Source organism: Paenibacillus rigui, assembly GCF_002234615.1.
GTDB classification, from domain to species: Bacteria; Bacillota; Bacilli; order Paenibacillales; family NBRC-103111; genus Paenibacillus_S; species Paenibacillus_S rigui.
Genome location: NZ_NMQW01000038.1, coordinates 1 through 53914, shown reverse-complemented (window position 1 = coordinate 53914; position 53914 = coordinate 1). Strand labels below are relative to the sequence as shown.

The 53914-nt window shown below is 51.0% G+C and carries 46 protein-coding genes and 1 pseudogene; 12 read left to right on the top strand and 35 right to left on the bottom strand.

Features of this window, described 5'->3' with window-relative positions:
• The first annotated feature begins 163 nt into the window (after positions 1 to 163).
• Positions 164 to 1046, top strand: a pseudogene (locus CF651_RS23975) (LysR family transcriptional regulator).
• 176 nt (positions 1047 to 1222) lie between these two features.
• Here CF651_RS23975 and CF651_RS23970 read toward each other — a convergent pair.
• Positions 1223 to 2614 (bottom strand): protoporphyrinogen oxidase, encoded by a 1392-nt coding sequence (locus CF651_RS23970; protein ID WP_094017415.1) that lies wholly within the window; start codon positions 2612 to 2614, stop codon positions 1223 to 1225.
• Positions 2615 to 2920: 306 nt separating this feature from the next.
• Here CF651_RS23970 and CF651_RS23965 point away from each other — a divergent pair, with 306 nt between their 5' ends.
• Positions 2921 to 3706, top strand: a complete 786-nt coding sequence (locus tag CF651_RS23965) for a YheC/YheD family protein (RefSeq protein ID WP_245856130.1) — start codon at positions 2921 to 2923, stop codon at positions 3704 to 3706.
• A 50-nt stretch (positions 3707 to 3756) separates the two neighbouring features.
• Here the strand turns inward: CF651_RS23965 and CF651_RS23960 are convergent, their stop codons facing one another.
• Entirely contained in the window at positions 3757 to 5172 is a 1416-nt protein-coding gene (locus CF651_RS23960; protein ID WP_094017414.1) for a HEAT repeat domain-containing protein, read from the bottom strand.
• Positions 5173 to 5381: 209 nt separating this feature from the next.
• Between CF651_RS23960 and CF651_RS23955 the strand changes: the two genes are divergently transcribed.
• Positions 5382 to 7028 carry an S-layer homology domain-containing protein gene (locus CF651_RS23955; RefSeq protein WP_094017413.1) on the top strand — a complete coding sequence of 549 codons (1647 nt, stop codon included), beginning with the start codon at positions 5382 to 5384 and terminating at the stop codon, positions 7026 to 7028.
• A 258-nt stretch (positions 7029 to 7286) separates the two neighbouring features.
• Here the strand turns inward: CF651_RS23955 and CF651_RS23950 are convergent, their stop codons facing one another.
• Together CF651_RS23950 and CF651_RS32505 are read right to left on the bottom strand one after the other, a co-directional pair.
• Positions 7287 to 8702, bottom strand: a complete 1416-nt coding sequence (locus tag CF651_RS23950; RefSeq protein ID WP_245856129.1) for an MFS transporter — start codon at positions 8700 to 8702, stop codon at positions 7287 to 7289.
• 85 nt (positions 8703 to 8787) lie between these two features.
• Complete coding sequence (locus CF651_RS32505; RefSeq protein WP_179232964.1) at positions 8788 to 8952, bottom strand: hypothetical protein; 165 nt, start codon at positions 8950 to 8952, stop codon at positions 8788 to 8790.
• A gap of 371 nt (positions 8953 to 9323) precedes the next feature.
• Here CF651_RS32505 and CF651_RS23940 point away from each other — a divergent pair, with 371 nt between their 5' ends.
• The gene (locus CF651_RS23940; protein WP_094017411.1) at positions 9324 to 9830 is read left to right on the top strand and encodes a metal-dependent hydrolase; all 507 of its coding nucleotides are present in this window, start codon (positions 9324 to 9326) and stop codon (positions 9828 to 9830) included.
• Positions 9831 to 9946: 116 nt separating this feature from the next.
• Here CF651_RS23940 and CF651_RS23935 read toward each other — a convergent pair whose 3' ends face one another.
• Together CF651_RS23935 and CF651_RS23930 are read right to left on the bottom strand one after the other, a co-directional pair.
• A complete protein-coding gene (locus tag CF651_RS23935) occupies positions 9947 to 11311 on the bottom strand; it encodes an MATE family efflux transporter (RefSeq protein ID WP_094017410.1) in 1365 nt (454 codons plus the stop codon).
• A gap of 162 nt (positions 11312 to 11473) precedes the next feature.
• A complete protein-coding gene (locus tag CF651_RS23930; protein WP_094017409.1) occupies positions 11474 to 12571 on the bottom strand; it encodes a glycosyltransferase family 4 protein in 1098 nt (365 codons plus the stop codon).
• Positions 12572 to 12867: 296 nt separating this feature from the next.
• Between CF651_RS23930 and CF651_RS23925 the strand changes: the two genes are divergently transcribed.
• On the top strand, positions 12868 to 13398 hold the full coding sequence (locus CF651_RS23925; RefSeq protein WP_094017408.1) for a Crp/Fnr family transcriptional regulator: 531 nt from the start codon (positions 12868 to 12870) through the stop codon (positions 13396 to 13398).
• Positions 13399 to 13410: 12 nt separating this feature from the next.
• Here CF651_RS23925 and hmpA read toward each other — a convergent pair whose 3' ends face one another.
• Positions 13411 to 14625, bottom strand: coding sequence for an NO-inducible flavohemoprotein (gene hmpA, locus CF651_RS23920; RefSeq protein ID WP_094017407.1), 1215 nt, complete (start codon positions 14623 to 14625; stop codon positions 13411 to 13413).
• Positions 14626 to 14824: 199 nt separating this feature from the next.
• Between hmpA and CF651_RS23915 the strand changes: the two genes are divergently transcribed.
• The 3 genes from CF651_RS23915 to CF651_RS23905 are packed head-to-tail and all read left to right on the top strand — an operon-like array spanning position 14825 to position 18548.
• A complete protein-coding gene (locus CF651_RS23915; protein WP_094017406.1) occupies positions 14825 to 15916 on the top strand; it encodes a GerAB/ArcD/ProY family transporter in 1092 nt (363 codons plus the stop codon).
• The gene (locus CF651_RS23910) at positions 15913 to 17400 is read left to right on the top strand and encodes a spore germination protein (protein ID WP_094017405.1); all 1488 of its coding nucleotides are present in this window, start codon (positions 15913 to 15915) and stop codon (positions 17398 to 17400) included. Before CF651_RS23915 ends, CF651_RS23910 begins: the two co-directional genes overlap by 4 nt.
• Positions 17397 to 18548 carry a Ger(x)C family spore germination protein gene (locus CF651_RS23905; RefSeq protein WP_094017404.1) on the top strand — a complete coding sequence of 384 codons (1152 nt, stop codon included), beginning with the start codon at positions 17397 to 17399 and terminating at the stop codon, positions 18546 to 18548. The genes CF651_RS23910 and CF651_RS23905 overlap by 4 nt, the downstream gene beginning before the upstream one ends.
• Before the next feature lie 37 nt (positions 18549 to 18585).
• Here the strand turns inward: CF651_RS23905 and CF651_RS23900 are convergent, their stop codons facing one another.
• The 19 genes from CF651_RS23900 to speD form a co-directional block, all read right to left on the bottom strand.
• The gene (locus CF651_RS23900) at positions 18586 to 19542 is read right to left on the bottom strand and encodes a helix-turn-helix transcriptional regulator (RefSeq protein ID WP_094017403.1); all 957 of its coding nucleotides are present in this window, start codon (positions 19540 to 19542) and stop codon (positions 18586 to 18588) included.
• Between the two features lie 85 nt (positions 19543 to 19627).
• Positions 19628 to 20371, bottom strand: coding sequence for an SDR family oxidoreductase (locus CF651_RS23895; protein ID WP_094017402.1), 744 nt, complete (start codon positions 20369 to 20371; stop codon positions 19628 to 19630).
• A 390-nt stretch (positions 20372 to 20761) separates the two neighbouring features.
• Positions 20762 to 22177, bottom strand: coding sequence for a sulfatase family protein (locus tag CF651_RS23890; RefSeq protein WP_094017401.1), 1416 nt, complete (start codon positions 22175 to 22177; stop codon positions 20762 to 20764).
• Positions 22174 to 23643: an ABC transporter substrate-binding protein gene (locus CF651_RS23885; protein WP_179232963.1), complete on the bottom strand. Its 1470-nt coding sequence runs from the start codon at positions 23641 to 23643 to the stop codon at positions 22174 to 22176. Before CF651_RS23885 ends, CF651_RS23890 begins: the two co-directional genes overlap by 4 nt.
• 33 nt (positions 23644 to 23676) lie before the next feature.
• On the bottom strand, positions 23677 to 24417 hold the full coding sequence (locus CF651_RS23880) for a carbohydrate ABC transporter permease (protein WP_094017399.1): 741 nt from the start codon (positions 24415 to 24417) through the stop codon (positions 23677 to 23679).
• Positions 24418 to 24520: 103 nt separating this feature from the next.
• Positions 24521 to 25459, bottom strand: a complete 939-nt coding sequence (locus CF651_RS23875) for a carbohydrate ABC transporter permease (RefSeq protein ID WP_144029099.1) — start codon at positions 25457 to 25459, stop codon at positions 24521 to 24523.
• Positions 25460 to 25472: 13 nt separating this feature from the next.
• Positions 25473 to 26477: a Gfo/Idh/MocA family protein gene (locus tag CF651_RS23870; protein ID WP_094017397.1), complete on the bottom strand. Its 1005-nt coding sequence runs from the start codon at positions 26475 to 26477 to the stop codon at positions 25473 to 25475.
• 178 nt (positions 26478 to 26655) lie between these two features.
• A complete protein-coding gene (locus CF651_RS23865; protein ID WP_094017396.1) occupies positions 26656 to 28044 on the bottom strand; it encodes a sulfatase family protein in 1389 nt (462 codons plus the stop codon).
• A 54-nt stretch (positions 28045 to 28098) separates the two neighbouring features.
• Entirely contained in the window at positions 28099 to 28911 is an 813-nt protein-coding gene (locus CF651_RS23860) for a sugar phosphate isomerase/epimerase family protein (protein WP_245856128.1), read from the bottom strand.
• Between the two features lie 122 nt (positions 28912 to 29033).
• Positions 29034 to 30140 carry a Gfo/Idh/MocA family protein gene (locus tag CF651_RS23855; RefSeq protein ID WP_094017395.1) on the bottom strand — a complete coding sequence of 369 codons (1107 nt, stop codon included), beginning with the start codon at positions 30138 to 30140 and terminating at the stop codon, positions 29034 to 29036.
• 184 nt (positions 30141 to 30324) lie between these two features.
• Positions 30325 to 31755 carry a sulfatase family protein gene (locus CF651_RS23850; RefSeq protein WP_179232962.1) on the bottom strand — a complete coding sequence of 477 codons (1431 nt, stop codon included), beginning with the start codon at positions 31753 to 31755 and terminating at the stop codon, positions 30325 to 30327.
• On the bottom strand, positions 31752 to 32384 hold the full coding sequence (cysC, locus tag CF651_RS23845) for an adenylyl-sulfate kinase (RefSeq protein ID WP_094017393.1): 633 nt from the start codon (positions 32382 to 32384) through the stop codon (positions 31752 to 31754). Before cysC ends, CF651_RS23850 begins: the two co-directional genes overlap by 4 nt.
• Positions 32385 to 32582: 198 nt before the next feature.
• Positions 32583 to 33416, bottom strand: coding sequence for a carbohydrate ABC transporter permease (locus tag CF651_RS23840; protein WP_245856127.1), 834 nt, complete (start codon positions 33414 to 33416; stop codon positions 32583 to 32585).
• On the bottom strand, positions 33413 to 34279 hold the full coding sequence (locus CF651_RS23835; protein ID WP_094017392.1) for a carbohydrate ABC transporter permease: 867 nt from the start codon (positions 34277 to 34279) through the stop codon (positions 33413 to 33415). Before CF651_RS23835 ends, CF651_RS23840 begins: the two co-directional genes overlap by 4 nt.
• Before the next feature lie 124 nt (positions 34280 to 34403).
• Positions 34404 to 35762, bottom strand: a complete 1359-nt coding sequence (locus tag CF651_RS23830) for an ABC transporter substrate-binding protein (RefSeq protein ID WP_094017391.1) — start codon at positions 35760 to 35762, stop codon at positions 34404 to 34406.
• Positions 35763 to 35938: 176 nt separating this feature from the next.
• On the bottom strand, positions 35939 to 37468 hold the full coding sequence (locus CF651_RS23825; RefSeq protein WP_094017390.1) for a response regulator transcription factor: 1530 nt from the start codon (positions 37466 to 37468) through the stop codon (positions 35939 to 35941).
• Complete coding sequence (locus CF651_RS23820; protein ID WP_179232961.1) at positions 37465 to 39300, bottom strand: cache domain-containing sensor histidine kinase; 1836 nt, start codon at positions 39298 to 39300, stop codon at positions 37465 to 37467. Before CF651_RS23820 ends, CF651_RS23825 begins: the two co-directional genes overlap by 4 nt.
• 25 nt (positions 39301 to 39325) lie before the next feature.
• Entirely contained in the window at positions 39326 to 40219 is an 894-nt protein-coding gene (locus CF651_RS23815; RefSeq protein ID WP_094017388.1) for an AraC family transcriptional regulator, read from the bottom strand.
• A gap of 288 nt (positions 40220 to 40507) precedes the next feature.
• Entirely contained in the window at positions 40508 to 41320 is an 813-nt protein-coding gene (speD, locus tag CF651_RS23810) for an adenosylmethionine decarboxylase (protein ID WP_094017387.1), read from the bottom strand.
• Positions 41321 to 41528: 208 nt separating this feature from the next.
• On the opposite strand from speD, the gene CF651_RS23805 reads away from it, so the two are divergent.
• The gene (locus CF651_RS23805; protein WP_094017386.1) at positions 41529 to 41624 is read left to right on the top strand and encodes a YjcZ family sporulation protein; all 96 of its coding nucleotides are present in this window, start codon (positions 41529 to 41531) and stop codon (positions 41622 to 41624) included.
• 33 nt (positions 41625 to 41657) lie between these two features.
• Here CF651_RS23805 and CF651_RS23800 read toward each other — a convergent pair whose 3' ends face one another.
• Positions 41658 to 42437 (bottom strand): DUF975 family protein, encoded by a 780-nt coding sequence (locus tag CF651_RS23800; RefSeq protein WP_094017385.1) that lies wholly within the window; start codon positions 42435 to 42437, stop codon positions 41658 to 41660.
• A gap of 166 nt (positions 42438 to 42603) precedes the next feature.
• On the opposite strand from CF651_RS23800, the gene CF651_RS23795 reads away from it, so the two are divergent.
• Positions 42604 to 42915 (top strand): hypothetical protein, encoded by a 312-nt coding sequence (locus CF651_RS23795; protein WP_094017384.1) that lies wholly within the window; start codon positions 42604 to 42606, stop codon positions 42913 to 42915.
• Between the two features lie 10 nt (positions 42916 to 42925).
• Positions 42926 to 43975: a ParB/RepB/Spo0J family partition protein gene (locus CF651_RS23790; RefSeq protein WP_094017383.1), complete on the top strand. Its 1050-nt coding sequence runs from the start codon at positions 42926 to 42928 to the stop codon at positions 43973 to 43975.
• Between the two features lie 175 nt (positions 43976 to 44150).
• Here the strand turns inward: CF651_RS23790 and CF651_RS23785 are convergent, their stop codons facing one another.
• The 3 genes from CF651_RS23785 to CF651_RS23775 all read right to left on the bottom strand — a co-directional run bounded on the left by CF651_RS23785 (position 44151) and on the right by CF651_RS23775 (position 47530).
• The gene (locus CF651_RS23785) at positions 44151 to 44621 is read right to left on the bottom strand and encodes a low molecular weight protein-tyrosine-phosphatase (protein ID WP_094017382.1); all 471 of its coding nucleotides are present in this window, start codon (positions 44619 to 44621) and stop codon (positions 44151 to 44153) included.
• A 167-nt stretch (positions 44622 to 44788) separates the two neighbouring features.
• Positions 44789 to 45520: a ZIP family metal transporter gene (locus CF651_RS23780; RefSeq protein ID WP_094017381.1), complete on the bottom strand. Its 732-nt coding sequence runs from the start codon at positions 45518 to 45520 to the stop codon at positions 44789 to 44791.
• A 132-nt stretch (positions 45521 to 45652) separates the two neighbouring features.
• Positions 45653 to 47530, bottom strand: coding sequence for a bifunctional metallophosphatase/5'-nucleotidase (locus CF651_RS23775; protein ID WP_094017380.1), 1878 nt, complete (start codon positions 47528 to 47530; stop codon positions 45653 to 45655).
• 500 nt (positions 47531 to 48030) lie between these two features.
• Between CF651_RS23775 and CF651_RS23770 the strand changes: the two genes are divergently transcribed.
• Complete coding sequence (locus CF651_RS23770; protein WP_094017379.1) at positions 48031 to 49260, top strand: MFS transporter; 1230 nt, start codon at positions 48031 to 48033, stop codon at positions 49258 to 49260.
• Between the two features lie 109 nt (positions 49261 to 49369).
• On the opposite strand, the gene CF651_RS23765 is transcribed toward CF651_RS23770, so the two are convergent.
• The 5 genes from CF651_RS23765 to CF651_RS23745 form a co-directional block, all read right to left on the bottom strand.
• Positions 49370 to 50212: an MBL fold metallo-hydrolase gene (locus CF651_RS23765; protein ID WP_245856126.1), complete on the bottom strand. Its 843-nt coding sequence runs from the start codon at positions 50210 to 50212 to the stop codon at positions 49370 to 49372.
• Positions 50213 to 50366: 154 nt separating this feature from the next.
• Complete coding sequence (locus CF651_RS23760; protein ID WP_094017378.1) at positions 50367 to 50657, bottom strand: YciI family protein; 291 nt, start codon at positions 50655 to 50657, stop codon at positions 50367 to 50369.
• A gap of 43 nt (positions 50658 to 50700) precedes the next feature.
• The gene (locus CF651_RS23755; protein ID WP_094017377.1) at positions 50701 to 51738 is read right to left on the bottom strand and encodes a DUF1835 domain-containing protein; all 1038 of its coding nucleotides are present in this window, start codon (positions 51736 to 51738) and stop codon (positions 50701 to 50703) included.
• Between the two features lie 106 nt (positions 51739 to 51844).
• Positions 51845 to 53362 (bottom strand): LysM peptidoglycan-binding domain-containing protein, encoded by a 1518-nt coding sequence (locus CF651_RS23750; protein WP_218827871.1) that lies wholly within the window; start codon positions 53360 to 53362, stop codon positions 51845 to 51847.
• Between the two features lie 133 nt (positions 53363 to 53495).
• Positions 53496 to 53648, bottom strand: a complete 153-nt coding sequence (locus CF651_RS23745) for a GapA-binding peptide SR1P (RefSeq protein WP_144029100.1) — start codon at positions 53646 to 53648, stop codon at positions 53496 to 53498.
• Positions 53649 to 53914: the final 266 nt, after the last annotated feature.

Genomic DNA, 53914 nt, shown 5'->3' with positions numbered 1-53914 from the left:
CCTCTGTTTCCAGGTGCACTTGGTCCATCAAAGTCATCGAAATCCCTCCTTTGCTTTTGTTATGTTCAGTGTACCCCCTTTTAAAAATTTTGTATAAGTGAATTAATTAAATAATTTATTCAATTTTATTGAATCATATGAAGAACAAAGGTGATGACTTCCGATGGACTTTAAAACTTTAAAAACATTTCAATGGATCGTTACGACCGGCAGCTTTAACCGGGGCGGAAGAATTGAATTACGCCCAGTCCACCGTAACTATGCAAATCCAACGCTTGGAGTCCGAGCTGGGCGTACAGCTCATCGAACGCGGCAAGCCTGTTGCTCTGACGGAAGCCGGAAGGTTGTTTTATGAGCACAGCAGATCTATCGTGAAGGACTGGGAGCAGCTCCAGATCAGACTTTCAGATATGTGCTCGGGTGAAGCCGGCCATATACGTCTCGGTGTGACGGAGCCGGCGGCCAGCTACCGCCTGCCCGGTTTGCTGCAGCGTTTTCTTACCCAGTATCCCCATATCCGTGTCTCGGTAGATATCGCGAGTACCCCTGCGTTAAGCAGCCGGCTGCTGAATGGGGATCTCGATATGGCATTATGCTCCGCCCCGGAGCTGGGAGCCGAGCTTTATTTTGAACCGTTATTTACAGAACTATTCGCCTTATTGCTGCCGGAGCATCATCCTCTCAGCGAGCAGGCTGCCGTAGATCCCCAACTGATTCGGGATCACCGCCTGCTTATTACAGCAGATGACTGCCCTTACCGCAGGAAGCTCGAGCTTGTGCTGCAGGAAACGGGAAGAACCCCTCTTGATACGATGGAAATCGGCAGCATGGCAGCGATGAAATATTATGTTCAGAGCGGTCTTGGGATCGCACTCGTCCCCCAAATTTTACTGGAGCCTGTGCCTGAAGGAACCACCGTACGCATGCTGCGCGGCAAACCCATCGATATGACGTGCGGCATTGCCTGTAAAGCAGCAGACTACCCGCTAAAGCTGGCGAGTGCCAAGCTGTATCACTTCCTCAGACAGGAGCTATCAAACCAATGAGTCCCGCACGGTTCATGAGAATAACGCTGCGGCGTCCTTGGATGAACCCTGTATGTTTGCCTTGAATCCTGCCAAGCAGCTGTGAAACACAAGCTTCAAATGCGGACGCTCCGCTCCTCAACACCACACCTCACAAAAAAGAGCAGGCTGTGCGCAGCCTGCTCTTCTCTCTTCACTTATATCCGTTCCGCAATCCGCTGTGCGATCCGCTCACCGTTCAATATGCAATCGGGGATACCGACGCCATAATAGGAGCATCCCGCCAGCAGTACATTCGGGAAGCTCGCGGCAAGCTTGCTCTCCAATGAAGCTACCAGCTGCGGATGCTTGATGTGATAATTCGGCATCGTCTCGTGCCACTTGGTTACATTGCAGGACACCGGCTGCGCTGTAATGCCGAGACTGGCTTCAATATCGCGCCGTGCCACCTGCATCAGCTCATCCTCGCCAAGCTTCTGCAATCTTTCGTACTCCGGACTCGTGCTTTTATAAAAAAGCCGGACCAGCAAATGCTGCTTCTCCGAGGTATGCTCCCATTTGCGGCTGGTCCAGGTGCACGCGTTGCATGTCAGGCCGCTGTCTTCGGCTGCGATAAATCCCGTTCCGTCCTTCGGCAGCTCACTGTCCGGAATATCGTATCCGAGGTAAACGCTGATCAAGGAGCTGTTCCTCAGCTGATTGAAGTCTTCATTCAGCCGCTCATCCTGCAGCAGGTGCTGTGCTGTCGGGTGCAGCGTGCTGAGGACTACGAAGTCGGCTTCGATCACTTCCTGATTCGACAAGGTCAAGAGGTAATGATCCCTATCCCTGACCTTTTCCAGCTTCTCGGCCCGGACGCCTTTATATATCCTCGCCCCCGTCAGCCGCTCCTCAAGCCGATCGATGAAGGCGGAGACGCCTTTTTTGAAGGACATAAACTTTTTGTCGCCTGTGCTTTGAAATTTTTGTTTGTTCTCAGCCAAGCCCTGAATAATACTGCCGTATTCATTCTTATAATCCAACAAGTAAGGCAGCGTGGACGCTATCGTCAGTTCCAGGAGCTGGCCCGAGTAAACACCCGACAAAACCGGGGAAATTTGCTTCTCCACGAGCTCTTTTCCGAGAAAATGCTCCAGAAACGCGCCAATGGAATCCTCCTTGGTAAACGATTCGTTCGGGGTATAAAAGTCTTTTAACGCCTCGACCTTGCCCTCTGCCGATACTAAATCCGTCTTGGCTAACGATTCCAGACTCAATGGAATGCCGAACACGGCGTCCTTCGGAATTTGCTTCAGCTCACCTTTGGTATGAATAAAGGAAATACCCGTGGCATTATAGACAATATCGTTCGTTAAATCCAGCTCCTCCAGCAGCGGAGCCACATTCGTTTTGCGGGTAACGATCGAGTCCGCCCCGGTTTCCATAATAAATTCGCCATTCTGCACGGTTCTGATTTTACCGCCTAACGTTTCACTCGCTTCCACCAGGACGATTTGAACAGCCTCTTCCCGGGCCTTCATCGCTTTTTGCAAATAGTACGCGGTGGACAAACCGGTAATTCCCCCGCCGATAACCACTACTGTTTTCATAGTAATTCCCACCTGCCTAATCTTATATAGCTGGCTGCAGCCTGCCTCTTACAAGCATAACGAACAACGATTGTAATATATTATACGTCGATTTACATGCCGGAACCAAACCCTATACGCCGAAATATCAGGTTCAATCCGACAAGATTCATAGATCCGACATTTTTATAGGCCCCCGTCACTCCGTTCCTAGGAAAAGCACCGCCGTATGGGCGTTTGCCCTCTGCATCTGCCAATGTGGTTGAATACAATAACATGTTGAATCCAGGCAATAGGACATGTGAAGCAAAGGAGATAGCCTAACCAATGATGAAAACCAAAAAAGCACGGAGAACCCTAGGAAGCAAATGGACCAAAACAGCCGCGCTCTTGCGCAGCAAAGAAATTCAGCCTTTCATCCCTGAGACGCGATTGTGGAGTCCCGCCGCCCTGTTAGCCATGCTGAAAACTTACAAAATGGTGTATGTGAAGCCGGTCCACGGCTCCTTCGGCCGCGGCGTCATGCGTGTAAAGATGCAAACGCGTAAAGGCCAAACGATATTCCAATATCAGCATGATACAACAAAGCGAAAATTTTATTCATTCAGTAAATTCCATGCATCGATCTCCCGATCGAAGCTGAAGAGGGCTTACCTCATCCAAAAGGGGATCGGATTGCTGAAATTTAAGAAAAGGCCGTTTGATGTGAGAGTGATGGTCCAACGAACGAGCAAGAAGCCATGGAAGGCAACAGGGATTATCGGCAGATTGGCGCATCCCCGCAAGATTGTAACCAATTATCACAGTCAAGGAAAGCCGCTGCCCATCGAGCTCCTGCTCAAGCCTTACTTGAGTAAAAAGCAGCGGACCAAATACACACGGGTATTGAAAAACTTAAGTCTCACCGTGGCCAAGCAGCTTCATCAAAAGTATCCGGGCTTTCGCGAGATCGGTGTCGATATTGGCATTGATGCCAAGCTGCATCCATGGATCCTTGAGGTGAACACGTCGCCGGATCCTTATATTTTCAATCAGTTAAAGGATAAATCGACTTACCGCAGAGTGCTGCATTATGCGATAGCCAACGGCCGCGTTAAAAAGAGGAACAAATAAAACAAAAGGAGCCCCTTGATGATCAAGGAGCTCCTCAGTATATGACAAACTCATGGATAAAACGTGCTTTCCGGTGTCGTTGAAGGGCACCAGCGGGATTTCAGTAAAAAGTCGATCAGCTCGGATTTCGCGGAATCCGTCCCAATATAGTGCAGCGCTTCAGCTGCATGCCCGCGCACGTATCGGTTATCGTCCTCCAGCGCTTCGGCCAGAGCCGGCACTGCCGCATCTGCAGCTGCCCCCATCCTGCATAAGGATAGCCCCGCCGTAAAACGCACCTGCACGTCCTCATCATGCAGACAACGAATGAGGCCCTCCACTACGGAGTCTGCGGGTGAACCGATCATTGCAATCGCCTCGGTAACGGTTTGACGAACGACAGCAGGCGCAGCTGGCTCGAGCAGGTTCAATAAAAGCGGGATCGCAGATGCGGCTTGCTCTCTCAGCTCGCCTAATGCAAAAGCCGCATGGACGACCGTTTCCGCACGCTCCTCCCCGAGTGCCGCTGTAAGCCCGGCAACAGCCCCTGCTCCGGCTACCGACAGCCCGTAAGCGGCTGTGCGCGATACCTTCACATCCTCATGGCGGAGACCCTGCAGCAAAGCCTGTACTCCGGCATCTCCCATGCCTGCCAAGCCATACGCCGCATTGATCGCGTTCGGTTCGAAAGCGTCTTCAAGCTGCGCCGAGAGCTGTTGAACATGAGCGGCATCGGCATCGACGGTGCCGGCCAAGCTTCCGACCTGCCCGGAAAGCCAGTTCCACGTTTCCTTCCACATCGCTTCGTGCTCGATCATATTCGAGCTGTAGGAAACCGGCTGCCTCCATTGCGGGTCAACGCAATCCCAGCTCGGTGCGGTTGGTGCTTGCGTACGCATAAATTCAAATTTCAGCATGAAGCGCGGCTTGCCAAGAATATTCGGCGTGGAACGATGCCAAATATCATAGTGGATCAAAGCAAAGGTGCCTGCTTTTCCGCTCGCAACCGCTTCCCCTTCCGCTTCATCATCCACGAAAGTGCGGCTCTCATAGTTTTGTGTCCCGGGCATTACGCCTGTAGGTCCAAGCTCCACCGGGGTATCTTGAGGGAAATACATAATCATCGCCCACCACGGATGGTGGTTGCGCATTTTTTTGTAGCCCCAGTAGCTGTCCTTATGCCAGCCTCCCGCTTTCGGAGAAGCATTGAAATGGCCGTGCCGGTGCGTGTGCATCAAATAATTCGGGCCTAGCACGCTGGTCAAGGCTCCGGTCACGATCGGGTGTTCGAATACCTTTTGCAAGTCACGAAGACGCGGCAGCAAATTGTTGCCGGGATTCCCCTCCTGCTCGTAAACCTGGTTCAGCTGCTCCGTCAGCCTCTGATGGAACGCCTCGGGAAAATCGGTTTGGAGAATAAGAAACCCTTCTGTAATGAACTTTCTCATCTGCTCATCGGATAACAACACAGGAACTTGGCGGCTCATTGGAACGACCTCCTACATGATTTGGGGTTATGCTCCAAATTATAGCGAGTCAGGAGGATGGATCCTATGCAGAAAGTTAACTCAGATTTGCACAATAGTAAGGTTCTATCGGCCAAATGATTTGCTCGAATCTAGCAAGAAATTGGCATTTGCCTTGCATTAATAGTATGATTAAGATTAGAGAATCATAGATTGGGAGGACAAGCACCATGAAAAAAAGTGTAACCCTGCTTACGAGTGCAGCTTTGGCATTTTCTTTGTTCACTTCTACTGCCTTGGCTGACACAGCAACTTCTTCAGACTATAAAGACTTATCCAACGTGGACCAAGCCGTCAAAGCGAAAATTGATACTCTTCTCTCTAAAGGTGTGTTTGAAGGCGTGTCCAGCGATTCCTTCGGCATTGCAGAAAATATGACCAGAGCCCAGTTCGCTAAGGTCGCTGCGCTTGTGTTCGGGCTTAAAGTCGATATGACGATCCAAAAGTCCGGCTTCTCCGATGTCGTGGCGGAAGATCCGGCCAATGGCTGGGCAATCCCTTATATTGAAGCTGCGCGTCATGCCGGTCTCATTGACGGGATGACAGAGACGACGTTCGCGCCAGGCGATCCTGTGACACTGGGACAGCTGGATACCGTGTTCCTGAAAGGTCTCGGTAAGCAAGTCAACACCTCTGTAAGCCCATGGTATGCCGATGCCGTCAAGCAAGCGAAGGCCTTAGGTATTCATCCTTCTTCTAAAGAAGGCGCTGCGGTTGCCACACGCGCGGACCTCGTTGAAGGAGCCTATAGCTCTTTGCCTGACACCTCTAAGCCTGAGCAGCCAGGGCAGACGGAGCAATTATCTATCGCTTCGGTCCAAGCGAATGGTGAGCAAGCCGTTGATGTCAAGCTCAACCGGGCGATAGACAATTCGACAGCGAAGCTGACTTTAAGCCGAAACCATGAGGAAATCCCGACGAAGGTTGCCTGGTCAAGCGATAAGAATGCGGCCACATTAACCTTAACGGAGGACGATAAGAAACTGTCTAACGGCATCTATACCATCACCTTGAGCGGCTTGGAAGGCCTCCCTTCCAGCACCATAACCAAAATATTCACGATTGGAGCAGCCGGTCCGTCCACCACATCTGGAGATTATAAATACGCTATCTTGGACAGTTATAATTTGAAGGACGTTATCGACAGCGGCTTGACCAAGCAGGCTTCCGGAACCAGCGGATATGCTTCACAGGCCGAGGCGGAGAATCCGACGCTGAGCATGTTCGCCAAAGAAGTCGTTATTACCGTGACGAACAAATCCGGCGAAGAAGTCGCCGTGTCCGGCATCATTCAGTCGATCACTTCCTCTAATCCGACCGTGGTGAAGGCTGCTGTATCCTCGGATCATAAAGGTTATATCCTTGGCAATAAAGCTGGCTCCGCCAACATCGATGTGATTTATTCAACGATAGGCGGCAGTACGGACCATATGACGATTCCCGTTCAAGTCAAAAGCTCCGATCTTGCAGCCGATCTGATCGAAGCGAGAGACAAGGGATCGGACCAGTACGTGTCTGTCAGCAACAATGTATACTCCGGTCAATTCAACGCTTATGAAGCGATGGATATGAAGGTAACCGATAACTTCGGAATCGAGTACGAACAGGATGAAATTCAAAGCTATAACTTTGCATTGAATGTATTTTTCAACGTGGAGGACATTGTAGGCGATTCAAACAGCGGTTCTGTCGGCACCGTGACCGTGGACAATGCCGGTATCGTCCATATCAGCGGCAATGTAACTGATTTCACGTTAGTGGCGAAGCTGCCGAACGGGAAAAGCGCGGCTGCCGATATTCATGTTCGCAAGAACTAACCGTTGAACCCATAACACAAAACAAGCCCAAACAATTGATAGCCGCTGAAAAAGTTAAGGCTGCATGTACGGATCATTCTTCCGATCGCTTGTTATCCCCGGATTTCTCAATGTCAACCCGCTCATAGCGGTCAAAATCCGGGGCAAAGGCGAACGCTTAAGCTTCTACTGAACGATTCCGTCCACTTTGCTATTTTTTTCAGCGACCTCAAACAATCGAGGGCTTGTTTTTTTATGTTTGCAATTAAAGAATAAGTGTTAAGGCGACAGCTCCTCCAAACTCTTCCCTTTCGATTCGATGCCCGCAAGACCGAAGATGACCGCTCCAATGAGGGATACAACGCCAAAGCCGAGAAATACATACTCCACGGACGATTTGGTCAGAATGAACCCGACATAGGTAGGACCGATAATGGAGGAAAGTCTTAACCAAGCACTTGCGAGACTAGTACCCAAAGCACGCATGCGGGTAGGATACATTTCAGGCGTGTACAAGTAAACTGACATCGTTACGACCGCCACCCATGCATAGCCGAGCGAGGTCCACACCAGTACCTGCGTGGCCGTTTTGGCACCGATAAGCCACAGGATGATGAAGCATATGGCTCCGAGCAGCATCGATCCGGTGATCCAGGCTTTCCTCCCGATCGTATCAATGGTTAGCGCACAGACGACGGCACTGAGAACGCCTGCTGCAATTAGTATCAGGCCGTACAATAAGGACTGCTCAACGCTCAGATTAAACACCGACTTGAAAATGGACGGAACCCATGTGCTGACCCCGTAGAAAGCTAAGTACGACGTAAACCAAATCGACCAGACAACGAATGTCCGCTTCCGGTACATTCCTTGAAACAGCTCCCGAAAGCTCGTTAAGCGCCGCTCCTGCTTCAAGGGCGCCGGTTCAGGCTCCGGCAAATCCCCCTGAATTCGTGCCCGAACCTGGTTCTCAATAAATGTCATGGTCTCATCCGCTTCCTTAGCCCTGCCCACGCCTGCCAGCCATCTTGGGGACTCCGGCAGGACACGTCTCATAAACAGAGTAAGCACAGCGGGGATACCGCCAATAATGAAAATCCATCGCCAGCCCAAGGTCGGAATCAGGAAATAACTGATAATGGCAACCGCCATCAAGCCGAAGGAAAAAATCAGTTCGTACAGCAGTACGAATCTGCCCCGCCGCTGCGCTTTAGTGATTTCGTTAATATACGAGGCTGCAAGCGGCACTTCGCCTCCTAATCCGACTCCTTGAATAAAACGAAAAAACAGCAGCGAACCGAGTGACCAAGATGAAGCGACAAGAAAGCTGGTGATTGAAAAGAGCAGAATGGTGTACACGGTCATTCTGAGCCGCCCTATCTTCTCCGCCAGGAAACCGGACAATAGCGCCCCGATCAACTGGCCGAAAAATCCGATCGAAATAACCAGACCGATCTGTCCGGCACTTAGGGAAAACTCTTTGATCAGAATCGGAAGTGCGTAAGCAATCGCCAGTGCATCGAAGGCATCGAAGAATGTTGCCGTCCCCACAATAAGTCGCGCTTTCGTCTGCCAGCCGGTCAGAGGGAGCCGCTCGATACGGGCGGAAATATTTTCGAGGCTGCCCGGACCAAGTGCCATAGGCGCGTGAGAATGGATACGTGCAGAAAGTTCAGGCTTATTGGCAAGTTCCATACAAGTCCACCTTTCTTTTCTTAGACCTATTCATTTGCCTTACAACAGAGCCTCAGGCAGCGCACTCGACTGATTTGCCATATAGCTAGCAATCTCTTGCTGCAGATCGTCGATGCTCCGGGTACCATCCTGCAGCTCTGACGAAAGCATGCTCCAAGTACATGTAACTTCGAAACAGCGCCACAGTTTTGCCGATGTCCCGCCCCTTCTGTTGTCTTCCGCCAGCGTACGCTTGCAAACCATGCTTCATTCTGATGGGCTCTCCTTTCAATTCAAAATGATGATAGCGATTACAAAATACTGATTACCTGTTCAGTTACTTAGCTGCACTGCTGCTCAGCTGCTATCATGATGTCACGTCGAACCTCCTGTGGATGACTACAGCCTCATCATAACGAATGAATTTGGTCAGATTCATCTCAATTTTTACGATTCTTATTAATTTTGGAAACGTTTTTTTAGTGAGCCTGTCCGCTACTGCTCACTGTATGCTTCAAAAGTAAGTCTTGAGAACGATGTATTCCCTATCTTTTTGTGTTAAGCTAATGGAGCTCTTTATACATACGAACATACGTACGTCCTATGAATGTGACAACTTAGAGGAACCGGAGGTTAGAAACAATGCTTCAACGAACACATGGGGTTGCTGGGGTGCTTGCTGCCGAGTGCGTGCTGCATTATTACCAGATCCCACTCCTATCCTGGGACACGGCCGGTGCTCTGCTGCTGGGCTGCTTTGCCGGGCCGCTGGCCGACATTGATAAGCCGGGCTCCGTCATGGCCAAACTATTTTTCCCATTATCGTCCTTATTGCGGATACTGAGGATCCATCATCGCACATTGACTCATTCGATCCTCTTTATTGCCCTGATGGCTGGGGCTGCTTTTCCCGTACCCGAGCTGTATTACATGACATTTCTGTCAGCCTATGCAACCCATCCGCTGATCGATTTGTTCAATGAGCAGGGTGTAGCACTGTTATGGCCCATTCGCAAAAAAATCCGGCTTCTCCCCAAATTTATGGCCATTGATACCGGCTCCCGGGGCGAAGCCATATTCTGCTTTGTACTTGTGTGCCTCTGTTTCTGGCTGCCGGCTCGGGATTGGTTCTCCATGCTGCTCCAGTAAATGAATCCAGGAAATCATGTATAGACAAAGAAACCGTCCGGCTGCACGGACGGTCTATTCTATGTACCCATTGCAGTTCGAAGTACAAGCTGTCTCTTCAGCATACTCACGATCCTTTACATGGCGGCTGTTGACGTCTTCTCCTCCCGGGTGACGAGCACCTTCTTCTCCCATGCCCGGCTTCTCCACCGATAGAGGAGCAGAAGCCCGCGCAAGCCTTCATCCATCACGAACACGGCCCACATGCCGACCAGTCCGTAACCCCAATGAATCCCCATCATATACGTAAGGGGAACGCACAGGCCCCATATCACACATACGCCGGTCATCACGATAAACCGGGCGTCACCCGTAGCCCGCAATGCTTCGCCGATCACAATATTCAAGCATCGGGCCGGCTCCAGCAAGAAGCCCATTGTTAGCAGCACGGCGCCCAGTGCAATGATTTGAGGATCGCTTGTAAAGATGCCCAGCAGATGTTCTCTGAATAGAACGATCAGAGTGACACAGGCCAAGGAGAGGAACAGGCTTAGAGCAAGACTGCGGAACAACTGCCGATAAGCTGCCTCCTGTTCCCCGGCACCTACAAGCCGACCGATAATGATTTGCGTTCCCCGGCCTAACGAAATGGCAAGCACCATGATGAAGTACATAATGTTTTGGGTATATATTCGCGTAGAGAGCATTTCTGCCCCCAACGATGTAATGAAATAGGTTGTAGCAAGCTGACTTATTGAATACACTAATTGATTGCCTGCGGTTGGAATCCCGATGCTCAATATTTTCTTCAAATCGGCCAGCCGGCCCTTGATAAAATCCCGCAGGGATAAGCGAAGACGTACAATTTTTCTCAAAATCAAGCAATACACAAGAAGACCGATCAGCTGACTGCACACGGCCGATATAGCAACACCCGGGACACCGAGCTTCGGGAACCCGAAGGGACCGAATATGAACAGGTAATTGCCTGTTAAATTAAGCAGATTCATTCCGATACTTACCATCATCGTATACCGGGTATACCCATGTACCTGCGTGATGGAGGAAATCGTTAAGTTCACAGCCTGAATGAATAAAGCGCCTCCAACAATGGATAAAAAGACCTGCGCCTGGCCGAGCATTGGACCCTCCAGTCCAAATAAACCAAGCAAAGACTTGCTGAATATAACGATGACCCCGCTGACCAACAGTCCGAACACAAAGTTAAGCGAAATCGCACCTGCCGCATATCTGCGTACGTCCTCCGTCTTCCCTGCGCCCAAATATTGCGAAATGACAATGGCTGACCCTGCCGATATCACCTGAAGCAGCAAAAATGTAAATATAATAAGCTGGTTCGAGACGCCAACGGCTGCCACTGCGCCATCCGAAACATGACTGACCATAAACGTATCTGACGTTCGCATAAACATTTGCAATGACGACTCGATAAATAAAGGCCAGGTGATGGCAAAAAGACTCAGCTTCTTCATATTCGTCATTTTATTTATAGCTCCTCAGGTATCCGGTATCTTATTCAGAAAGAAGAAAGCGCATTCAGCACCCTCATTGTATGCCTAAACGGTCCCCCGGTCAATTGAACATTGCAAAAATAAAAGCCCCGTTCTATTTTCAACGGAGCTCTTTTCCTGTAAAGCGGTCCATCAAACGGTTGATCGGTAAACGGTATTTAATTTCGAGGCCGTATTGCTCCAGCTGAATTGGCGCAGCACAGTCTTTCTCCCCTTCTGACCCAGCCTTTTTGCAAGGGAGCGGTCGCGGGCAATCTTTTTAATACACTTGGCAAATGCGCTTGGACTTCGGTAGTTTCTGACTAAATATCCGTTCTTTTTGTTTTTGATAATTTCACCAATGCCGCCAATATTCGAGGCTACAGCAGGCAGTCCTGATGCCATTGCCTCCACATTAACCAGCCCGAACGCCTCATGGCGCTGGGAAGGGCATACGAAGCAGTCAGCCGCGCGGTATACGTGGTGGATGTTGCCGTGGCTGATTCTTCCTAAAAACTTGGCCGAAACGTGAAGACGCCTGGCCTGATTTTTCAATTTACGAATGTATCCTGCTTTGCCGCTGCCTGCTATGAGGAGCTTCGTATGCGGGATATGCTGGCTAACTTTTCTTGTCGCTTTAATAAGCACATCTACTCCTTTACGCGGGATCACTCTGCCTACAAACAGAATCGTAAAGGAGCGGTTGAGATGATATTTTTGCTTGCTTCTCATTTTTTGCTTGCTTGAAGCAGGATGAAATCTTGAGACATCGACACCTAGGTGCACCTTGCGTATTTTATGCTTTACCTTAGGAAACATGCGTCCTAAGCTGCTTTTCAGAGAGCCGCTGTTCGCAATGATGACATTGGCCTTCCCTAATTGAGAGGCTACTGCACCTGATCGGGGGACAAAGGTTAACGAATGCAGAAACAAGGAAATAGGAGTCCGGGGAAAGGCTGATTTAATCCGAGCCATATAATAAGGTCGATTATCCACTTGTATGAGATCAAAGTGCTTTCCCTTCAAATAAGCCAATACGGAGGCAATATATCTCGCTGAGCTTCCCGAAGGGACCCGGACAATCTTTACTTTGCCTATTTGACTTGTCCTGCCAAGCCGGCCGGATTGACGGCTGACTATTGTAACATCATGATATTTTGCCAGCTTTTTAGCAATGGAGAGCATGCAGATTTCAACCGATCCCCCGCCGGGAACAGGAATTTGCTCTGGAGCAACCATCAAAATACGCAATCCACACACCCCTCATTCATTATTATCCATCTACCCTTGCTTCACCGGAATTATCACATTCTTTCGGCTTTTTATAACAGTGTAGTCAGAATCATAGTTTCGGTTCTGGATAACGAACCATTTTATAATAAATAGGTCGGCCTTTATATCGCTCGGATAAATGGCTTGGCGGTCTATACAGATGGCATGCGATTGTCAAGGTAGTCGAAATATGAGAAACTTATACATTGAACGAACCAAAAAGAGACTGCCCATTCTCACAATGGACAATCTCTTCTTAAGCTAAGGAGATTCTTATGATTTTACACAAAGGCGAAGTACTATTCCGTCAAGGCGAATCCGGACCGCTGTTTCATTTGAAGAGCGGTTTGTTGAAAATCATTCGTATCCACGAGGACGGGAATGCCATTCTGGTCAATATCATCGTCCCGAATGAAATTATCCCCCATCATTCACTCATTAGCCCGAATCCTTATTTCGGGACAGCCATTGCTCTTGTGACCTGCGAAATTGAAATATTGCCTGCTGCCGATTGGTATGCGTCACTGGATCGTGAACCACATAAAAGCCGCTTTATTGCACTTCAGCTGCAAGATAAGCTTCGGATGATGCAGCAGCGCATCGATCAGCTGTCTGCCGTTACGCCGTCCGACAAGCTGAAGAAGCTGCAGCAATGGTTTCAGTCTTATATTTCACCCGCCAGCCTGACCGATGTGCTGACCCAGGATGAGATCGGCCAGTTCATCGGACTTCGCCGGGAAACGGTGAATCGGCTGCTGCGCGCCCAAGCGGCCGCGGTCGTATCGCGGGATGCACAGCAGGGATGACTTGCAAGTAGATTATAGGTTAGCAGCAGGACCGAAGAATTCAAAATGAATGTTCGACTCACTGACGCCCCATTCCTTGAGCATCCCGTTCACCGCTCTCATAAACGGAGTCGGCCCGCAGAAATAAAATTCGGCGTCTTTGGTCCGCACGATGTCTGAAAGCCACGGTAAATCAATGTATCCTTCTTTATGAAAAGCGCCAGCCTCTCTGTCCGCCGCTGTCGGATCCTGATAAATCCAATGGACGGACAGCTCTCCGTGCTTGCGGGCAAGCTCGTTGACATGCTCACGCATCGCATGAACATCTCCATTGCGGGCCGCATGAATGAAGTAAACGGGACGTCCCGGATGGTTCGCCAGCTGCGTGTTCAGCATACTGATCATCGGCGTCAATCCGACGCCGCCGCTAAGCAGCACCAGCGGATCTTTTCCTGTCGTGTCCAAGGTAAAATCGCCGGCCGGCGCGGACAGCCAGACCGCCTCTCCTTCCTTCAACTGCTCATGCAAATACACGGATACTTTGCCCTCGGGCCGTCCATCCACGGCATCCTCTCTTTTCACGGAGATCCGGTAATACGGCTTACCCGGAGCATCCGACAGGCTGTACTGACGGATATGGGTGTTAGCTTCGCCTGGAATATTCAGCTTGATGCTGATATACTGACCAGGCTTGAAGCCGGCAAGCGCGCCCCCGTCCTCCGGAGCCAGGTAGAAGGAGGTGATAACCTCGCTTTCCTTCACCTTGCGTGCAACCCGGAACGCTCTAAAATCCGACCAGCCTCCCGGCTGCTGCTCCGATTGCTGGTACATGTCGGCCTCAACGCCGATGAACGCATCCGCGATCACCCCATAAGCCTCACCCCATGCTCCAATGATCTCGTCCGTAGCTGCCTCCCCCAGAACATCTTTTATCGCCAGCAGCAGATTCTTCCCTACGATTGGGTAATGCTCAGGCTTGACGCCAAGGCTGCGGTGCTTGTGGGCAATTTGCTTCACAACCGGAAGAATAGCTTCCAGACGGTCAATATGCTGAGCTGCCGCATATACCGCATTCGCCAGCGCGGTTTGCTGTTTCCCTTGCTTCTGGTTCGCATGATTAAACACATTCAGCAATTCCGGGTGCTCCGTAAACAACCGCTCATAAAACTTTTTGGTGATAGCCGTTCCGTGTACCTCCAAAACAGGTACGGTGGATTTGATGATTTGAATTGTATTTGGGCTTAGCATGAATTATCGCCTCTCTTTGATTTGACTTGGTATGACCCAAGTATACCGGGCATCGGGGACTCGATTTGTGATTTCAATCACATGAATTCCTAACGATGTGTGACGGTCTAATGTGATCTATCGCATAATTCATTCCCATGATGGGGAAGATAACAAAACATTTTCCAACGGATACTCTGCTATTGGACAGGAAGCTGACATGAACAAATCGAGCAACCTTGGCTTTATTCAACTTTGTATGGTACTCATGCTGACCATTGGTTTAACCAGTCATGTGATTGTCAACCCCATGATTCTTGACGCTTCCGGGCGTGATGCCTGGATATCCGTCATTGTCACCGGAGCTGCTTTTATCCCCTGGTGCGGTGTTCTGATTCTCATCATGAAAAAATCCGGGCAGCACAAATTGCAGCCTTGGCTGGCCCGGTGCACGAACCCCTTCATTTCCTGGCTGGTGGTCGCCCCTATCGTCCTCCAGCTGTATTTTATGGGGGGAATGACTGTTGTACATACATCGATCTGGACGGTAACCAATTATTTGCCGGCCACTCCGAAGATCGTTCTGATAACGGCCCTCACCTTGGTATGTGCTTATGCTGCCAAGATCGGGCTGCGCGCCATCACGATATGTTCGGGCATTTTACTGCCGGCCGTTATTGTACTGGGCTACTTTGTTGCGATCTCCAACACACCTCAGAAGGAATATCAGCAGCTGAAACCGTTTCTCGAGCATGGCTGGCAGCCCGTCCTTGACGGCATGGTTTATGCAGGCAGCGGCTTCTCTGAGCTCACGATTCTTCTGCTGCTTCAGCACCATCTGAAGGCGCCTATCCGCGTCTGGAAGCTTGGCATATTGGCACTAATCATCGTATACATAACTTTAGGTCCGATCATTGGTGCCATTAGTGAATTCGGTCCCCAAGAGGCTGCCAAGCAAATGATTTCTCCCTACGAGCAATGGCGTCTTGTCAAATTGGGCGACTACATCGAGCATGTCGATTTCTTGTCCGTATTCCAATGGCTATCCGGAGCCTGCGTACGGGTAAGCCTCGCGCTCTTTCTCTTGGGTGACGTGCTGCCGATCAACAGCAATAAAGGACGCAGTTTGTTCATTTCTTCCGTTTCGCTAAGCTACATTGTGCTGTCCATGCTGCCTATCAATCAAAATGAGTACTACCTGTGGACGTACCATGTCTATTTCCCGATCAGCCTTTACGTATCGCTTTTGAGTTCAGCCGTCTGGGCTCTCATTTCATTCCGGTCCCGCAAGCCAAAGGAGCGCTTGACATGAATGCAGCAACCAAGCAAACGAATCCGTCAGCTCCCTGGACGAAAGAGAAGCTGACGCAGCTATTCGAGCAATCGGCAGATGTTCAAATCCAGATGAATCTACTGGATGCGGAGCCATCCTCCGAAATTATGCTTATTTATGCAGACGGCTTGTGCGATACGTCTCAGCTTGGTGACGTGATCCTCCCCAGCCTGCAGCAGTTGTACTGTGAGAGTGAGTGGTCTCGGCTTCATAAAGGGGGTTGCTTAGGCACCTTGCCCCTGGTCCCGCTTACTCGGGAGGCACCTGCACAAGAGATCATGGACTCTGTATATCAGGGTGATCTGCTGCTGTACCTGACACAGCCCGGTCTATTAATGAAATTGAACATCAGCAGTCCGCCAAGAAGAGTCCCGCAGGAATCCAGCACCGAAATCTCCATTAAAGGGCCAAAGGACGGCTTCGTTGAGGATATCACTGTCAATGTGGCCCTGATCCGCAAACGAATCCGCAGCAACACCTTATGCTATGAGACAATGATACTCGGCAGACGAACCCGCACCAAGACGGGGCTTATGTATATCCGGGATATTATAGACCCGCTGCTTGTAGAGGAAGTGCGTAAACGCATCAACAAAATTGATGTGGACGGTATCTACAGTGTTGCACAGCTGGAGGAATTGCTCGGGGACGTGAAATACACCTTATTTCCGCTGCTGGATTTCACCGGACGTCCGGATTTTGTCGTCGCGGCGCTGTTGGCTGGCCGTTTTGTTATTTTGGTGGACGGAAATCCGTTCGTGCTTATCGGTCCCGCCGGGTTTTCGCTCATATTGAAATCACCGGAAGATATCCATTTCAATTTTCAATATATTTCGTTTGCCCGACTTATCCGTTTATTCAGCTTTTGGCTTTCGATTCTTCTTCCCGGCTTTTGGGTAGCTATCGTTGCTTTTCATCAGGACCAGGTCCCTTTTCGGCTCATGGCTACCGTAGCGGTCGCGCGGATCGGGCTGCCCTTCTCCGGGCAAATGGAAATGTTCATCCTGCTGGTTCTGCTTGAAATATTCCGGGAGGCAGGTGTGCGGCTGCCTAGCTCTATCGGTCAAATTTTGACGGTCGTCGGAGGATTAGTCATCGGTGATGCCGCGATTCGTTCCGGTCTCGTATCCCCTTCTGTCGTCGTCGTAGGTGCTATTACCGCGGTAACCGGCGCCACGCTAGTAAACCAAACCTTAAGCACTGTCGTCAGCATAGTCCGACTGGGCATCTTTCTCATCTGCTGTATTTTAGGGATGTACGGGTTTATCCTCAGCCTGATTTTGCTGCTCTTTTACATGTCCAAGCTTACATCCTTTGGCGTTCCCTATTTTGCGCCGCTTTCCCCTCCCATTTTCAAGGATATGCTGAAATCGTTTTTGAGGGCGCCATGGTCGCTCATGAGAAAAAGACCCGCTGTTCTTCACGTACAGGATAAGGATCATCAAGGGGAGGACAACCCGTGAAGAAGCTCATTACCCTAATCGCAGGCTCGCTGCTCATCCTCACGCTGACGGGCTGCTGGAACTCCAAAGACATCCAGACGATGGCTTACGTGACGGCACTTGGTCTGGATTACCAGGACGGTAAATACATCAGTTATGTACAGGTGCTGAATTTCTCTAACGTAGCCAAGACCGAAGGTGCTGAATTAGGGCGCAATATTCCGAACTGGATCGGACGCGGGGAAGGTAAAACCGTTACGGAGTCGTTCAATGCCATCTATGCCACCTCCCAAATCCGCGTGTTTTGGGGCCATGTGAAGGCCATAGTTTGCACTGAAAATTTGTTAAAGGATGTCGAACGGATTAAAGAAGCTTACGATATAGTCAACCGGTACCGCGAGGTCCGGTACAATGTGCTGCTCTATGGCACCAAGCTGCCGCTGGAGCAAATTTTCATCCAAAAGTCACTATTGAATTTTTCGCCGCTCGATACGATGATGTACAGTCCGTCTCAAATCTTCTCGCAGCGCTCGTTCATTCTCCCGATTTACGGATTTAAATGTATCGCACACATGAACGAGCCTGGCAGCCCGGGAATGCTTCCTACCATCAACATCGATACGAAGGGCTGGACTGAGGACACCAAAGCCAAACCGATGCTGCGGATTGACGGCGCCTATTTTCTGAGTCATGGTAATCTGAACGGATGGCTAAGTGAAGGCGATCTCAGAGGATACCGGTGGCTCCAGAAAAAATTGGAACGCTCCCCTATTCAAATCATGGAGGGGCAGCGTGCGCTGGCTGCATTGGTGCTGCTGCACCCCAAGCCGAAGATCGAAACGTTCTTCCAGAATGGGAAAGCCTTCTTCAATGTATCTCTCAAAATCGAGGCTTACGTGGATGAACTGACTGAAGACGTCCCTGAGAAGGAATTAGAGAAGCGTGCTAGCAAAATTTTGAATGAGGAAATCCGGTATTCGTATAAAAAAGGGCTGGATATCCACTCGGACATATACCGCTTGGATCAAGCGCTCTACCGGAATTATCCGAAGCAATGGCATGAATTGCACGAGCATAAAGACTTTATACTGGACGAAGCGTCTCTGAAGCAAATACAAGTGAAGGTGCATCTGCTGCATACGGGTAAATATAAAGGGCGAGTGGAATAAGGGCATCAGCTCCTGATTCCCTCGCTTACTGCACTCATCACGACTCCTCTTTATTATCAGCAGAAGCAAAGCTGCTGACCTGCTTGGCTGTGTCTAGCCTGCACCTCATCGTATCCAGCTCTGTCAACAAGCTGGTCCTTACTCGCTCGGGTTCTATCTCCTCTAGCATACTCCCGAAGGAGAGCAAATAGGCGGTCAGCCAGGCTCCATCCGGAAGGTCGGCTGAAACTGTGTAGGATCCGTCTTCATTGACTTGAATTATCGCGTCGTCGAATTCGTCGTACACTCTGTAAGCCCCTTGTGCCGATAACTTTATCGTCACTCGCACCGATTCGCGAACGACTTGTTCTTCCGCCAGCTCAATGGCCGCTACTGCAGGTCTCGGCTCGAAGTTGCGGTCCGTGACGACGACATCCTTCATCCGGTTGATTTTGAAAACACGGGGGGCATCGCTTGCCAGACAATGGGCCGCCAAGTACCACGATTTGCTCTTGAACAGAAGCTGAACCGGTTCCGCCATTCGGAAGCCCTCCCGACCCGCGCCGTTATAGTAACGGAATTGAATGAGCCGGCAATCGGCAATCGCCTGGCGAAGCTGTGGAAACAGTTGGCGAAGATGATCTGAGCCTCCCCATGGTGAAAAATCCACTTCATGCCATTGGCTTCCGTCTTTTTTGAACAACATTCCCATTTTATGCAGCACTGCATGAATATCCGGATAATCCGCCGCAGCCAGACTTTGCAGCGCAGCCATTACATCATCCTGCTCCCTATCGGTTAACATCGATGCATGAAAGGAATAGCCCTCCAGCAGTGAGATGCCGCCTCCCTTGCCTTTGCTGGCATACACGGGAATGCCGGCAGTGCTCAGCACATCAATGTCCCGGTAAATTGTTCGGGTTGATACCTCGAAACGCTCTGCCAGTTCACCGGCTGTGATCGTTTTTTTATTCAAGAGCATATACAGGATTTCAAAAAGCCGTCCAACCGACATCCGTTTCCCCCCCTCAACCGAGTAAACAATCCAACGCACATTCAACTGTCCTAATCATCGTATCACCCGGTGCTATGGTATACCGTTAGGACGGCTGTATTGTAGGCCGGACAATCATTTCATTGACGCTCGTATCCGCGGGTTCGTTCATCGCAAACGCAATCGCTCTGGCGATGCTATCCGGCGAAATGGCGAAGTGGCTCATTTGGTCCACCCAGCCCTTAATTTCTTCATTGCTGATGGATTTTGTCAATTCCGTAGACGTTACTCCCGGAGAAACGATCGTCGTGCGAATGCCGGAGGCTGGCCCTTCTTCCTGACGAAGTCCCTCGGAGATGGCTCTGACGGCAAACTTAGTTCCGCTGTACACTGCAGCGGTGGGGTCTACTCGATAACCGGAGACTGAAGACACGGTAATGATATGTCCTGACTTCCGCTCTCTCATCGTTGGCAGCACTGCTGCTATTCCGTACAGGACACCCTTAATATTGACGTCCACCATTTTATCCCATTCCTCAATCTTCAATTCGTAAAGAAAAGACAGCGGCATGATGCCGGCATTATTGATCAAAACATCGATTTGTCCATATTGCTGTAATGCATAATCGGCAAGCTTCTGCATATCTGCTGCCGATGCGACGTCAGTTTTGGCGTAAACGGCGCTGCCGCCGCTGCGTTGTATCTGTTCGGCAATCGACTTCAGCCGCTCTTCCCTTCTCGCTGCCAGCACAACCTTGGCTCCGTATTTTCCCAGCAGCAGCGCCGTCGCTTGCCCGATGCCGCTTGATGCCCCTGTGATAATAACCACTTTTGATTGAATATTCTCCACTCTGTTTCACTCCTTCAATAGCTCACTGCGTTTGTCCGCAATCTCACAGTTAGTATATCCGATATAATTGGACAACTGTGTGTCATATTATAAAGTCGGGTGCAAGTTTAATCCTTATGCTCCTAACCCTCAATGAAGGGCGGCCCCCTTGAAGGTTGGCCATTCCCCTACCCAGCGCTGAAATTGGCGTTAAACAAAAACGAGCGCCTCCGGTTGATAGGTTTGTTCATGAGGTCATAGCCTCACAATCCCTATCAGAAGGTCGCTCTACGATGAAGCTAAATCATGCCGACAATCCTTTCCATTTACGCGTATAGGCTTTCATTGCCTGTTCATCAATTTACTTCATTGATATTTAATTTCATTAATGAATAATTTGAATCGAAGCAGCTAGGTTGATTCATTGATAATCGCATTATGCAGCAGTTGATTGCGCATCCATTCACTGTTGACCAGTCCATCGCCTTCCGAAACCAACCGTTCGTATAACAAACGCCGGTACTCACGAATCAGCGGCTGGCAGGCGGGGTCTGTAATCCGATTGGTCAGCTCGTATGGATCCTGCTTCAAGTCATACAGCTCATCTACATCCGTTGTATTCCATATATATTTCCATTGATCCGTGCGAAGCATGCGCTGCGTGTACAATCCGAACTGCTGTCCGTTGTAGGTTGAAACAACTTCCTTCCGCCAGTCTGCTTCTGCTCTGGGTTCCCCTTTGATTAACGGCATTAAAGATTGTCCTGGAAAGAACGATGGCACCGGCAGATCCAGCAGCTCTAACAGCATTGGCGGCAAATCCAGCATGTTATAGACGAAAGCATCACAGGTCGTGCCCCGTTGCCCTTCCTTCATCCCTTCAGGGTATTTCACGATCAGCGGTACCTTCACGACATCATCATACATCACATAATGCTTATCCATCATCCGATGGGAGCCGCACATATCGCCGTGATCGGAGGTGAATATAACCATCGTTTGATTCGCAGCGCCGGTTTCCTCCAATGCCTGCAGTACCATTCCAATCGCGTCATCCGTCTGACTGATAACCGCATAGTAACGTGCGACGATTGGAGCCCAATCTTCCCATGTGTACCCCTCCACCTGCCAGCTTTGCAGCTGCTGCCGTTGGATGTAGGGCTTGCCGGCAAATGTCTCGCCGAAGCCGCCCCACACCGGTATTTCTTCCGGGCTGTACATATCCGCGAATGGAGCGGAGGGGCGGCAGGGCAGATGCGGCTCCGGAAAATGAAGCTGGACAACCCAGGGCGCATCCCCTTGTGCAAGCTCTCGAATGGAACGGCACGCTTGTTCGGCCAGCCAGTGCGTCCCGGCATGCTCAAGCGGAATCGGATTCCGCTCTCCTGGATAACCGGCCTTGAACGCAACATCCGGATAATGACGGGCCAGCAGCTCCTTATAAGCCCCGAGCCCCACATGCGTATCGTAACCATACTCAAGCGGAGACCTTTCTGGATGCACATCCCATTTACCAAGCAGCACTTTACGGTACGAAAGCTTGCTCAATTCCCGGGGCCAAGCGTATTCCGTTGGCTCCAGAGCCGGAATGGGCAGGCCATTCTTGAAATTCCACAGTGCTCCGAACGTTTCCGGTCTGCGCCCGTTAATGAACGCCTGCCGGGACGGACAGCAAATCGGGATCGGTGTGAAAGCATTCGTAAACCGAAGACCTTCGGAGGCTAAACGGTCGATGTTCGGTGTCTTCACGGGATATACTCCGCTTGCTCCAATGCAGTCATACCGAAGCTGATCCAGCATGATGATTACAATATTCGGCGTCTTCATGGCTTGCGGATCCCATAATTGTTATCTTTGGACCATTGATTGTCGCTCATTTTCTTCTTCACGCCATCCATCATGATTTTCTTTAACTCGGCCAAATATTGCTCCTGCGATTTGGTCCCCTCGAGATAAAGCTGCCCCAGCTTCTGGTTGTTCTCAGTCACATTCTTGTCGACCTCACCCGCATAGATATTGAGCTGCATCCGTTCTCCTGCAAACTGGAAGCCCTTCAGCTTCTCTGGAAGAACAGCGTTCTCAACGACAGGCGTGCGGTATAAGCTTTCTGCGAGCATGCCTTGAACCTTCGGCGAGGTCGTGTAGGCAAGGAAATCGACCGCAGCTTCCATTTTTTCAGGCGGTATCGTTTTCGGTATGGCCATATTTCCTGCCGGGACGCCACCGATTTCCATCAGCTTTCCGGCGGCATCCGGGTGATTTTCCTTTGTCAAATAAGGCAAGGGAAATGCTGCCATTTCGAATTTCCGTGCGGAGGTCTCGTACATGGCTTTGCTCTGCGCCGAGGTTCTCATGACCATTGCCGCTTTGCCGCGCAGAAACAAATCTCCAGCCGTTTCGAAATCGAGCCCGTTATACCCTTTGGGCCAATACTTGCTCCAGTTTTTCACCAGCGCGAATACATCCTTGAACGGTGCTTTTTCAATATCGATAATGCCCTGATCCACCCCCCGGACATATTCATTGACTTCAATAAACCCGCTCTGATCGACATCAAGCAGCGGATAAGAGCCGGCCAGCAGCTCCTCGGTTAAAATACGTACCGTCCAATTGTAGTTGTAGTCGCCCGGTTTGGAGTTTGGAAAAGCAAACGGCACGACGTTCAGCCTCAGCAGCTTCTCCTGTGCCTCCATAAATTGATTCCAGGTCTTGGGCACTTCCGTAATGCCCGCTTGGGCAAACAAATCCTTATTGTACAATACACGGACTGAATTTACATAATTTGGAATGCTGGCATAGGTCTTATCATCACCCATCAGCTGCTGCAGAATCGTTTGGGAAAACAGCTTTTCCCAGGGCTGGTCCCCGGAATAGGCGTTTTTTTGCTTGTAATACGGCGTAAGATCAACAAGCAGTCCTTTTTTCAAATCCTCCTGATCCCAAATATACCGTGTGGTAAAAATATCCGGCGCCGTATTCCCGATCAATTGGGTCGTCACCCAGGTACGATGCTGCTCCACCCCGGCAAAATGCTGCATTTGCAAATTCAGCCTGACTCCCGGGTGCGCTTCCATATACGTGCTGGCAATGCTTTCCCACGATTTCCGTTCCGCCTCATCCCCGTCGCTCTCCAGCATGACCATCACCTTTAACTCGATTGCCTTCCCGCTGCCGCCGCTGTTCCCGGCATTGTTCCCGCTTGACGGCACGGAGTCCTGTGTACAGCCGTTCAACAGCAGGGCAGCGGAAATGACGGCGATTAGCGGCAGCGCCCACTTTGTCCCATCGTACATGTTCATCCCCCTTTCTACGTGCGCAAAATCAGACTACCCCTTGACGGCTCCTGCCGTAATACCGGATTCGAACGATTTCGTTGCGAACAGGAACAGCAGCAGCAAGGGAACCGAAGCCAGGACATACCCCGCAAATTGGAGTCCCTGCACTTGATCCAGCGAGCCGTGAACACTGCCGAGCGCCAGAATGATCGGCTTCACTTGGTCCCCGGAGGTTACAACGAGCGGCCATACATAGTTGTTCCAGCCCAGCAGCGCGTTCATGACAGCAACCGTAGATACGATGGGAACCGACAAAGGCAGTGCGATTTGCCAATAAATCCGCAGCTCGCCCGCTCCTTCCACTTCAGCCGCTTGCAGCAGGCTTTCGGACAAGCCCTCGAAGAAGGTGCGGATCAGCATCGTCGCCATCGCCGAAGCGCCGGCCATCGGACCGCATATTTGCGCCCAATAGGTGTTGATAAGACCCAGCTCCTTGAACAAAATAAACTGCGGAATCAGGATAAGAAATGCAGGAACCATCATCAGCATGATGATGAGATAGTAGAGAACACTTTTTCCCCAAAAGGTGAACCGGGCGAACGCGTAACCCGCCAGTGTCGAATTGATAAGTACACATAAGATAATGCCGGACGTAATCAGGATCGAGTTCCACAGAAACGGCCACAGCTGCAGGAACGCTTGCGCGTAATTCGAGAAATGCAGGGGAACCGAAGGTGTCCAGAAATGATGAATCACCTGATCGCGGTATTTCAGTGACATCATCAGCAGCATATAACAACGGAACCAAGGTCAAGAGCAATAACAATGACAGAACCGAATAATTCATCACTGAGCCCGGGGTCCATCTCCCTCTTCTCATCGTCCATCCCCTCCCCTATTCGACGCGTTCCGCCGTCTTCAACAATCGGTTCGCGGCAAGGGTGCACAGCAGCAGTATGGCAAATACCACCACGCCGATTGCCGACGCATAGCCCAATTCGTTGGATTCGAATCCTTTCTTGTACAAATACAATGCGGGCGTCAGCGTGGAATAGCCAGGGCCCCCGTTCGTCAGCACCAGTACGTTCTCGAAGCTTTGAAATTGTTGAATGAACGCGAGGATCAGGACCAGGCGCAGCTGATTGCGGAGCAAGGGAAGCTCGATAAACCGGATGCGCTGCCACCCGTTCATGCCATCTATATGTCCAACCTCCAGCAGTTCTTGGGGGATCGAGACCAATCCGGCCAAATATATCAGGAAATAGATACCTGAAATCCATGGGAAGCTGATAAACACAATGGCCCCTAACGCAGTGCCGCTCTCACCGAGCCAAGCGTGAATCAGATGCTCCAAGCCCACTGCCTGAAGCAGCCGGTCCAGCAGCCCGTCACCGACATAAATCCACTTCCAGAGCAGGAAAATAATCAGGTGCGGAACGACCATCGGGATGACGAACCCGAATTTGAAAAAAGCCTGCGCCCGGGCTTGCTTCAAATGAAATATACCAATTGCAGCCAAAAGCGGAAAGGTCAGCTGAATGAGCACGAAGCTTCCCGTGAACAGACTAATATTTTTCATCGAAGTATAAAAGGCTGCGTCACGAAACAAAGTCTCATAGTTGTGCAGCCCGATGAAGCGATGGATATTCGCCCCGTTCCATTCATAGAACGATTGGGTGATCGCCTGAACGAACGGCGTGTATTTGAACAAACCGATCGAAAGCAAAATCGGCGCCAAAAACAAATACGCCTGGAGCTGCTTCGACAGCCGACGGTGCACGCGCAGTGAGAGTAGCGGCCCAGCCGACGGTGCACGCGGTGCGGGCTTTGTCAAACTGAACACCTCCTCAGCCTGATCTTGGAACCTCAACCACACTGCCTCCCGTTTGGTGTGAACGGATAGCGGCCTCAATGACCTCCTGTGCGGCAAGAGCTTCACGGCCTGAGCCTTCGATTGCTTCCGGATGGGCTTGCTGTTTGATTTGTTCAATAAAACGGTGAATCCGGTTGCCGAAGGTGTCGTTGAAGCTCTGCATCCCCCGCATCATGGAATTTTGCATGACGAGCCTTTCACTGCTGTGGCGGGGAAACAAGGTAATGCTCTCATATACGTTCTCGATCACAAACCGGCCTTCCGTCCCGGCCGCCTCGCACCATTCGATCGGGTGCAGCATCGACATATCGTAGCTGCCTGTCAAATGACCCACCGCACCATTCGCAAACTCCAGATTCACACTGGCCGTAGACCAGGTCGTCCGTCCCGGCGCTTTATTCATAAAGGCCTGAACCCGCTTCACATCCCCAAAAAAATACCGCATCACATCGATGGAATGCGGATGCAGCGCGCGCATGTGGAACCACTCTGTGGAATCCGCCTTGTTGTCAATCGTCAGCCTCATGTTGATAAACAACGGCGTGCCGAGCAGGCTGCGTTCGATCCATTCCTTACCTTTGGCCGCCGCCGGGGTAAACCGGTGATTCAAATTACAGCCGAAACGGACATTTCGATCTGCGGCCGCTTTCACCATCGCTCTCGCTTCTGCGATGCGGTTCGAGATCGGCTTCTCCACAAGCACATCCACACCTGCTTCAATAGCGGCCATTACAGGCTCATAGTGGTGGCTTCCCTTTTCATCCCCCCCTGTCGCTACGCAAACCATATCGATCTGCTCGCGGTCCAGCAGCTGTCTGAGATCGGCATAAGCTTTCACTCCATATGTCGCTGCAGCTTCCTTGACCCGCTCTTCCAGCAGGTCGCATACCGCGACGAGCTCGGTATCCGGGTGCTGGTCATAATAACGGCAATGAATTTTGCCGATGTTGTTCACGCCGACGACAGCTATTCGAATCATCGGAGCCCTCCTTAGATTTTAGGTTTCCTGTTCGCCGGGAAAACCAACCGGGAACGCTGTGCTGGCAGCTGAGTGCACCCGCTAGGGTGCGGCTGCAGAGAAGACCGCACCACGCTTAGGGGCGGTGCGGTCAGCATTTCGATTCACGAGAGACGAATCGTGAATGGTTCAAGATAGACTACTTCGCCTTGTTCGCCTGCAGCGAACGGGCCGTAAGCGAGCTGCCGATATGCAGCGTATCGTACGCTTCCTGTGATGAAGCGAACGGCAGGTCGCCTTTGCCATGCCAGCCCAGATTCGTGTACATCGGGTTCGTGCGGCCCGTTTCCTCTTCACGGCGGCGGATATGTGCTTCCATTCTGGCGGTAAGCAGCTTGACTACCTCCGGTTCCTGATCCGCAACGTTATGGTTCTCGAGCGGATCCTCCATCAGATTGTACAGCTCGACCTCAGGCTTAAAATGAAAATCCGGCTCCAGCGCACGGATCAGCTTCCAATGCGGAGTGCGCCACCCGTGCTTGCGCATCCATGTGCATTCGGTCAGGTACAGCTCGCTTATCCGCCGCTCCGGGGTCCCGTTTATGAAGGGCAGCAGGCTGCGGCCACCGGGCTCAAGCTGCTCCTCCACGCCCAACAGCTCCAGGATGGTCGGCATAATATCCTGGATGACGGAGACATCCGGCACCCTTTTGCCTGAAGGCACTTTGCCCGGAAACTTAATAATGAGCGGCACGATCAGCGTACAATCGTAAAGCCCATGATGATCAAAGTAGCATTCATGCTCATACAGCGTCTCTCCATGATCCGAGGTGACGACAATTAATGTCTCCTCTGTCAAGCCGAGGGCTTCTACTTTTTGAATAATATTTTGAATGCAGGCGTCCATATAGGCGACGGCTCCGTCATACTGAGCGTTCACATATTCCTGATCGGTAACCCCCTCGGGAATCCAGGACTTCAGAAAGTCCGCGAAGGGCTTGAAATCGTATACCGGCTCCATCGAACGGTTGGAGGGGTCGCGTTCGTCGCCTCCGTAAAAGATCCGCTCATACGGCTGCGGCGGCAAATAAGGCGAATGCGGGTCCATATGCCGCAGAAACAGAAAGAACGGTTCATCCTCCTGTGCCAGCCGCTGCAGCTCGGGAATGGCCACTGCATTCAGGTTGGCCGCCTTCGGGCATCTTCCCGTTTCGTCCGGAAGCCAGGCTTCGTATTCCAAATAATGGGCAAACCCGCGGGAGGAAGGGTTGCCCGTAAAGCCGATGCAGGTCGTATTGTAGCCCTGCTCACCCAGCACCTCCGCTAATGTCTTGGCGCCCACCGGCCCTTTGTGCCTCAAGGCCACTACATCCGTGCCGAAGCAGTCCTTGCCCGTCAGCATCGCCGCATAAGCAGGCGTGGTCGGTATGCTCGGACTGAAATGCTGCTCAAACAACACCCCCTCGGCTGCCAGCTTATCCAAATGGGGCGTGGTCAGCTTAGGGTATCCGTAGGAGCTCATGCGGTCTCTTCGCAAACTGTCTATCCCGAAAAGAATCAGATTCGGCTTTTTATTCGACGAGGACATGCCCGTTCACTCTCCTTATGCATCTATGAAATAGGACGATGAGTTGCCTTTTGACTATCGGGCATTCAGCTGCTTCAGGCAGGCGTTCAAGTAGCCGTAGGTTTCTGCCGCTATTATGGAAATTTGGGCAAGGGAATGCTCCGGCTTGGCCCCGATCACTTCAAGCACGACGGGACCGTCGTAGCTGTGATCCGCCATCGCCTTGCAATAGGCGAACAGATTGATATCGCCGCGTCCGCAGGCCTGCAGCTCGATAGGTCCCGGTCCCTGCTCCCTACCTTTGCAGTCGCGGATGTGCACATGCTTCACCCGGCTGATAACGGCAGGCAGCGCAGCCTCCGGGTTCTCATTCGCCCGGTAAATATGGCTCGGGTCCATGTCGATGCCGAATGCGGGCGAAGTGACCTCGGACATCGCACGAAGTGTCGTCGGCGTGTCATGTATCGCTTGCCCGACATGAGCCTTCACGCACAGCGTGACGCCAAATGAGGCAGCTTTCTCGGACATCCGGTTCAGCTGATCGATGGAACGCTGCACATCTTCTTCTACCCCCGTTTTACCGCCCGGGCCTATGTTCACGATCGGAATGCCGATCTCCGCCGCCGCCTCGAAAGCAGATAGCAGACGCTGCTCGTCTTTTACACTGCCGAACTCCATGGACAGGAAGCTTATGCCCTGGTCCTGAACAATGGAGCGGAGCTCAGCAGCCTGCTCCTTCCAGCGCGTTAAATCCAAATGCTCGCACATGCCTTGAATCGCTGAAATTTCTACGCCGTCATAACCGCTTAGCGCAATATGCCGCACCGCCGTGGCAAAATCGAACTCCTTAAACAATACCGAGTTGACTCCGAGCTTGATCATCGTCATTGCACGCTCCCTTTTTCCGGCAGGTCACTGCCATTGAATAATGTCTGTTCCATCCAACTCCGACAACAGCTTGGCTATGACATCTACAAATGCACGATTGCCGTGCCTTTTCCGCTGCTTAACTACCGCATGAGCAGAGGATCTCCGTGGAATGCAGGCAGCGGATGCGGCCTGACCACAGCGCCCCCCTGTTCGTACGATTCCATTACGGCATACGTATATTCCAGTACGGCCAACGCATCCCGCCCGGATGCCCGAATATGCTCGCGCGGCACCCCGTTCGTGATATCCTCAAGAAACGCATGCAGACGGTTGTTGAAGGTGGAGTTAAACTCCGTGACCCCGGATTCCGTTACTTCCGGCTGCGGGTGCGCCCCAATGGCGGGAACGCCTTTCTGGGCTCTCCAGTAGGACACCTTTTCCACACAATTTTCGATGCAGAACGTCCCTCGGGTGCCTCCTACCTCCATACTCCACCAGCCGCCCAGTCCATAGGTAGCATCTCCCCTCTGACTGAGCAGATAGCCTGCCGCGCCGCTGGCGAACTTCACGTGGATGCTGTTGATGGAGACTGTGATATCCCCTGCGCTTTTGCGAAAGCCGGCTTGATTCGAGAATGTCTGAATGTGCGTAATGTCTCCACAAAAATGGCGCATAACGCTGAAGGGATGCGTTAAAAACGCTTTCATATGGAAGTACGGCTGCCCTTTATCCTTCGGTGACTTCGGTGAGGCATACATAGCTTCACCGCCGTTGAATCCCATCTTGGCAAGACAATAGACCGTTTCACCGATATCTCCCGCCTCCATGTATTGCTTGGCTCTTTCGGCAGGCGCAGAAAAGTAATGGTTCAGGTTGCAGCCCAGGTATACCTTCTTCTCGGCCGCGAATCGGACCAGCTCCCGGCCTTCGTGAATGTCGTTGGCAAGCGGCTTCTCGATCAACACATGCTTCCCGGCCGCGATGGCTTGCATCGCCGGCTCGAAATGCCAGCTGCCATTGTCTATACCGCCTGTCGTCACATCTACAATGTCCAGCTCGGGCTCCGCTTCCAGCATTTCCTGCAGACCGTAATACGCTCTAACGCCGTATTTCTCTGCCGCCTTATCGGCTCTTTCCTTCACTACATCGCATACAGCGATGACTTGAGCCAGCGGGTCGCCCGCGTAACATTCGGCGTGACGCATACCGATTCCGTTCATGCCTACAATTCCGATCTTCAATACCATTCGCCTTCGTCCCCTGCCTGCATCATTCGAAGGCAGACCGGGACTGCACCACCTTTCATATTTGGAATAAGCTGAGTAACCAGATCGCCTAACCCATCATAATCCCGCTGCTTTGCTTATGCATTGCCGATTCCGTCATGATCGGGGCCAATTCCGCCAACCTGAAAGACGATCTCGCGCTTCATTACTTCCCATACCCGGCGCGCTCCCTCTCCAAGGCGTCATAACGCTCCCGCTGCGGATTGGCAATCCAGGAGTCCCAAGTCAAGCCGACCGTGCCAAGAATCGCTTCGATACGCCGTCGAAAAGGCAGCTGCGCTTCATGGAGCTGGCGCATCATCGGGTCCGCTCTCCCATTCAGCTTGCGGGCAACGAAGGCCGTCAGCTTGTTTTCAAGCGCTTCGGCCAGCGCGGTCTCTTGATCCGCGATGTTCACCAGCTCCTCCGGATCCTGCTCTAGATCGAACAATTCGGTAACCGGACGTTGAAACGGCCCCGGATCATAGTAACGGATCAGCTTATAACGATCCGTCCGGATGGCTCTTGCCGCCTGCCATGCGCATTCGCTCAGGTATACTTCCTCCCACGTCCCGTCGGCCTCGCCCCGAACAGAGGGCCATAGACTTTGCCCGTCAATGCCATCGGGGACTTGCAGCAGCGCAGAAGGATCCAGCCTCGCCCCGCCTGCCATAGCCGCCTCCAGCACCGTAGGCAGCAAATCCACATGCTGCACAAAGCCGCTCACCCGGCGGCCTGCAGGAATGCGCCCCGGCCACCGCATCAGGAGCGGCACATGCACGGTTGGCTCATATAAGCCGCAATGGTCCCAATAAATATTATGCTCGGTCAAGCTTTCCCCATGATCCCCGAACAGTACGATCAAGGTTTCCTCTTGAATCCCCAGCTCCACTAGCGTTGTGTCCAGCTCTTGAAGAAGATCGTCCAAATAGCGAATTTCGGCATCATAAAGCGCATTCATATAAGCCGTATCAGTGACGGGACCAAGCTGCCTGTAATGATGATGCTTAAAAAACGGGTACGCTGGATGCTCATATGCACGATCCATGCTGCGGCCTCCCGGCTGGTACGGATCCTTATCCTTTTCATAAAAGGGGGCCACATACTTTTCCGGCGGCAAGTAGGGGGTGTGAGCATCCCAATAATGGAGGAACAAGAAGAAATCCTCCTCTTTATGCTCCCGAATCCAGGGAATGGCCAGGTCGTTGACGGTCCTGCCGTCAATCCACCGTTTCTTCCCCGAGGGGTTCAAATAATACCGGTACCCCCGCGCGAACCACTCCTTCAGGTTATATAAATTATCTACCGCACAGGTGGTAAAGCCTGCTGCCTTCAGCATCGAGGGCAGCCATTCAACCGATTTGGGCAGGTAGCTTAGCTCCGAGCCGTGGGATACGATACCGCTGGTCAAGCCGATTTTCCCGGTAAAAATAGCTGAATGCGCTACTTCCGTCGGAATATCCGCTGCATAGGCACGTTCCATCAATACCCCTTCGGACGCAATCCGGTCCATATAAGGACTCGTCGGCTTACCGTACCCGTAACAACCAAGCCGGTCGGCCCGAAGCGTATCCAGTGAAATCATAATAATTTTCATTCGTTCACTCCCTCCGGCATCGGCTCCTCTTCTACAGCGATCTCCCTTACGCATGTTTCTTCCCCTGCGGCAGCCGGATGGCCATGTGCGGCAATGCTCAATATCCGAGGGCTTTGGCGAAGGTAATCCCAGATCCGCGCTACGTTCTCTTCAACGGCATGGCGGTGCGTATCGATGACGATATCCGCCCGATCCGGCACGTCATAGGCATCGGAAATGCCGGTGAAGCTCTGAATTTCCTGACGCCTTGCCTTGGCGTACAAGCCTTTTACATCCCTCGACTCGCAAACCTCAAGGGAGCAGCAGGCGTACACTTCCACATAGCCGTTTACATGATGGCGCAAATAGGTCCTCATTTCGTGATACGGTGTAATGGCCGATACAATAACAACGATGCCATGCTTAGCAAGCAGGTTGGCTACATAAGCAATGCGGCGTATGTTTTCGAGCCTGTCTTCACGGCTGAACCCGAGCCCTTTGCCGATCGTAGTGCGAATCGCGTCTCCGTCCAGCAGCTCCGCCGGCCGACCGGCTGCGGTCAGCCGGTTGAACAGCTGCTGGGCGGTTGTTGTTTTTCCCGAGCCCGAGAGGCCCGTAAACCAAAGTACACTACCGCTGGAGCTTTCCATGTACTTTCCTCCTTAAAGCTTTCCCGATAGGGATATCTTGCTTGTCGATAAAACCTGGTAAGATTGAAATTTGACAGGTAACTCCGGTTGGGTACTCCCTTCCAGCCGCTGTTGTCTTCGTAGCTCCATTGTAGTACTACAGCCCGGCGGGTTCATTGTTCATTGCGCCAATCGCATGGCCGATGCGGCCGGATTCGGTTAGCCTTTGACGGAGCCTGCGGTCATGCCGGCGACAATCTTTTTGTTGAAGAACAGAAACAGAATCAACGGCGGGATCGAGATCAGAACCACATCCGCAAACAGCAGGTTCCAGGAGGTAATGTACATGCTCATGAAGTTGTAAAGGGTCAGCTGTACCGTTGCATTCTCCGAGCCCGGCAAGAAATAAAGCGGGTTCACAAAATCGTTAAAGACGCTAACCGCCTGAATAATGATAATGGTAGAGGACACCGGCTTCAGCAGCGGGAAAATAATATGGGTAAACAGCTTGAACCCGCCGCAGCCGTCAATAAATGCGCTCTCATCAATGTCCCTCGGGATGGTCGCGGTGAACGCCTTGTACAGAATGGCGCAGAATGGAAAATGAAGAGCAATTTCTACCAGGGTCAACCCCGGAAGTGTCTTGAACAGTCCGACAGTGTTCAGCACCCATATGGTAGGAACGACGGCAGGCGGTATCATCAACCCGGCCAGCACCAGGAAGTTCAGCGTAGAGGCAGCTCTACCTTTCTCCCTCCGCTGCAGCACGAAGCCTGCGAGGGAGCTGACCAGCACCAGTCCGGCAATCGACAGAACGGTAAGCAGCGAGCTGTTGTAAAAGGCGCGCACGAGCATATGATCAGCAGCCGATAAGACAGCCTTGTAATTTTCAACGATATGGAACGAGTCCGGCCAAGCCATATTCATATCGGCTGCTTTCGTAGGGGATTTGAACGAGTTGACGATGACGAAGTAAAACGGCACCCAAAAGATGATAGTCGAGAGCAGGAGCAGCACGGCGCTGACCAGTGTTTTTTGTACCACCTTGTTCACAGGTCCACCTCTCTTCGGTTCAAAAACATATACAGCGGGAACGCGAGCACCGATATGGCTATGAACAAAATGACGTTGCCTGCCGTCGCAAGCCCGTAAAATCCGGCCTGATACTGCTTGTAAATAATGGAGGCAATCAAGTCTGTCGAAAAGCCCGGCCCCCCTTTGGTCATCGCCCATATGAGGTCAAAGGTGCGCAAGCCGCCGATGAACGCCAATATGATGACGGAATTCATCGCAGGTCTGCTGAGCGGCAGTGTAATATGCCAAAATCCACGGAAGGCATTGCCTCCGTCCATTTTCAAAGCTTCATAATAATGCTGCGGGATCGACATAATGCCCGCGATGTAAATAACCGTAGCGATGCCAACGCCTTTCCATACATCGACTAGCGCAACCGACAACAGAGCAATCTTCGTGTTGCCCAGCCAGTCCGGTCCGTTGATGCCGAATATGGCGAGTGCATTGTTGATGACCCCCTGGGTCGGATGCATCATCGTGCTGAATGCAATCCCGACGGCGATCGTACTCAGCAGGGTCGGAAAGAACACCATCGAGCGAAAATAATCCTTGAACCAAATGCTGGAGGTCAGCAGCGTGGCAAGCAGCAACGCCAGAATCACCTTCAAGCCGCACGTAACGACGGCAAATATAAGCGTGTTTTTGAAGCCGATTTGAAGCGACGACTCCTCGAAGAACATCACATAGTTGTCCCAGCCGATAAATTGCCACTTCGTCAGCGTCCATCGGGTTAAGCTGAAGAACAATGACATGACTGTCGGCAGCAAATAAAAAACGAAGTAAATCAGCCCTGCCGGCAGCAAAAACAAATACGAATACATCTTTTTTTGTGACAGCGTCATTCGGTTCCCTCCCTGTACAATGGTCATAAGTCGTCTACGGATACAGGCACGGATACAATCGGCCCTGCAAGACGCTTGCAGGGCCGATGCATCCATTTATCAACCGGGAACATCCCGGTTCTTGTTACCAGCCTGGAAGGTTGAGCTGCTGCGCCTGCTTCCTTACATCTTTATCGTAGTCGGCAGCCCCGTCGGCGGCCGATTTCTGCCCTGTGCCGACCTCAATCAGGATGCTTTCCAGATTCGGTCCTTTCACCGGCGAAATAAATTCGAGCGCAGGCAGTGTTTTTCCATTGTCAAAATACGTTTGCATATCCTTTACTGCCTGATAGGCATCGTCAGGGACATTGATCCCTTTGACGACAAACGGTCCGTTCGCTTTGCTCTTGGACATGTACGCCTTCTGCCCTTCAGGGGATAACAGGAACTCGATGAACTTTTTGGCTGCCTCTACATTCTTGCTCTTCTTGTTGATGTAATAAGAGTTTGGCATCCACACCGTCAAGCCGTTTACGCTCGGGTTGTCGCTAGGAATCGGGAATACGCCGATATCTTTTTGCTTATCAGGATAGTTCTGCGCCAAAGCGTCGATTGCGCTGGTCAGCATCGGATACTGGACGCCCGTTCCTTCCGCAAGCATTTTCAGCGCCGTGTCATACGTTGTGGCCAGGAAATCCTTGTTGTAATAGCCTTTCTTGAATACCTCACCCGTCATTTCAAAGCCGCGGAGCGCTGCCGGGGTCGTGGCGTACTTCGCTTTGCTGGCCGTGTAATCCTGCGCGAAGGTCGGCGATTGGGATTGAACGTTATACTGATTGGCCAGCACGAACAGCTGCGACGTCCAGGTCGTTTTGTAGGAACCGATCACAGCCGTCTTGCCCGCCGCTTTAATCTTGTCGCTGTTGGCAATAAACTCCGCCCATGTTTTTGGAATGGTCAGGCCAAGCTCGGCGTACACCTTCTTGTTATACAAAATGCCCCCGACGTTGGACGAGCCGCCCGGCACTCCGAATATTTTGCCCCCTGAGGTCACTGTCTCTTTATAAGAATCCAGCAAATTCGCCATGAACGGCTCCTTCGTCAGATCAACAAAGTTCTCCTCCGGATTTAACGCCTTCAGCAGCGAACCGGAGTTGTAATACAATATGTCCGCCATCTCTCCGGTAGCGAGCCGTGTCTTAACGAGGTTATCTCCTTCGGTGCCATCCGGCTTAATATCGAATTTGATTTTGATATTCAGCTTTTTCTCCGCTTCGGCTGCAACCGCTTGCGTCGCAGGGTAAGCAGTGCCGGTCGAGCCAATCAGTAGCGTAAGCGTTGTCGGCTCCGCGGGCTTCGCCGAATTGGCTGTCTGACCCGCTTTGCTGTCGGCCGGAGCCGGCGCTGTGCCCGCCGTCGGTTGGCTTGAGGAGCTGCAGCCCGCAACTAAGGTGGAAATCAGGGCCGCATAAGAAAATACAGTGAACACTCTGGCTCGATTCATGTTTCGTTCCTCCTTTGAATTGTGCACATTCATTACGCCGGACGATGTATCCGGCCGCGGGAATCTCGGAAATTGTACATTTCCGTTGCGTGATAGCGTTGTCATGAATTTATTGTAAGAGGAATGTCATGCATCGAACACAGCCGATTTGTACGGTTTGAAGGGGGGGATTTTTCCTATTTGGGCAGCGAATGCTTTCTCGCATACATAATCGGAGTTTCCCCCACGATTTTTTTGAATAATGCGCTGAAATGCTTCGTATCCTCATATCCGACCAGGAGGCTGACCTCCTGCAATCGGTCAACGCCCTCGCTCAGCAGCTCCTTCGCCTTGCGAATCCTATACCCGGCTATGTAATCGGAGAAGGTCGTTCCCGTCTGGCTCTTGAACATGCGGGATAAATACCCCAGGCTGACATGGTGGTCTGCCGCAAACTGCTGCAGCGATATATTGTCCTGATAATGCTTGTGAATATGCTGAAGCAGCACAGGTATCAGCCCCTTGGGATTCAGCTCCTTCGGCTCCTGCTCGCAATAAAAAGCCAGCATCAGCTCCTTCAGCCATTCGAACAGCTCTTCGTAGCCTGTGCAGCCGTCCAGCATTCGCAGATCCTCCTGCAAATCGTTAAGACGGACCATGCCCGTCTTGGAGACGAGCAGATTATATTTCAAGGAAAACAGCAGGTCCTGAACAAACAGCCGAAGCTGACGCTTGCTGATCCGTTTGCGGTCCAGCTCTGCAAGGATGTGCTGCAGTACGATTTGCCCCTTGGCCATGTCCCCCTTCTTATAGTGAAGCTCCATGACCCGGACCTTATCCCATATGTCTCCGAGCTCAGCATCCTGCTGTGTCGAAGCCGGAGACAGATACGAGGTCTGGCCAAAGGTCGCCTTCTCCATGAGCTGCTGCTTCAAGCGGGAGAAGGCTGCAGACAGCGATTCGCGCTCCCGCTTCACTGCAAATCCCATATGAGCGGTGATCGGAAGCTGCTTCAGCTTGTGATGGTAGTAGCCGGAAAGTACGTTCAGCAAACCACCTGCCTGGGCTTCTGACGCAAGAGGAATGAGTATTACCTTTTGCCGGTAATCGACGTCCACGTTATGGACAGACGCCCCTGCACAGACAGCATCGGCGAGTTGAAGCTTCAGCTCATCCAAGCAGCCGGACCGCTCATTCCAGCCCTTGGACTGCTGTCCTCGCTCAAGATAGAGCAGCACCATCCCCCACATCCGGTCGTTCACCTCGCGGAATGCGCTTGCTTCCTCCAAGCCCTCGTCAGCGGCCAGCAGCATTTGTGCGAGGGAGCTGTTCAGGAAGGCCTCCCTTTGCTTCCGCTCGCTCTCGATTTGCCGGATTGCTTTAGAAACCGCTTGAAACAAAGCTTCCTTTTTGACCGGCTTCAGCAAATAATCCGCTACACCGAACTGCATCCCCTGCCTGGCATATTCAAACTGATCGTGCACGCTCAGAATGATGCATTTGACCGCTGCATCCAGCCGGTACAGCTGCTCGATCAGCTCCAGTCCGTCCATGCCCGGCATATTGATGTCCGTCACCACCAGGTGAGGCCGATGCTCTGCCACGGCTGCCCAGGCATCGTCACCGTTCTCGAAAGCGAACACCCGATGTTCGGGCTCATAGCACGATAACAGCTCTTTCAACTCAGCCAACGCCCAACGCTCATCCTCGACGACATATATATTCATTGCGCCTTCACCTCCGGCTTCCCATTGTTGATAATGAGCGGCAGGCTCAGGGATACCGTTGTCCCTTCCCCCGGCTTGCTGTGCAGATGAAGCCCATACTCCTTCCCGTAATAAAGCTGAATCCGCTGCCGAATGTTTATTAATCCGATACCGTTGGATATGTCTGCACGTGTATGCAGCGCATTGGAGGAATCGAACGATTCTCTCAAACGGGCTGCGGTTTGTTCCGGAAGGCCCTCCCCGTTGTCATGAACAGACAAAGTAAGGAGTCCCTCGGCTTCAGAGGCGCGAATGGTAATGCAGCCTCCCGATTTCATTTTGCGAAGACCATGGTTCACGGCGTTTTCAATAAGCGGTTGCAGGGTTAGCTTAAGAATGGAGGCTTGAAGCAGCTCCGGCGGAATATGACAGGACAGCCTCAGCCGATTGCCGAACCGGTGCTGCTGGATGCTGAAGTAATTGTTGATATGCTCGATTTCCTCATAAAGAGAAACCGGCTGATGGAGGTTTTTCATGCTGTATTGAAATAAGCCTGCCAGCGATTCGGATATTTCGGCGACCTCCTCAATGCCTCTCAAGCGGCTTATCGATTTCATAATGTTTAAGGTGTTGTACAGGAAATGAGGATTGATCTGCGAGTGGAGCGCGGAAAGCTGGGCGTTCTTTTCGGCAAGCTTCGATTCGTACACCTCGTGAATTAAGCGGGAGATGCTGTCCAGCATATGGTTGTACATCCGGCTCAGCTTGCCGATTTCATTCCTGCCCGAATAGTCCATGCGTTGATTCAAATCGCCCAGCTCGACACGCGACATGTTGCGCATTAACCGGTTCAGCGGCAGCGTAATGTGATGGGAGAGGAAGTAAGAGACCGCCGCGATGAGCAGCATCGTCAGAAGACCTACCAGCAGCACAATATCCTGCATTCGCTTCTGCTTCAGCACAATGACCTGCTTCGGGATGAGAATGACCGTATGCCAGCCCGTATAGCTGGATTTCTCCAAGGTGTACAGGTAATTGGTATCCTTCCACTTTACTTCGCCCTCCGTCCCGGACCGGTTCAATACGGAAAGGTCGAACATGTCCTGCGCCATGCGGGTTCCGCTCCCGCTCCCGCTGTTCTCGAATATTACCCTCCCCTCCTCATTCACGATCAGGACATGCATCGTATTTTCAAGCTCACTTGCCTTGGTGTTGGCCAGCACCATCTTGAATGCGTTTACATTAATATGAATATTGACATAGCCGATAATGGTCTGTGTCGGAATCTTCGTGATCTTGCGGATAAAAGAAACGACCCGCTGCGTGTTCTCCTCTTCAGGCTGCTGGGCTTCATCGACGGAAGGCAGTAATAAGAAGGGCCGGTTGTTCAAGGTAACGAAGAAATGACGCAGCTGCTCGTTTGACAACATGGCGGCCGGCTTCGGCTCCACCGGCTTTGAGTAAGTATATAAGTGGGTATCCAGCGAGTAGATCGAGATGCTCTGCACATACGTTTTGGGGTAAGAATAGTTGAATAAAATCGGGTTCAGCTTGTAGCCGACATACTCTTTCTCAATCGGGTTGGATGTTTGATAAAAATCGAACAAGATGGTCTGAATGGAAGGATCAATGGAGATGGCCAGCGACAGCTCCTCGACATTTTGCATATATAAATCAATCATTTCAGAAAACTGTTTCGATATAATGTTCGATAGAGAGAACGTTTGGTTTTTGATATCGCTCGTGTTTTTATAGTAAAAAATACCGCACGTGATCCCGACAATAAACAAGGCAACGACGGAAAAGGAGATGAACATCTTGGTCTTCAGCATCCTGTCGTTCCAGCGCCGCATGAACAGCCTCCCTGTGCCAAGCAGCTTAAGACGTTTCACGGTATTTGCCCGGCGAGCAGCCGACCTGACGATGAAACAATCTGCTGAAAAACGCCGGATCCTCATAGCCTACTCGGCCCGCAATGGTAATGACCTTCTCATCGGTCTCCATTAATAAATGCTTCGCCCGTTCAATGCGGATCCGGTGAATCATGTCAACGACCGTCATGCCCAAAGACTCTTTAAAAATACGGTTTAATTGGCGGGAGCTAATATTAAACAGCTCGCACAGGACCGGAATCGACAGCTTTTTGTCATAATACCTTTCCAAATAGCCGCAAATCCGCTGGATCAGCAGTTGTCTCGCATTGTTGCGGATGGCTTCCCTCCCGGACTGTCCTTCCGCGTGGCGGTACGAACGGGACAGCAATATCAACAGCTCCACCATTTGCAGCCGGATCAAGGTCTCAAACCCGGTCAACCGGTTATCGAATTCATGAATGATCGTTTCCAGTAAAAACAGCGTGCGCGCCGCGTCCTGGCCGTTCAGATTCAAGCACCGGTGAAACCGCTCTCTTTTATCCAGAAACGGGTGCACATAGAAATAGTCCATCGACTGGGAAATCCCGAGATCAAGCAGCCAATTGCCTTGAATCAAATCCGGCATAAACAGGCAGTTGATGATTTCCAGGTCTTTGCCCGGATTGATGCTGTACGTATGCACCTCGCCGGGGTTAATAATGAACACGTCGCCGGCGCGAATCTCGTAATAATGGCCTTCAAACACATGCTGCGCCTCTCCACGAACCACATAGACCAGCTCGACGAAGTCATGCCCGTGCAGCAGAGGGACATGCTCGTGATCGTGGTAAAAGCGCCGAATCCAGAAAGGAAAAGACTGTTCTTGAATAAATTGGCTGCTGTGCAGCTGTTTCTCCATAGGTACGATACCTCCTGAGTTTTACAATGTAAAACGGGCTCGAACTGGATAAACCATCATCGTCTTCTTCTTTATGCGGACTCCTACTTCATCATACGGGAAACTTCCCGTAACATCATGGTCAATTCAGACATCATTATAGCGTATTTGTACACCAAATGGCACGCGTCCCTCTTCTTCCCTTGTCCGAGGCAGACACGTCGAAGAGACCAGCCGCACAAGCGGTGGTCCGTACGTTTAGGCAGAGGGCCCAAAGTGTCTGCTGCTATGCTCATATTCACAGCACTTTTAAGCGTAAGTAATATTTTTGCCGTAAAAGATTTCGTCCATTTCCCATTTCAAACTCTCGGTTATCTCCTTCTGGTCCTCCACACTCAGCTTATCCTTCGTATACCCGAACAAATAGTTGTTCAAATCGAATTCCCTCAGCTTGCACTTCGTATGGAAAATATTTTCCTGATACACATTGACGTCGATCATATCGTACAAGCTTTTGACTTCCTCCGGGATATAATTCTGTATGGAGCTGATGTCGTGATCGATAAAATGCTTGTGCCCGCTAATATCGCGGGTGAAGCCGCGGACGCGGTAATCCATTGTCATGATGTCCGTATCAAACGAACGGATCAAATAATTCAGTGCTTTTAACGGTGAAATTTCCCCGCAGGTAGAAACGTCGATATCCGCGCGGAAGGTACTGATCCCTTCGTCCGGATGATATTCGGGATACGTATGCACAGTAATATGGCTTTTGTCCAAATGCATCACGACCGTATCCGGCAGCGGTCCCGGGGATTCATCGAACGACTCTGTGGGCACCTCTTCAATCGGCCCTTCCGACACCAGCATGGTGACGCTAGCCCCCTGCGGTACGTAATCCTGCTTGGCCACATTCAGCACATGGGCACCGATGATTTCGGAGACATGGGTCAAAATTTTGGTCAGCCGGTCCGCATTATATTGTTCGTCAATATACTCTATATAAGCCTGTCGCTCTTCCCGGGTTTTAGTGTAGCAAATGTCGTACATATTGAAGCTGAGCGTTTTGGTCAAATTGTTAAAACCATGCAGCGTAATCCGCTGTTCCGGGGTCCATTTCATTGGCGGTTCCCTCCTCCTTTACCTACAACAACTAATCTTTCCTTAATCTGTACAACTGATTCCCAACCAGCCTAATTTTTCCTTCCGCATCTATTTACCCATTTCACAACAGAATGAACGGTTTCGCCGCCTTATCCGCTACAGTCCAGACCACTCCACTCCAGCATACATACTATAGACATGTGACGGAAGAGAGGAGGTAGTTTGCATGAGCGGTTTGGGTGGATTCGAGTCTTCTTCCTCCATCTTGGTACTGTTTATTTTGTTAGTCATTGTCGGCGCTTCCTTGCTGTTTTTTGGATAAAAAATAACCCTCCACATTGGAGGGCATACATAATTATTCGTATTCGGGCACATTCAATTCCGCATTGCTGCTGATCCCGGCCTGCAGGGCCTGCCTGCGCAGCACCAGATAAAGCTCCGCTTTCGTCGCATTCACATACGGTTCCACGAACAGGACGCCGACCAGGAGCGCCAGCGTTCCGAGCAAATACCAGCCGAGAAACGAAAGATCAAGCACAAACATGTTCCATTTATGCCCGCGGGTCATACGGTTGCTTAGCTCGACCGCCCGTCTCGTTCCGATCCCCGGATTATCCGCCAATATGTAAGGCACCATGCTGTAAGCGTAAGCCTTGACGATCCCCGGAATAATCAACAGCAGAAACCAGAGAAAGTTCAGAAATGCACGCCAGAGCATCCCTTTGACGATGGCAAGATAACGGCCTTTGGAAAAAGCGAAGCCTAAGTGATTCAAATTGGCATCCTCCAAGGCAGCCTGTTTGAAATATTGACGTCCCCCGACCTCCAGCGGAAAGCAAAGAAAGATACGAAATGCAATCACAACGAGTGCGGCCAAAATACCGATGATAATGGCGATAATGAGAACAGTGAGGAGTACGGTATGATCCGCAGCCTGGTCCATATTCCCCTTGAATTCATTGAACATCGATGCTATTTTCCCTTTATCTGCACGCTGCCCCATATCGCCTCTGAAGCTGCAGCTGGGAATATTCCCGGAAATAATCACCAACAGCAAACTGACGAGAAATGCCTTCCAATACGATGTTCTAAGCCCCTGCTTGGCTCTGTCTTTCAATTCGCTTCGAGTCCACATGATAAGTCCCCCTTTTACGTTGTATATATTTTCCACACCCTATCGTATCACAAACCATGTAAACTTTGGGATAAAAAATGTTGAAGCCTTTCTCATAGAGAATACCCGTTCCGGTATGTTATAATGTTACATATTCTACATTCGGTCAATGGGAGGATGAATCGGCATGGCTTTCGGCATCAAGAGGAATGAATTGCAGCTGTGGAAAGAGGCTGTGTCGCGCGGTGAGCTTGCTTTTCTGACACATTATTGGATTGACCCGCGTTTTCCGGATATCAAAAGTGTAACCAAAGTCGGCTGCTCCGACCTGGATAAGCTCTCCGATTGGTGCACATCGCACGGGCTCAATCCTCAATACATCCATCACCGCCAACCTTTTCCCCACTATGACCTGATGGGATCCAAACAGATCGAAATTTTGCGGAAAGAGCAGCTCTATTCCCATCTCGATCGGTTTCATTTAACGTATAAAGGATAGGAGACCTCATATGGATATCATTGAAATTCCAATGAATTTAATTGATGAGGATACGGACCAGCCCAGATATCAATTCGATGAGGATGCTTTACAAGAGCTAATGAAAAGCATCGAGGAGCTCGGCCTGCTGTCCCCGATTAAAGTAAGAACAACGAATAACGGCCGGTATAAAATCATTTACGGCAACAGGCGGTACAAGGCGAGCCATATGCTCAACCGCCCTACCATTCCATGCATCGTGTCCGATATTACGGACGAAACCGAAATTTATTTGGAGCAAATCGCGGAAAACTTAACAAGAGAAGGCTTCTCCCCGATCGAAGAAGCCGAGGCTTTCAACAAGCTGTTGAACGATCCGAAATTCAGCAGCTCAACTAAATTCCTGTCCAGCCGCCTCGGCAAGCCGGAAGCATATATCAAAAACAAATGCGAGCTGCTCAAGTTCAGCAACGCCGTCAAAAAAATCATTGTCGGCGGAACCGACATTAGAAAAGACCGTTTGACCGAGGACCAGGTTCTGCCCCTGAAGGACCTTCCGATGGAGCATCGGGACTCACTTGCTCTGATTATGGCCAGAGATGAGATGCCGGTGAGCGATGTGAAGAAGATCGCCCGGCTTTTCAAGGACAAGACCCTTTCCGCAGGAACCAAGGACAAGCTGTTGTATAAGTCCGGCCGCGAGCTGCTGGAAACCTGGTCCGTCTTCGAACAAAACCGCGCGGAGCGCTCCAAGCCTGCCGCTGCTCCGAAGGCGCCTGCCAAAAGCGGGAAGACGACCCATGACGAGGTCTCGGCTGAGTCGCAGCCGGCACCGGCTTCAGCTCCAGCTTCAGCTTCAGCTGAGAGCAGTGCAGCCAAGCATGCAGCTTCATTGGAGAGCCGGCTTCAGCAGCTTCTGTCCTCGCTCCCCGGCCCTTCTCCTTCGGCAGAGGAGCTGTCAGCGGTAGCCGATGCACAGCAATTTTTCAATGATGTGGATCGGCTCATTGAAGCTTTGGAGCAGCAATTGACCGAGTGGAAATCGGTGAAGGAGCAGGCCAAAGCGAAAGCGTTCACTTAAGCTAGCTTATTCTTGGTTACAATCATATATTCTGCCTTACGGCAGCCTTAGCTGGCTTCGGCTTCCTTACGATGGCATCCGTACACATAATAAAGTCCTTCCTGTATTCAGGGAGGACTTTATTTGCTTGAAGCACTTCAAGCTATAGTGAAACACGGCTCCATGCACGCAATGCCTACATATCTTCTTTGGTGCGAATATAGGCAAGCAGCAGCCCGCAAGCCTCATCCACCATCTCGTATACCTCTTGAAAATTCCCGGTATAGTAAGGATCCGGTACATCCTCTCCGCGTCGCTCCGGGATAAAATCAAGCAGCTGCCTGACTTCCGCATCATGGCTTCCGGGGGCCCATTTCATTACATTTTTCGTATTGCTGGCGTCCATTGTAATGATGTAGCGGTGCTCATGAAAATCGCTTTGACGAACCTGTCGGGCGCGCATGCCCGAATAGTCAATTTGATTTTGCCGTAAAATGGTACGCGTTCCTTCGTGCGGCGGCTCTCCCGTATGCCAGTCCCCCGTACCCGCGGAATCGATTTCGATCCGACCGGCCAAACCGGCCTCCGCCACTTTATGGCGAAATACCGCCTCTGCCATAGGAGATCGGCATATATTTCCAAGACATACAAACAATACTTTTGCCATGAATCATTGTCCTCCCCATCCAACCACCCCGGTGCCCGGGAATTGTTTTATCTACAAACTGACCTTCTAATTGTACTAAAAAACGGCCGAAATGTCGCAAGGGACTCTTTGGAGCCCTGCAACACTTCGGCCTGTGGCATGGTTTACTTGACCCTTAGAAAAAAGAGCTATTTGAGCAAATCCGTAACGCAAATCATGCACAGCAAGCCGATGATGAAGGCAAAAGTCGACGCCCGCTCATTCCCGTCACCGTGGCTTTCGGGAATAAGCTCCTTATATACGACAAACAGCATAGCCCCCGCAGCGAAAGCCAAGCCGTAGGGAACCAAAACCATAAAGTTTCCAGAGAACTGGTACCCGATCCAGCCAAAAAGCAGTTCAATGCAGCCTGTCAATGCGGCCAGCAGCAGTGCAATCCTGCGGCGTATGCCGTGGGTAATGAGAAATAAGGCGGTTAAGAAGCCTTCAGGGATATTTTGCAGACCGATACTGATGGCGACGATTGCGCCTAAATCATGATCCGAGCTGCCGTAGCTTACCCCTACCGAGAGTCCCTCGGGCAAATTATGAAGAGCCATAGCAGACACAAACAACACGGAATTGGATCCGTTCCGCTTCGGCACCAACGCATGCCCCGGATCCTCATGAGGAATGAGGAGCTCCATAATCGTCAGGAACAGCGCACCCAATAAAATTCCTGCGGCAAGCACCGCTAGGTTGGATAGCTTCAAAGCCGACGGAATCAGCCCGTACGTTGAAGCCGAAACCATGATGCCCGCGGTGAAGGATAACAAAATATCTTTACCGCGATGCGTCACATTGGTGAATAGCAGTGCGGGAAGCGCACCCAAAGCGGTGCAGAGTGAAGTTGTCATACTGCCAATCCATATCGAATTCATTGCATCCTCCTCTTGCACGGACAGGCTTATATCCCATCCTATGAGAGGGAACGCAGGATATGCTTTACAACCCACCCGATTTACAAAAAAATACAGTGCCCCGTGTAGAGGACACTGTTTGGAGATACCGTCTTATTCGTTCACCTCGGTAATCCGTCCTTCTGACCTTGGGGAAATGCTGCCCTGCTGTGTCAGAGCTTCCTCCACCAATTCATACAGCGTAATCCCTGTGTTATATGCTTTTTTCCCATTAAGCATCGAATACCCATCCCCGCCGGCTGCGATAAAATCGTTTGTAGCTATTTTATACGTTTGGTTCAAATCCAGAGGCTGTCCGCCTACTTTAATGTCGGTTACTCTTGCGCCGGCAGGCTTGGATGGGTTCCATGCGAAGGACATCCCGCTGATCTGAGGGAAGCGTCCGGCTCCGCCCTCCACCTGACTCACGCCATTCTCGATAGCATCGCGGAGCTCGCTGCCTGTGGCATCCAGAATCACAACCGTATTCGGAAAAGGAAGCACGTCGTACAGCATTTTTTTGGTAATATCCCCTGCCTTGATTTCTGTACGAATGCCACCGCCGTTGGTCAACGCCACGTCAGCCTCATAGCCTGGAATAGCTTTGGATCTTGCCAGCATGGCATCTGTGATGAAGTTGCCGAGGTTCGATTCCCGCTTCCGGACAACCGTACGGTCCCCCTCCAACTGTACGTCGGTATGGGCGATCGTTACATTTAACGATTGGTCCACCTCGTCGGAAACCTGTTTTACCAGCTTGGCCATTTCCGGATCCTCCGGAACACCGGCATCGTATTCCTTGATCCCGTCAGCCAGAGCAACCAGCTCGCCCTTGTAATAATACAAGTCCGAACGGCCAAGCGACTTCAGATATTCCCAATCCTGCACGATATAAGTTCCATTGACCAGCTCAGGGGCCGTCAGCTTCGTATGGGTATGACCGCCGATAATGAGGTCGATGCCTGACACCTGTTTGGCAATCTCGCGATCGACATCCACACCGCAATGGGACAGCAAAATAACATGCTCGCCCTTCCCCTTCAGGTCAGCTACCATTGATTTGGCCTTAGCAACCGGATCCTGAAATGTCAATCCCTTCACATTGTCCGGATGTGTCAATATAGCCGTTTCCTGGGTAATCAAACCAAATACAACGAATTTTTGCCCTCCCGCCTCGAACCGGTAAACAGGGGGCAGCAGAGGACTCCCGTCGGCTTGTATGGCGTTCGCGTTAATGATCGGATAGTTCAGCTTGTCCCTCAGACTCAGCAGCTGCTTGTAGCCGTAATCGAATTCATGATTTCCGGCTTCCATGACATTAATGCCCAAAGCGTTCAAAAGCGGAGGTAACGATTCCCCCTTGGATTGATTTACAAAGACAGTGCCTTGAAAAGTATCCCCTGCATCAAATAACTGAAAGTTGGGGTTTTCCTGACGCCATTGCTTCAACAGGGTGGCGATTTTGGCATAGCCGAATTCTCCGCCGCTTTTATTGTCTTGAATATGCCCGTGGGAATCGTTCATATGCGCTATCGTCAGATGCATGCTTATCGCCTCGGCGAATGCATTGAACACATCCGAACGCTTGATCACCTCTACGTCGGGCAATCCCACATTGTACCCTGCGGCCGCTGCGATTTGCATCATCCGTGATGCCGATGGCGAATGATCGGGAAGCTTGGCCTCCTCGGAGGAAATATATCCTTTCTGCTGCGCCCAAGCCAGCTGGGAGGAAGCCCAATGTACACCAGAAGAATTAGCTCGAAGCTTGGTCTCCCCCTGCAAACGGGCCAGAAGGGTTGCCAGCTCCGCCGTCGTCATCGCGCGATCCAGCGCCAAGTTTCCGTTCAGATCACCTTCAAGCAAGCCCTTCTTCTGCATCCAGTCTGCATGGGAAACCGTTTGAAGCGGAGCGGCCGAGCTGACACCTGCCAGCGCATTGGCCAATAATAAGCTTGCTACAAAAACGCCTGCCGTTCTTCCCATTCTCATTCTCGATATTCCTCCACAAAATAGGATAAGTTCCCTATTATTGTAACGCAGTAAACGACGAGAAAGATTATCGCAGTGTAAAATGCATTTTAAAATTAAGGCTGATAAATGCAAAAAAAGACATTCTCCACGGCTCTGGCGGGAATGTCTCTTTCTTTGAATACCCCATTCAACGGGCACCCTTCACTTTCGGCGATAGCCATAAGGTGCGTTGAACCGATTTCGTTTTGTTGCGGACTTTCCTCTTCACACCCTTCTTATACCAGCAGCCACAGCCGCAGCCACACCCGCACGGAAGCTTCATTGTCGGTTTCACTACCTTTTCACGAAAATTTCGGTACGAAATTGTATACGCTGCTTACTTCAGGACGGTATGGGCGGGTGCAGCGGGCAAAAAACATTTTATCGGCCGAAAACGATACTTTATCAGAGTTCCACCCCCAATGGTGGTATGATAAGGAAATAGTCCATCCACAACGAATAAAGGAAGTGCTTCCATATTGGCATATTCATGGAAACGTAATCTTTTGGTCCTATGGATCGGTACCTTTTTGGTCAGCACAGCTTATTCGGTGTCCATCCCTTTCCTTTCCATCTTCCTTCAAAATGATCTCGGTGTTCACGATCACCTCGAGGCGTGGACAGGAACTATATTTGCGCTTACGTTTCTATCCAGCTCTCTGATCGCTCCTTTTTGGGGCTCGATGGCCGATAAATACGGCCGTAAGCTGATGATGCTGCGTGCAGGCTTTTGCCTATCCCTTTCTTATTTCCTTTATTTTCTTGTTCAAAACCCTTACGAATTAATCGCTGTCAGAATATTGGAGGGGCTGCTCGCCGGCTACATCCCTTCGGCTATCGCTCTGGTTGCAACGAACACACCGGAGAAGCATGTCGGCTACGCATTAGGTATTATTTCAACTGCAAGCGCGACAGCCTCCATTCTGGGACCACTCATGGGCGGGTTTATTAGTCATCTGATCGGGCCGCGCGATACGTTCTTCGTAGCAGGAATGCTGGTGCTCGCAGCATTTCTAATCGCCTTATTAGGGGTGAAGGAGCCGTCCTTTAACAAAACCGGGGCCAAACGCTCATCGGTCGCGCACGATTTGAAAGCAGCCCTGTCCAACCGGAATTTGATGCTGACACTGGGCACGGTGTTCATCACATCCACATCGATTATGATTTTGGAGCCTTTGCTAACGATTTACGTGCTAAAGCTGGGATCCGACCCATCCACCGCTTCCATGCATGCCGGCATTATTTTCTCGGCGGTTGGTATCGCCACCCTGATTGCCGCTCCGAACTGGGGGAAGATTGGGGGCCGCATCGGCTATGAAAAGGTGCTGTTTATCGGTTTATTAGGCGGTGGAATAGGAAACCTGCTGCAGGTTTGGTTTCACAGCCTGATAGGCTTCGGTACCTTGCGCTTTGCTTATGGGCTATTTTTCGCGGGGGTCTTCCCAGCGCTGAACGCTCTCATTGCAAAACATACCGAGCCCGGCTTTCGAAGCCGTGCGTTCAGTCTGAACCAGTCGGCTAATCAGATGGGATTGCTGCTGGGACCTTTAATCGGTGGATTTATGGCCACCCAGCTGTCGATTCCTTTTGTTTTTGCAATTAACGGGGGATTGCTGCTGTTTGTAGGCTTCTTGCTAAAAGTGCCACGATTCTCACTGGGCGCAAGCCGGCCCCAAGCAAAAAAAGGCCCTCATTCCACAAGTCTCTGATACGCACATGTTCGAATGCACAGAACGGGGGACTTCCCACATTCATAAACAAAAAGACTGCCGAGTCCTCCTCCTGCTCGCAGTCTTTTGTCGTACTTATATGAAATCCCTACACCAGTGCAGCGCGGGAAACATAGATGTAACGCTCGAATCGGGCCATGACATGGCTTTTTTGGGTCGGATGACGTTCATATAAGTAATCTACGAAATAACCCGGGTGCTCTCCATTCCCCCGAAACATGTCATAATGCAGCGGGACAACCGTATCGAAGCCGGCAGCAACGGCCAGCTCGGCCGCTTCCCTGAAATTCATATTGCCAACGATATTCCGGGCATTGCGAAACAAGTCGCGCCCGTTAATGGGCAGCATGCCAAGATCAATCGATTCAGTCTCCAGGGATTCCACCAGGCCGGGATATACGACCGTATCTCCTGCGTGGTACAGCTTTACCCCGTTCAACTCAAAGACATAGCCCACACAGCGGTAGCCCAGCTCCGGATCGTAGTCCAACTCCTCATGTGCAGAAGGCAGAGCCTTTACACGAAAGCCCGGTTCTCTTCTCCACTCATCCGTTCGCAAGGTTAATAACCGGTCCTCCTTGACCCCCAGCTTGATCATCTTGTCACGGCAGTAGCCGGGTGTCACATACCGGATCGACGGATGCGATGCCGCCAAAATTTCAATCGTATGGATATCCAAATGATCCGAGTGCTCATGAGTGATGAACACATAATCGGCATGGCTTATTGCTTCAGCATGAAAAGGCGGGTCAAACGCCCGTGAAGGGGATGGCGCCAAGTAAGGGTCGATGAAGATGACCGTTTTCCCCCCTTTCAATATGACACCGCATTGACCAATAAACCAGATCGCGAGCATCCCGTAAGGTACCTTTGTTGTTTCAATTTCGCGGATGATTTCAGCTCCAGTGCGAGCTTTTTCAAAATATGCCAATACGATTAGCTCCTTTCCTACCCATCGCTGGTCGCGTAAGGTGTACAGCTTCGGGTGCCAGACGCCCTACAATCGGATATAAAGCGCTTACACCCAACTTATTTATATGTTCATTTAGAAAAAAAATCCCCGGATCACGGGGACATATTTTTCATTACGATTGCGATCTACTTGAAAGTACAGCCTCCGTCACCATTTCCCATTCATGAATTTCATATCCTCTAGCATCAGCCAGCACATAGGGATCTTGCTTCACAATGTCCACAACTTCCTGTTCGGTTTCGGCTATGTAAATGACAAGCCCTCCGGCTCCATCCGCGAAGCGTCCGCTGGCAAAAATTTTCCCCTCGCTTTTCCGCTGCGCCAAGTATTCCAAATGCTGCTGTCGGTATTCCTGACTTTTTTGCGGATCTTTCATGGGCAGGAACGCTGCAAAATACTTCATGGTCTAATCGTCTCCATTCTTATGCATATTTTTACGTTTCACTCTAATGGCGAACTTTCACGCTATAACGGTAGAGCGCACCGGGAAGTCCACGGAATTCAAGCTTACCATCACTAATCAGCGTCCACAATCTGTAATCTACAAAAGAATCGCCGATCAGCTGGCCCCAGCTTTCCATCGCTTCTCCTACAACCCGGCCGGCTCGTACATAACTTGACTCCGTCCCGGCCAACTGCAGCCGGTCTACAATCTCGATTAAATTCTCATCGTAATAATGCTCAGGTACACTCCGAACGGCTCCATTCTGCCAAAGCCGCAAGGTGCCTTCTTGTTCGGACCAGTTACGCCAATCCAGCTCGTACTGCGCTCGCTGCTCCTCTGTCAGAGGAGGCAAAGTCGCCGTTTGTTTAAGAAGCTGCTCCAGCGTATCAAATGGAATATGTCCGATAGCATAAGGGTGAAACGGCAATTCATTTGGGCTCGCCATCGCACTAAATTGTTGGGTCATGTTGACGACATGGATAGGCTGATGCCGGTGTCGAAGACAGTACACGGCCAAGCGGAGTCCAATCTGATCGTGTGCATTATCGCTGCAATAAATCGTTATTTGGTGATGCTCTGGAAGGCGGGTAAGAAACGCCACTAACCGGTCCATACGACTGTCCAGATTCATAGAATCCATATGCATATGGCAAGGAAAGCGTTCCATAAGCCACTCCTTCCGGCGTCTTTGCCCTTCCTCTGTCTCCAGCCCTTTGATCGGTCCGACGGAAAGTAGTGTGTCGAAGGCGAGCACATGACTCTCACGCCGTCTGCCTAAATTACCTAACGTGACCTTCAAGGACCCGGCATCCGATAGGCTGAACAATAAATGAATATGATTGCGGCTCTCTTCCTCTTTCAACCGTCTTTGACGACTCGACTCCACGAAAGCGCCCCATTTGCTTAACAGCAGGTCCTCGTCCGAAGCCTGGATGCCTCTATGTTCTGCAGTCGAGTGAGCTTCTTCCAGCACTTTGCGCAAAAATTGCCTTATTTCCCAGTCCTGAAGCTCCACCAGCTCTTTCTCAATAATTGCCACTATCCCCCTCCTTTACGCTTCATCAGGAATCGGTAAGTCTACTAGTAGCTTACCATGTTTGGATAGTGATTTCCATTTGGTTCCAATCGTTTCAAATACGGTCATGTCAGGTTACACTTTTACGGATCACGAAATTTTTTGCCATCATTGTCCAGATCTCCGGATCCTCCATCCCAAGCCTCCATAAGGCGATTCCGCGGATACCCAGCTTATGGGCGAGGTCCATTTTCGCTTGGACGCTTTGAGCATTCTCGAACCAGACCTCGTGCGGGTCCCCGGATTCATCCGTATACGCGAACATCGGCGTCTGGCTTTTTTCATCAAAAATAATGTCCTTGTTGTATTTTTTCGCCAAGTTCATCGCCATCTTATAGGTGGAATAGGTGCTTCGATTCGTCTTCAAATTAAAGTCAAAGCCGAAGACTGAAACGGCCGCGGTAATTTTCCATGCAGGGACCTTCGTCATAGCATACCTCGTCACTTTCTCCATCCAGCCGACTGAAATGACCGGACCCGGGCCGCTTCCCGGCCAGCCATGCTCGTTATAAAGCATCAGTACAAATTCATCGACCGATCTCCCGATGACCGAATAATCGAACGGGGCAGGGAACAAATTCGTCGGCTCCTCTGACGTCTTGGCCGGAGTATCTACCGAATAAGCGTAGCCGTTCTTTTTCATCACGATACCAAGCTCCTTGAAAAATGCGGACAGCTTCTCCTTGTCTTCTAAGCGGACATCCTCAAAATCAATATTAACCCCGTCAAACCCATAGGCTTGAATCAGCTTGACTATATTATCGATAAAGGCGGCACGTGTTTGTGAAGTGGAAAGCATCGCATGAATGACATCCCGGTTCACGCTCGGTTTCCCTGCTTCGTATAAAAGGTTATGCAGTGTCGGCACCATTGTAATATTATGGCGATGACCGTAGGCAACAACGTCTCTCATATAAGAGTCGGTGAAATTATCGGGAAATTTTTCAATTTGGGTCGGATGATCCTTAGATATTCTGAAGTGAAATAGTCCCACATTGGACAGCTCCGCGGTTTGTTTGGCGAACGCCTCGTAAGAGCTCGGCAGCGCAGCGCTTTCCCGCTCCGTATAGAAGGCAAATATCTCCTCAATCGGCTTCTCCCCACTGTGTGGCGTCAGCACACCATTGGAACGGTAAGTCCAACCGATACGGCGGTTGTAAAGCCTCACCTGAATCCAATTGCCCATGATGCCTGTAACCGGAAGTCTCGCACCCTTCACCATCCTTGCCATAACCGGGGCATTCATATTGGCATAACTCCGGATGTTGGCAATGCCCACCTGCACGATAAACTCCGTATAAACGGGAATGATCAATACTTGACCGACCGCTAATGTCGACGAGGTGAGCCCGTTCAACAGCATTATGGATTCCACGGTCGTATGGTAGCGCTTGGCTATAAAATACAGCGTATCCCCTGCTACTACCGTATAGCGAATGGGTACGGACACCGGTATGGATAATGTCTGTCCTATTCTTAGCTTGGTGGTTGTCAACCGGTTCGCATCCATTAATGCTTGAACCGTAATCCCGTATTTACGGGCTATCAAATACAATGTATCTCCTGGATAAACCTCATAAGTAATCAATTTGTCCCGCTCCTCTTTTGCAGCCTGGTACTTCTATGGTATGCACGCCGCCCAGAGGATGAGATTCGCTGAGAAAAAAAATCCCGCCTGCGGCGAACTTCGCTGCAAGACGGGATGTGTATGAGGGGCATTCCTACCGTACGGCAGGATGGTTATTTTCACTTTTTACGGCCTTCCGACCTTCCAGGCATTGTTGTTCCTGACAGTCTGAATAATACGTCGTTACTTTCTCGGAATCAAAGGTGCCGATCTCCGTCTCGCAATGCCTACAAATAATGACACCCATTTCTAAGCTAACCGGGGAGTTTTCCATACAGCATCCACCCTTCCGTCAATTGTTGTACAAATCCATTTAGTATGCACTAATTAAATATAATGTAACATATATAGTTCTTTTTGTACACACTATTTCGCGTAAATTGTGTTCCTAATTCATTATTATTAATAATGTTTCCATTTCATGCATGCTATTAAAAGCCCCCTATGGCATCATGAGGCCACTGAAAATGCTGCGGCTGCATGGACGGATCGTTCTTCCGATCGCTGTTGTCC

Bases quoted from the DNA above. Each gene is read 5' to 3' on its own strand.
- CF651_RS23795 (WP_094017384.1), top strand. From the start codon at position 42,604: ATGGCTTTCGGCATCAAGAGGAATGAATTGCAGCTGTGGAAAGAGGCT.
- CF651_RS23870 (WP_094017397.1), bottom strand. From the start codon at position 26,477: ATGATTCGAATAGCTGTCGTCGGCGTGAACAACATCGGCAAAATTCAT.
- CF651_RS23935 (WP_094017410.1), bottom strand. From the start codon at position 11,311: ATGACGAATATGAAGAAGCTGAGTCTTTTTGCCATCACCTGGCCTTTA.
- CF651_RS23800 (WP_094017385.1), bottom strand. From the start codon at position 42,437: ATGTGGACTCGAAGCGAATTGAAAGACAGAGCCAAGCAGGGGCTTAGA.
- speD (WP_094017387.1), bottom strand. From the start codon at position 41,320: ATGAAATGGACCCCGGAACAGCGGATTACGCTGCATGGTTTTAACAAT.
- CF651_RS23835 (WP_094017392.1), bottom strand. From the start codon at position 34,279: ATGACGCTGTCACAAAAAAAGATGTATTCGTATTTGTTTTTGCTGCCG.
- hmpA (WP_094017407.1), bottom strand. From the start codon at position 14,625: ATGCTAAGCCCAAATACAATTCAAATCATCAAATCCACCGTACCTGTT.
- CF651_RS23825 (WP_094017390.1), bottom strand. From the start codon at position 37,468: ATGAATATATATGTCGTCGAGGATGAGCGTTGGGCGTTGGCTGAGTTG.
- CF651_RS23960 (WP_094017414.1), bottom strand. From the start codon at position 5,172: ATGAGCCGCCAAGTTCCTGTGTTGTTATCCGATGAGCAGATGAGAAAG.
- CF651_RS23950 (WP_245856129.1), bottom strand. From the start codon at position 8,702: ATGGAACTTGCCAATAAGCCTGAACTTTCTGCACGTATCCATTCTCAC.
- CF651_RS23865 (WP_094017396.1), bottom strand. From the start codon at position 28,044: ATGTCCTCGTCGAATAAAAAGCCGAATCTGATTCTTTTCGGGATAGAC.
- CF651_RS23890 (WP_094017401.1), bottom strand. From the start codon at position 22,177: ATGAAGACGCCGAATATTGTAATCATCATGCTGGATCAGCTTCGGTAT.
- CF651_RS23780 (WP_094017381.1), bottom strand. From the start codon at position 45,520: ATGAATTCGATATGGATTGGCAGTATGACAACTTCACTCTGCACCGCT.
- CF651_RS23915 (WP_094017406.1), top strand. From the start codon at position 14,825: ATGAACAAATCGAGCAACCTTGGCTTTATTCAACTTTGTATGGTACTC.
- CF651_RS23965 (WP_245856130.1), top strand. From the start codon at position 2,921: ATGATGAAAACCAAAAAAGCACGGAGAACCCTAGGAAGCAAATGGACC.
- CF651_RS23830 (WP_094017391.1), bottom strand. From the start codon at position 35,762: ATGAATCGAGCCAGAGTGTTCACTGTATTTTCTTATGCGGCCCTGATT.
- CF651_RS23790 (WP_094017383.1), top strand. From the start codon at position 42,926: ATGGATATCATTGAAATTCCAATGAATTTAATTGATGAGGATACGGAC.
- CF651_RS23850 (WP_179232962.1), bottom strand. From the start codon at position 31,755: ATGAAAATTATTATGATTTCACTGGATACGCTTCGGGCCGACCGGCTT.
- CF651_RS23910 (WP_094017405.1), top strand. From the start codon at position 15,913: ATGAATGCAGCAACCAAGCAAACGAATCCGTCAGCTCCCTGGACGAAA.
- CF651_RS23940 (WP_094017411.1), top strand. From the start codon at position 9,324: ATGCTTCAACGAACACATGGGGTTGCTGGGGTGCTTGCTGCCGAGTGC.
- CF651_RS23880 (WP_094017399.1), bottom strand. From the start codon at position 24,417: ATGCTGCTGATGATGTCACTGAAATACCGCGATCAGGTGATTCATCAT.
- CF651_RS23955 (WP_094017413.1), top strand. From the start codon at position 5,382: ATGAAAAAAAGTGTAACCCTGCTTACGAGTGCAGCTTTGGCATTTTCT.
- CF651_RS23900 (WP_094017403.1), bottom strand. From the start codon at position 19,542: ATGTCGGTTGGACGGCTTTTTGAAATCCTGTATATGCTCTTGAATAAA.
- CF651_RS23760 (WP_094017378.1), bottom strand. From the start codon at position 50,657: ATGAAGTATTTTGCAGCGTTCCTGCCCATGAAAGATCCGCAAAAAAGT.
- CF651_RS23970 (WP_094017415.1), bottom strand. From the start codon at position 2,614: ATGAAAACAGTAGTGGTTATCGGCGGGGGAATTACCGGTTTGTCCACC.
- cysC (WP_094017393.1), bottom strand. From the start codon at position 32,384: ATGGAAAGCTCCAGCGGTAGTGTACTTTGGTTTACGGGCCTCTCGGGC.
- CF651_RS32505 (WP_179232964.1), bottom strand. From the start codon at position 8,952: ATGAAGCATGGTTTGCAAGCGTACGCTGGCGGAAGACAACAGAAGGGG.
- CF651_RS23885 (WP_179232963.1), bottom strand. From the start codon at position 23,643: ATGTACGATGGGACAAAGTGGGCGCTGCCGCTAATCGCCGTCATTTCC.
- CF651_RS23855 (WP_094017395.1), bottom strand. From the start codon at position 30,140: ATGGTATTGAAGATCGGAATTGTAGGCATGAACGGAATCGGTATGCGT.
- CF651_RS23745 (WP_144029100.1), bottom strand. From the start codon at position 53,648: ATGGGTGTCATTATTTGTAGGCATTGCGAGACGGAGATCGGCACCTTT.
- CF651_RS23925 (WP_094017408.1), top strand. From the start codon at position 12,868: ATGATTTTACACAAAGGCGAAGTACTATTCCGTCAAGGCGAATCCGGA.
- CF651_RS23785 (WP_094017382.1), bottom strand. From the start codon at position 44,621: ATGGCAAAAGTATTGTTTGTATGTCTTGGAAATATATGCCGATCTCCT.
- CF651_RS23775 (WP_094017380.1), bottom strand. From the start codon at position 47,530: ATGAGAATGGGAAGAACGGCAGGCGTTTTTGTAGCAAGCTTATTATTG.
- CF651_RS23805 (WP_094017386.1), top strand. From the start codon at position 41,529: ATGAGCGGTTTGGGTGGATTCGAGTCTTCTTCCTCCATCTTGGTACTG.
- CF651_RS23820 (WP_179232961.1), bottom strand. From the start codon at position 39,300: ATGCGGCGCTGGAACGACAGGATGCTGAAGACCAAGATGTTCATCTCC.
- CF651_RS23860 (WP_245856128.1), bottom strand. From the start codon at position 28,911: ATGACGATGATCAAGCTCGGAGTCAACTCGGTATTGTTTAAGGAGTTC.
- CF651_RS23815 (WP_094017388.1), bottom strand. From the start codon at position 40,219: ATGGAGAAACAGCTGCACAGCAGCCAATTTATTCAAGAACAGTCTTTT.